The organism is Streptomyces sp. NPDC090741 (assembly GCF_044769045.1).
In the GTDB taxonomy this organism is placed as follows: Bacteria; Actinomycetota; Actinomycetes; order Streptomycetales; family Streptomycetaceae; genus Streptomyces.
Genome location: NZ_JBIVXF010000005.1, coordinates 274939 through 330262 on the forward strand (window position 1 = coordinate 274939; position 55324 = coordinate 330262).

General features: G+C 72.4%; 53 protein-coding genes and 3 tRNA genes (2 of these 56 running past the window's edge). 30 read left to right on the forward strand and 26 right to left on the reverse strand.

The annotated features are described in order from the left end of the window. Positions 1-489, forward strand: partial view of a serine hydrolase domain-containing protein gene (locus tag ACIQU4_RS16225; protein WP_403730950.1) — the 3' portion only. It extends 330 nt beyond the left edge of the window; the window shows 489 of its 819 coding nt (coding positions 331-819); its start codon lies off the left edge, out of view; it ends in the stop codon at positions 487-489. 25 nt (positions 490-514) lie between these two features. On the opposite strand, the gene ACIQU4_RS16230 is transcribed toward ACIQU4_RS16225, so the two are convergent. Beyond that, entirely contained in the window at positions 515-1168 is a 654-nt protein-coding gene (locus ACIQU4_RS16230; RefSeq protein WP_403730367.1) for a pirin family protein, read from the reverse strand. An 81-nt stretch (positions 1169-1249) separates the two neighbouring features. On the opposite strand from ACIQU4_RS16230, the gene ACIQU4_RS16235 reads away from it, so the two are divergent. From ACIQU4_RS16235 to fabF, 5 genes are all read left to right on the forward strand, one after another. Next, entirely contained in the window at positions 1250-2455 is a 1206-nt protein-coding gene (locus tag ACIQU4_RS16235) for a CdaR family transcriptional regulator (RefSeq protein WP_030160498.1), read from the forward strand. A gap of 89 nt (positions 2456-2544) precedes the next feature. After that, complete coding sequence (locus ACIQU4_RS16240; RefSeq protein WP_403730371.1) at positions 2545-3462, forward strand: ACP S-malonyltransferase; 918 nt, start codon at positions 2545-2547, stop codon at positions 3460-3462. 19 nt (positions 3463-3481) lie between these two features. Continuing rightward, positions 3482-4486, forward strand: a complete 1005-nt coding sequence (locus tag ACIQU4_RS16245; RefSeq protein WP_403730373.1) for a ketoacyl-ACP synthase III — start codon at positions 3482-3484, stop codon at positions 4484-4486. 58 nt (positions 4487-4544) lie between these two features. Further along, a complete protein-coding gene (locus ACIQU4_RS16250; protein WP_385583237.1) occupies positions 4545-4793 on the forward strand; it encodes an acyl carrier protein in 249 nt (82 codons plus the stop codon). A gap of 79 nt (positions 4794-4872) precedes the next feature. Next, positions 4873-6138 carry a beta-ketoacyl-ACP synthase II gene (fabF, locus tag ACIQU4_RS16255; RefSeq protein ID WP_403730376.1) on the forward strand — a complete coding sequence of 422 codons (1266 nt, stop codon included), beginning with the start codon at positions 4873-4875 and terminating at the stop codon, positions 6136-6138. Between the two features lie 70 nt (positions 6139-6208). Here the strand turns inward: fabF and ACIQU4_RS16260 are convergent, their stop codons facing one another. Continuing rightward, positions 6209-6703 (reverse strand): DUF3145 domain-containing protein, encoded by a 495-nt coding sequence (locus ACIQU4_RS16260; protein ID WP_030160508.1) that lies wholly within the window; start codon positions 6701-6703, stop codon positions 6209-6211. Positions 6704-6953: 250 nt separating this feature from the next. Between ACIQU4_RS16260 and ACIQU4_RS16265 the strand changes: the two genes are divergently transcribed. Next, positions 6954-7862 (forward strand): SGNH/GDSL hydrolase family protein, encoded by a 909-nt coding sequence (locus tag ACIQU4_RS16265; protein ID WP_403730379.1) that lies wholly within the window; start codon positions 6954-6956, stop codon positions 7860-7862. A gap of 84 nt (positions 7863-7946) precedes the next feature. Here ACIQU4_RS16265 and ACIQU4_RS16270 read toward each other — a convergent pair whose 3' ends face one another. Then, positions 7947-10424: a beta-glucosidase gene (locus tag ACIQU4_RS16270; RefSeq protein ID WP_403730381.1), complete on the reverse strand. Its 2478-nt coding sequence runs from the start codon at positions 10422-10424 to the stop codon at positions 7947-7949. Positions 10425-10629: 205 nt separating this feature from the next. On the opposite strand from ACIQU4_RS16270, the gene ACIQU4_RS16275 reads away from it, so the two are divergent. Continuing rightward, positions 10630-11208: a TetR/AcrR family transcriptional regulator gene (locus tag ACIQU4_RS16275; protein WP_030160516.1), complete on the forward strand. Its 579-nt coding sequence runs from the start codon at positions 10630-10632 to the stop codon at positions 11206-11208. Between the two features lie 40 nt (positions 11209-11248). Here ACIQU4_RS16275 and ACIQU4_RS16280 read toward each other — a convergent pair whose 3' ends face one another. Then, the gene (locus ACIQU4_RS16280; protein ID WP_403730384.1) at positions 11249-11899 is read right to left on the reverse strand and encodes a hypothetical protein; all 651 of its coding nucleotides are present in this window, start codon (positions 11897-11899) and stop codon (positions 11249-11251) included. A 120-nt stretch (positions 11900-12019) separates the two neighbouring features. Here ACIQU4_RS16280 and ACIQU4_RS16285 point away from each other — a divergent pair, with 120 nt between their 5' ends. Further along, positions 12020-12763 (forward strand): carbon-nitrogen hydrolase family protein, encoded by a 744-nt coding sequence (locus ACIQU4_RS16285; RefSeq protein ID WP_403730387.1) that lies wholly within the window; start codon positions 12020-12022, stop codon positions 12761-12763. A 44-nt stretch (positions 12764-12807) separates the two neighbouring features. Here ACIQU4_RS16285 and ACIQU4_RS16290 read toward each other — a convergent pair whose 3' ends face one another. From ACIQU4_RS16290 to ACIQU4_RS16315, 6 genes are all read right to left on the reverse strand, one after another. Continuing rightward, on the reverse strand, positions 12808-14400 hold the full coding sequence (locus tag ACIQU4_RS16290; RefSeq protein WP_403730390.1) for a DUF2142 domain-containing protein: 1593 nt from the start codon (positions 14398-14400) through the stop codon (positions 12808-12810). A gap of 13 nt (positions 14401-14413) precedes the next feature. Further along, positions 14414-16138, reverse strand: a complete 1725-nt coding sequence (locus tag ACIQU4_RS16295) for a hypothetical protein (protein WP_403730393.1) — start codon at positions 16136-16138, stop codon at positions 14414-14416. 249 nt (positions 16139-16387) lie between these two features. After that, positions 16388-16984 carry a DUF1707 and DUF4190 domain-containing protein gene (locus tag ACIQU4_RS16300; RefSeq protein ID WP_403730395.1) on the reverse strand — a complete coding sequence of 199 codons (597 nt, stop codon included), beginning with the start codon at positions 16982-16984 and terminating at the stop codon, positions 16388-16390. Positions 16985-17123: 139 nt separating this feature from the next. Continuing rightward, on the reverse strand, positions 17124-17969 hold the full coding sequence (locus ACIQU4_RS16305; RefSeq protein WP_403730397.1) for an EI24 domain-containing protein: 846 nt from the start codon (positions 17967-17969) through the stop codon (positions 17124-17126). Between the two features lie 85 nt (positions 17970-18054). Next, complete coding sequence (locus tag ACIQU4_RS16310) at positions 18055-18477, reverse strand: organic hydroperoxide resistance protein (protein WP_053688438.1); 423 nt, start codon at positions 18475-18477, stop codon at positions 18055-18057. A gap of 64 nt (positions 18478-18541) precedes the next feature. Beyond that, entirely contained in the window at positions 18542-19561 is a 1020-nt protein-coding gene (locus ACIQU4_RS16315; protein WP_398905459.1) for an NADP-dependent oxidoreductase, read from the reverse strand. A 99-nt stretch (positions 19562-19660) separates the two neighbouring features. Here ACIQU4_RS16315 and ACIQU4_RS16320 point away from each other — a divergent pair, with 99 nt between their 5' ends. Next, on the forward strand, positions 19661-20083 hold the full coding sequence (locus ACIQU4_RS16320; RefSeq protein ID WP_403730400.1) for a MarR family winged helix-turn-helix transcriptional regulator: 423 nt from the start codon (positions 19661-19663) through the stop codon (positions 20081-20083). A 12-nt stretch (positions 20084-20095) separates the two neighbouring features. On the opposite strand, the gene ACIQU4_RS16325 is transcribed toward ACIQU4_RS16320, so the two are convergent. Next, complete coding sequence (locus ACIQU4_RS16325; protein ID WP_403730403.1) at positions 20096-20827, reverse strand: hypothetical protein; 732 nt, start codon at positions 20825-20827, stop codon at positions 20096-20098. Positions 20828-20905: 78 nt separating this feature from the next. Here ACIQU4_RS16325 and ACIQU4_RS16330 point away from each other — a divergent pair, with 78 nt between their 5' ends. Next, on the forward strand, positions 20906-21487 hold the full coding sequence (locus ACIQU4_RS16330; protein ID WP_403730405.1) for a hypothetical protein: 582 nt from the start codon (positions 20906-20908) through the stop codon (positions 21485-21487). Between the two features lie 23 nt (positions 21488-21510). Here ACIQU4_RS16330 and ACIQU4_RS16335 read toward each other — a convergent pair whose 3' ends face one another. Further along, the gene (locus tag ACIQU4_RS16335) at positions 21511-22197 is read right to left on the reverse strand and encodes an esterase/lipase family protein (RefSeq protein WP_403730407.1); all 687 of its coding nucleotides are present in this window, start codon (positions 22195-22197) and stop codon (positions 21511-21513) included. Between the two features lie 218 nt (positions 22198-22415). Here ACIQU4_RS16335 and ACIQU4_RS16340 point away from each other — a divergent pair, with 218 nt between their 5' ends. After that, on the forward strand, positions 22416-23453 hold the full coding sequence (locus ACIQU4_RS16340; protein ID WP_403730409.1) for a rod shape-determining protein: 1038 nt from the start codon (positions 22416-22418) through the stop codon (positions 23451-23453). Beyond that, positions 23450-25021: a GAF domain-containing protein gene (locus ACIQU4_RS16345; protein ID WP_403730412.1), complete on the forward strand. Its 1572-nt coding sequence runs from the start codon at positions 23450-23452 to the stop codon at positions 25019-25021. Before ACIQU4_RS16340 ends, ACIQU4_RS16345 begins: the two co-directional genes overlap by 4 nt. Here the strand turns inward: ACIQU4_RS16345 and ACIQU4_RS16350 are convergent. Continuing rightward, positions 25018-25455, reverse strand: coding sequence for an Lrp/AsnC family transcriptional regulator (locus ACIQU4_RS16350; protein WP_403730415.1), 438 nt, complete (start codon positions 25453-25455; stop codon positions 25018-25020). The genes ACIQU4_RS16345 and ACIQU4_RS16350 overlap by 4 nt on opposite strands. 70 nt (positions 25456-25525) lie before the next feature. Here ACIQU4_RS16350 and ACIQU4_RS16355 point away from each other — a divergent pair, with 70 nt between their 5' ends. Genes ACIQU4_RS16355 through ACIQU4_RS16365 form a run of 3 tightly spaced genes read left to right on the forward strand, consistent with a single transcriptional unit; the run spans position 25526 to position 28227 of the window. Continuing rightward, positions 25526-26173: a LysE family transporter gene (locus ACIQU4_RS16355; RefSeq protein WP_403730418.1), complete on the forward strand. Its 648-nt coding sequence runs from the start codon at positions 25526-25528 to the stop codon at positions 26171-26173. 20 nt (positions 26174-26193) lie between these two features. Further along, positions 26194-27537 (forward strand): carboxyl transferase domain-containing protein, encoded by a 1344-nt coding sequence (locus tag ACIQU4_RS16360; protein ID WP_403730421.1) that lies wholly within the window; start codon positions 26194-26196, stop codon positions 27535-27537. A 45-nt stretch (positions 27538-27582) separates the two neighbouring features. Continuing rightward, positions 27583-28227 (forward strand): hypothetical protein, encoded by a 645-nt coding sequence (locus tag ACIQU4_RS16365; protein WP_403730424.1) that lies wholly within the window; start codon positions 27583-27585, stop codon positions 28225-28227. Positions 28228-28268: 41 nt separating this feature from the next. Here ACIQU4_RS16365 and ACIQU4_RS16370 read toward each other — a convergent pair whose 3' ends face one another. Continuing rightward, positions 28269-29543 carry an MFS transporter gene (locus ACIQU4_RS16370; protein WP_403730426.1) on the reverse strand — a complete coding sequence of 425 codons (1275 nt, stop codon included), beginning with the start codon at positions 29541-29543 and terminating at the stop codon, positions 28269-28271. Between the two features lie 238 nt (positions 29544-29781). Here ACIQU4_RS16370 and ACIQU4_RS16375 point away from each other — a divergent pair, with 238 nt between their 5' ends. The 3 genes from ACIQU4_RS16375 (at position 29782) to ACIQU4_RS16385 (ending at position 33949) form a co-directional block, all read left to right on the forward strand. Further along, complete coding sequence (locus ACIQU4_RS16375; protein WP_403730428.1) at positions 29782-30948, forward strand: glutamate--cysteine ligase; 1167 nt, start codon at positions 29782-29784, stop codon at positions 30946-30948. Between the two features lie 191 nt (positions 30949-31139). Continuing rightward, a complete protein-coding gene (locus ACIQU4_RS16380; RefSeq protein ID WP_403730431.1) occupies positions 31140-32756 on the forward strand; it encodes an MFS transporter in 1617 nt (538 codons plus the stop codon). Positions 32757-32920: 164 nt separating this feature from the next. Next, on the forward strand, positions 32921-33949 hold the full coding sequence (locus ACIQU4_RS16385) for a hypothetical protein (protein WP_403730433.1): 1029 nt from the start codon (positions 32921-32923) through the stop codon (positions 33947-33949). Here ACIQU4_RS16385 and ACIQU4_RS16390 read toward each other — a convergent pair. The 7 genes from ACIQU4_RS16390 to ACIQU4_RS16420 form a co-directional block, all read right to left on the reverse strand. Further along, a complete protein-coding gene (locus tag ACIQU4_RS16390; protein WP_403730436.1) occupies positions 33931-34587 on the reverse strand; it encodes a GAP family protein in 657 nt (218 codons plus the stop codon). The genes ACIQU4_RS16385 and ACIQU4_RS16390 overlap by 19 nt on opposite strands. Before the next feature lie 82 nt (positions 34588-34669). Continuing rightward, positions 34670-35080 (reverse strand): SHOCT domain-containing protein, encoded by a 411-nt coding sequence (locus tag ACIQU4_RS16395; RefSeq protein WP_403730439.1) that lies wholly within the window; start codon positions 35078-35080, stop codon positions 34670-34672. Positions 35081-35124: 44 nt separating this feature from the next. Continuing rightward, positions 35125-35958, reverse strand: a complete 834-nt coding sequence (locus tag ACIQU4_RS16400) for a class II glutamine amidotransferase (RefSeq protein WP_403730441.1) — start codon at positions 35956-35958, stop codon at positions 35125-35127. A gap of 312 nt (positions 35959-36270) precedes the next feature. Further along, positions 36271-36864 carry a hypothetical protein gene (locus ACIQU4_RS16405; RefSeq protein WP_403730443.1) on the reverse strand — a complete coding sequence of 198 codons (594 nt, stop codon included), beginning with the start codon at positions 36862-36864 and terminating at the stop codon, positions 36271-36273. Positions 36865-37130: 266 nt separating this feature from the next. Beyond that, positions 37131-37204, reverse strand: a tRNA-Ile gene (locus ACIQU4_RS16410). A gap of 185 nt (positions 37205-37389) precedes the next feature. Beyond that, positions 37390-37462: transfer RNA gene (locus ACIQU4_RS16415), tRNA-Asn, on the reverse strand. Positions 37463-37467: 5 nt separating this feature from the next. After that, positions 37468-37540 (reverse strand) — tRNA-Asn (locus tag ACIQU4_RS16420). A 146-nt stretch (positions 37541-37686) separates the two neighbouring features. On the opposite strand from ACIQU4_RS16420, the gene ACIQU4_RS16425 reads away from it, so the two are divergent. The 4 genes from ACIQU4_RS16425 to ACIQU4_RS16440 all read left to right on the forward strand — a co-directional run bounded on the left by ACIQU4_RS16425 (position 37687) and on the right by ACIQU4_RS16440 (position 43380). After that, a complete protein-coding gene (locus ACIQU4_RS16425; protein ID WP_403730446.1) occupies positions 37687-37989 on the forward strand; it encodes a YtxH domain-containing protein in 303 nt (100 codons plus the stop codon). Positions 37990-38062: 73 nt separating this feature from the next. Further along, the gene (locus ACIQU4_RS16430; RefSeq protein WP_403730448.1) at positions 38063-39517 is read left to right on the forward strand and encodes an FGGY family carbohydrate kinase; all 1455 of its coding nucleotides are present in this window, start codon (positions 38063-38065) and stop codon (positions 39515-39517) included. A gap of 210 nt (positions 39518-39727) precedes the next feature. Then, positions 39728-41461, forward strand: coding sequence for an ABC transporter ATP-binding protein (locus tag ACIQU4_RS16435; RefSeq protein ID WP_403730451.1), 1734 nt, complete (start codon positions 39728-39730; stop codon positions 41459-41461). After that, positions 41458-43380, forward strand: a complete 1923-nt coding sequence (locus tag ACIQU4_RS16440) for an ABC transporter ATP-binding protein (protein WP_403730454.1) — start codon at positions 41458-41460, stop codon at positions 43378-43380. Before ACIQU4_RS16435 ends, ACIQU4_RS16440 begins: the two co-directional genes overlap by 4 nt. A 128-nt stretch (positions 43381-43508) precedes the next feature. Here the strand turns inward: ACIQU4_RS16440 and ACIQU4_RS16445 are convergent, their stop codons facing one another. Next, a complete protein-coding gene (locus ACIQU4_RS16445; RefSeq protein ID WP_403730457.1) occupies positions 43509-44594 on the reverse strand; it encodes an RNA polymerase sigma factor in 1086 nt (361 codons plus the stop codon). A gap of 174 nt (positions 44595-44768) precedes the next feature. Here ACIQU4_RS16445 and ACIQU4_RS16450 point away from each other — a divergent pair, with 174 nt between their 5' ends. Together ACIQU4_RS16450 and ACIQU4_RS16455 are read left to right on the forward strand one after the other, a co-directional pair. After that, positions 44769-45350 carry a hypothetical protein gene (locus ACIQU4_RS16450; protein ID WP_403730460.1) on the forward strand — a complete coding sequence of 194 codons (582 nt, stop codon included), beginning with the start codon at positions 44769-44771 and terminating at the stop codon, positions 45348-45350. 28 nt (positions 45351-45378) lie between these two features. Beyond that, entirely contained in the window at positions 45379-46347 is a 969-nt protein-coding gene (locus ACIQU4_RS16455) for a nucleotidyl transferase AbiEii/AbiGii toxin family protein (protein WP_403730463.1), read from the forward strand. Between the two features lie 257 nt (positions 46348-46604). Here ACIQU4_RS16455 and ACIQU4_RS16460 read toward each other — a convergent pair whose 3' ends face one another. Together ACIQU4_RS16460 and ACIQU4_RS16465 are read right to left on the reverse strand one after the other, a co-directional pair. Next, positions 46605-47414 carry a glucose 1-dehydrogenase gene (locus ACIQU4_RS16460; RefSeq protein ID WP_403730466.1) on the reverse strand — a complete coding sequence of 270 codons (810 nt, stop codon included), beginning with the start codon at positions 47412-47414 and terminating at the stop codon, positions 46605-46607. A gap of 17 nt (positions 47415-47431) precedes the next feature. Continuing rightward, positions 47432-48127 carry a vancomycin high temperature exclusion protein gene (locus tag ACIQU4_RS16465; RefSeq protein WP_403730468.1) on the reverse strand — a complete coding sequence of 232 codons (696 nt, stop codon included), beginning with the start codon at positions 48125-48127 and terminating at the stop codon, positions 47432-47434. Positions 48128-48457: 330 nt separating this feature from the next. Here ACIQU4_RS16465 and ACIQU4_RS16470 point away from each other — a divergent pair, with 330 nt between their 5' ends. The 4 genes from ACIQU4_RS16470 to dnaG all read left to right on the forward strand — a co-directional run bounded on the left by ACIQU4_RS16470 (position 48458) and on the right by dnaG (position 53926). Next, complete coding sequence (locus ACIQU4_RS16470; RefSeq protein WP_403730471.1) at positions 48458-49195, forward strand: sirohydrochlorin chelatase; 738 nt, start codon at positions 48458-48460, stop codon at positions 49193-49195. Positions 49196-49260: 65 nt separating this feature from the next. Beyond that, the gene (locus tag ACIQU4_RS16475; protein ID WP_403730473.1) at positions 49261-50604 is read left to right on the forward strand and encodes a deoxyguanosinetriphosphate triphosphohydrolase; all 1344 of its coding nucleotides are present in this window, start codon (positions 49261-49263) and stop codon (positions 50602-50604) included. Positions 50605-50697: 93 nt separating this feature from the next. Further along, entirely contained in the window at positions 50698-51972 is a 1275-nt protein-coding gene (locus ACIQU4_RS16480) for an NAD(P)/FAD-dependent oxidoreductase (protein WP_403730476.1), read from the forward strand. 34 nt (positions 51973-52006) lie between these two features. Beyond that, on the forward strand, positions 52007-53926 hold the full coding sequence (gene dnaG, locus ACIQU4_RS16485; RefSeq protein WP_403730477.1) for a DNA primase: 1920 nt from the start codon (positions 52007-52009) through the stop codon (positions 53924-53926). A gap of 238 nt (positions 53927-54164) precedes the next feature. Here dnaG and ACIQU4_RS16490 read toward each other — a convergent pair whose 3' ends face one another. After that, complete coding sequence (locus tag ACIQU4_RS16490; protein ID WP_403730480.1) at positions 54165-54584, reverse strand: gamma-glutamylcyclotransferase family protein; 420 nt, start codon at positions 54582-54584, stop codon at positions 54165-54167. After that, on the reverse strand, positions 54581-54895 hold the full coding sequence (gene cutA, locus ACIQU4_RS16495) for a divalent-cation tolerance protein CutA (RefSeq protein ID WP_403730953.1): 315 nt from the start codon (positions 54893-54895) through the stop codon (positions 54581-54583). The genes ACIQU4_RS16490 and cutA overlap by 4 nt, the downstream gene beginning before the upstream one ends. A 245-nt stretch (positions 54896-55140) precedes the next feature. Between cutA and ACIQU4_RS16500 the strand changes: the two genes are divergently transcribed. Continuing rightward, on the forward strand, positions 55141-55324 hold the beginning of the coding sequence (locus tag ACIQU4_RS16500) for a hypothetical protein (RefSeq protein ID WP_403730483.1). Its footprint extends 524 nt past the window's final position; only the first 184 of its 708 coding nucleotides appear in the window; it begins with the start codon at positions 55141-55143; its stop codon lies beyond the right edge, outside the window.

Sequence of the window (55324 nt, forward strand, 5' to 3'; positions counted from 1 at the left end):
CACATCACCAAGGCCACGGGCATCCCGTTCGCGGACTACGTCCACCAGGCGGTGTTCGAGCCGCTCGGCATGGCGTCGACCACGCTGGAGGGCTCGCCGGCCAAGGACGGGGTTTCGACGGTCTCCGACCTCGTCCGGTTCGCGGCCGAGCTGCAGGCGCCGCGGCTGCTCGACGTGCGGACGGTCGCGGAGGCCACGTCCGTGGTCCACCCGGGGCTCAAGGGGGTGCTCCCGGGGTACGGGATCCAGTCCCCCAACGACTGGGGGCTCGGCATGGAGATCCGCGACGGCAAGTCCCCGCACTGGACGGGCGCCTCGTCCTCGCCGCGCACCTTCGGCCACTTCGGGCAGGCCGGCACCTTCCTGTGGGTGGATCCGGACGCCCGCGCCGCGTGCGTGGCGCTGGCCGACCGCGCCTTCGGCCCGTGGGCCGTTCAGGCCTGGCCTCCGTTCACCGACGCGGTCCTCGCCGAGCTCGCCGGCCGGTAGGCCCGCATGATCCGAAAGGCACGGCCTAGGGAAGCTCCCAGATCAGCAGTTCGCCCGGGGACCCGGCGACGATCTCCAGGCCCTGCTCCCCGGTGATCCGCGCCGCGTCCCCGGGGCCGAGCTCCTCCCCGTCCAGCCGCAGGTCCCCGCGTACCACGTGCAGGTAGATCTGCTCCGCCGCCGGTACGGCCACCCGCTCGCCCGCGCCGGGCCGGCGCACGTGCAGGACTGCGCCTGCCGCGGGGATCTCGTACGGGGCGCCGTCGGCGATCTGCCGGACCAGCGCGTACGAGGGCTCCCCGCCGGCGGCCAGCGGCGCGAGCCACATCTGCACGAAGCGCAGCCGCGCCGCGCCGTCGTTGCGCTCGATGTGCCGGGCTCCGGATCCGGCGGCCAGGTGCTGCACGTCACCGGGCCGGACCACGGTGCTCTCGCCCGTGCTGCCCTTGTGCGTGAGCTCGCCCTCGACGACCCAGGTGACGATCTCGGTGTTGCTGTGCGGGTGCTCGTCGAAGCCGGCGCCCGGGGCGAGCCTCTCCTCGTTGCAGGCCAGGACCGGGCCGAAGCGCAGATTGTCCGGATCGTAGTGCGGGCCGAACGAGAAGGCGTGCGCGGTGGTGATCCCGGCGTCCGGATCCCCGCCTGCGTACCGGTCGGCCCCGCGGCGTACGTCAATCATGGAAGTCACCGTAGTCCCCCGGTGGAGGAGCGCCGCGGGACCGGACTCCGCGCCGCCGCCCCGATAAGGCAGTCTTGTCCCGTGCCCCAACCCGAACGTGAGCATTCCCCCGCGCATCCCGCTCCCGCCCATCCGCACGCCGCGACGCTGCGCCGATTGGAGAAGTCCTCCGGCCGGCTCGCCGCGAACGCGATCGCCCGCATGGACGAGACCCTGCCGTGGTACCGGGCGATGCCCCCGGAGAACCGGTCCTGGATCGGCCTGGTCGCGCAGGCCGGCATCGCCGCGTTCACGGAGTGGTTCCGGCACCCGGAGACTCCGCAGGCGATCTCCACGGACGTCTTCGGGACGGCTCCGCGCGAGCTGACCCGGGCGATCACCCTGCGCCAGACCGTGGAGATGGTCCGGACGACGATCGAGGTCATGGAGACCGCGATCGAGGAGGTCGCGGCGCCTGGCGACGAGTCGATCCTGCGCGAGGCGCTGCTGGTGTACGCCCGGGAGATCGCGTTCGCGACGGCCCAGGTGTACGCGCAGGCCGCCGAGGCGCGCGGGGCGTGGGACGCCCGGCTGGAGTCCCTCGTCGTGAACGCGGTGCTGTCCGGCGAGGCGGACGAGGGCGCGCTGTCGCGGGCCGCCGCACTTGGCTGGAATTCGCCGGAGCACGTGTGCGTGGTGCTCGGCACCGCGCCGGAGGGAGACAGCGAGCTGACGGTCGAGGCGATCCGGCGCGCGGCCCGGCACCACAAGCTCCAGGTCCTGACGGGGGTGCTCGGCGACCGGCTGGTGGTGATCGCGGGCGGCAGCGACAACCCGATCCAGGTCGCGAAATCGCTGATCGGGCCGTTCGCGGCGGGCCCGGTGGTGGCCGGTCCGGTGGTTCCGGATCTGCTGAACGCGACCAAGTCGGCGCAGGCCGCGGCGGCCGGGCTGAAGGCGTGTACGGCCTGGCAGGACGCCCCGCGGCCAGTGCTGGCGGACGATCTCCTGCCCGAGCGCGCGATCGCCTCGGATCCCTCCGCCCGGGAGCAGTTGGTGGAGGAGATCTACAGACCGCTGGAAGAGGCGGGGTCGGCGTTGCTGGAGACGCTGAGCGTGTATCTGGAGCAGGCGAGCAGCCTGGAGGGGGCTGCGCGGATGCTGTTCGTGCACCCGAACACGGTGCGCTACCGGCTGCGACGTGTGACTGACGTCACCGGCTGGTCACCGTCCGATGTCCGATCTGCGTTCACGTTGCGGATCGCCTTGATCCTCGGGCGTCTGGCCGACGGCGATCAGCAGTCCTAGACTTTTGTCGGACATCAACAATTACCCCGACGGTTCTTCGTCCCTGTCCCCACGGGCGGCGGGGACCGTCCACAAGAGAGAGTGTGAGGGTGCTCGTACTCGTCGCTCCCGGCCAAGGCGCACAGACGCCCGGCTTCCTGACTCCCTGGCTCGACCTCCCCGGCGCCGCTGACCGCGTCGCCGCATGGTCCGACGCCATCGGGCTCGACCTTGCCCACTACGGCACGAAGGCTGACGCGGACGAGATCCGCGACACGGCGGTGGCGCAGCCGCTGCTGGTGGCCGCCGGTCTCCTGTCCGCTTCGGCTCTGGGCTCCGGTACGGCCTTCGGCGCCGTCGCGGGCCACAGCGTCGGCGAGATCACCGCCGCCGCGTACGCCGGTGTGCTGTCCGACGCGGACGCGCTGTCGTTCGTACGGACCCGCGGTCTGGCGATGGCCGAGGCCGCCGCCGTCACCGAGACGGGCATGGCCGCGGTGCTCGGAGGCGACCAGGCCGTGGTCGTCGCGCACCTGGAGAAGCTGGGTCTGACCCCGGCGAACATCAACGGCGCGGGCCAGATCGTCGCCGCAGGAACGATGGAGCAGATCGAGGCCCTGGTGGCCGAGAAGCCCGAGGGCTCCATGAAGGTCGTCGCCCTCAAGGTCGCGGGCGCCTTCCACACGCACCACATGGCTCCCGCGGTCGCCACGCTGGAGAAGGCCGCGCAGGCCCTCGCCCCGGCCGACCCGGAGCTGAAGTACGTATCGAACAAGGACGGCCACGTCGTCACCACGGGCGCCGACGTCGTCGCCCGCCTGGTCGGCCAGGTCGCGAACCCGGTCCGCTGGGACCTGTGCATGGAGACGTTCGGCGAACTGGGCGTCACCGGGATCATCGAGCTCAGCCCGGGTGGCACTCTGACGGGTCTGGCCAAGCGCGCGCTCAAGGGCGTGCCGACCGTGGCCCTGAAGACCCCGGACGATCTCGACAAGGCCGCCGCGCTCGTCGCCGAGCACGCGGCCTGAGAGAAGGAGCCCACACAGCATGTCGAAGATCAAGCCTGCCAAGGGCTCCCCGTACGCCCGCATTCTCGGCGTCGGCGGCTACCGACCGACCCGGGTGGTCTCCAACGAGGTCATCCTGGAGACGATCGACTCGTCCGACGAGTGGATCCGCTCGCGCTCCGGCATCGCGACCCGGCACTGGGCCTCGCCCCAGGAGACCGTCGCCGCGATGTCGGTGGAGGCCTCCGGCAAGGCGCTGGCCGATGCCGGCGTCTCGCCCGAGCAGATCGGCGCCGTGATCGTCTCGACGGTCTCGCACTTCAAGCAGACCCCGGCCGTCGCGACCGAGATCGCGCACCGGATCGGCGCGGTCAAGCCCGCCGCGTTCGACATCTCCGCCGGCTGCGCCGGCTTCGGCTACGGCCTGACGCTGGCCAAGGGCCTCGTCGTCGAGGGCTCGGCCCAGTACGTCCTCGTCATCGGCGTGGAGCGGCTGTCGGACCTGACCGACCTGGAGGACCGTGCGACGGCCTTCCTGTTCGGCGACGGCGCCGGCGCCGTGGTCGTCGGCCCCTCGGACGAGCCGGCCATAGGCCCCACGGTGTGGGGTTCGGAGGGCGACAAGTCCGAGACGATCAAGCAGACCGTGCCGTGGGACGAGTTCCGCAGCACGGACAGCTCCCAGAAGTTTCCGGCCATCACGCAGGAGGGTCAGGCGGTCTTCCGCTGGGCCGTCTTCGAGATGGCCAAGGTGGCCCAGCAGGCGCTCGACGCGGCCGGGATCACCGCGGAGGACCTGGACGTCTTCATCCCGCACCAGGCAAACATGCGGATCATCGACTCGATGGTGAAGACTCTGAAGCTGCCGGAGCACGTCACGGTCGCCCGTGACGTGGAGACCACCGGCAACACGTCGGCCGCCTCGATCCCGCTCGCTATGGAGCGGCTCCTGGCGACCGGAGCGGCGAAGAGCGGCGACACCGCGCTCGTCATCGGCTTCGGGGCGGGACTCGTCTACGCCGCGACGGTCGTTACCCTCCCCTAGGGTCCGGGAACCACATCCCGCCCCGCTTCACCCCAGTTAGCTATAGAAGGAGCGCCACATGGCCGCCACGCAGGAAGAGATCATCGAGGGTCTCGCGGAGATCGTCAACGAGATCGCCGGCATCCCCGTCGAGGACGTCGCGTCCGAGAAGTCGTTCACCGACGACCTGGACGTCGACTCGCTCTCCATGGTCGAGGTCGTCGTCGCCGCCGAAGAGCGCTTCGACGTCAAGATCCCGGACGAGGACGTCAAGAACCTCAAGACGGTCGGCGACGCCGCGGACTACATCCTCAAGCACCAGGCCTGAGCCTGACGAGCGTTTGTCGCCACCTGGCGGTGGCGCCGTGACAATTCAGCACCCCCTTAGACGTGGAGAAAGAATTCCTGTGAGCCCGACCAATCGCACCGTGGTCGTCACCGGTATCGGCGCAACCACTCCGCTGGGTGGCGACAGCGCTTCGACCTGGGAAGGCCTGCTCGCCGGCCGGTCCGGCGTCTCGCCCCTGGAGGGCGAGCGCTTCGCCGAACTGCCGGTCCGCATCGCCGCACAGGCCGCCGTGGACCCGAGCGAGGTACTCCCCCGCCCGCTGGCCCGCAAGCTCGACCGCTCGGCGCAGTTCGCCCTCATCGCGGCCCGTGAGGCCTGGGCGGACGCGGGTTACACCGCTCCCGCCGGCGAGGACGAGGCCATCGCCCCCGAGCGTCTGGGCACCGTGATCGCCTCCGGTATCGGCGGCGTCACCACCCTGCTCGACCAGTACGACGTACTGAAGGAAAAGGGTGTGCGCCGGGTCTCCCCGCACACCGTCCCCATGCTCATGCCGAACGGCCCGTCGGCCAACGTCGGCCTGGAGGTCAACGCCCAGGCGGGCGTGCACACTCCGGTCAGCGCGTGCGCCTCGGGCGCCGAGGCCATCGGCTACGCCGTCGAGATGATCCGTACCGGCCGCGCCGACGTGGTCGTCGCGGGCGGCACCGAGGCGGCGATCCACCCGCTGCCGATCGCCGCGTTCGCCAACATGATGGCGATGTCCAAGAACAACGAGAACCCGCAGCAGGCCTCCCGCCCGTACGACAAGGCCCGCGACGGCTTCGTCCTCGGCGAGGGCGCGGGCGTCGTCGTCCTGGAGTCCGCCGAGCACGCCGCCGAGCGCGGCGCCCGGGTCTACTGCGAGGTGCTGGGCCAGGGGCTGTCCGCGGACAGCCACCACATCGCGCAGCCGGAGCCGACCGGCCGCGGTGTCGCGGCCGCGGTGCAGAACCTGCTGGACAACACGGGTCTCGACCCGGCCGAGCTGGTCCACCTGAACGCGCACGCCACGTCGACCCCGCAGGGTGACACGGCCGAGCTGAAGGCCCTGCGCAAGGTCCTGGGCGACGACCTCGACCACATCGCGATCTCCGCGACCAAGTCGATGACCGGCCACCTGCTGGGCGGTGCCGGCGGTATCGAGACCGTCGCGACCGTGCTCGCGCTGTACCACCGGATCGCTCCGGCGACCATCAACATCGACGACCTCGACGATGACATCGACGCGGACATCGTCGTCGGCGAGCCGCGCAAGCTGCCGGCCGACGGCCCGATCTCCGCGATCAACAACTCGTTCGGCTTCGGCGGCCACAACGTGACGCTGGCCTTCCGCAGCGTCTAGCCGACGAGCAGTACGTACGAAAGGGCCCGCCCGGCACTCGCCGGGCGGGCCCTTTCCGCATCCCCGAGGCTCAGACGACCTGGTGGAGCCAGCGGACCGGGGCGCCCTCGCCCGCGTAGCGGAAGGGCTCCAGCTCGTCGTCCCAGGGCTTGCCGAGCAGTTTGGCGATCTCCGCCTCCAGGTCGGTCTCGCCGCGCGCGGAGCGGGCGAGGGCGGCGCGCAGCCGGTCCTCGGGGATCAGGATGTCGCCGTGCATGCCGGTGACGGCGTGGAAGATGCCGAGCTCCGGGGTGGAGCTGTAACGCTCGCCCTCGGCGGTGGGGCAGGGTTCCGCGGTCACCTCGAAGCGCAGCAGGTGCCAGCCGCGCAGCGCGGACGCGAGCTTCGAGGCGGTGCCCGCTTCGGCCTGCCACGAGAACTCGGCTCTCCAGGTGCCGGGGGAGGCGGGCTGCCTGATCCAGTCGAGGTTCACCCGCACCCCGAGCACGCCCGCAACAGCCCATTCCACGTGCGGGCAGAGCGCGCGCGGAGCGGAATGCACGTACAGAACTCCACGTGTCGTCACCGGGACCTCCAGTGTGGGACGAGGTCGGGAATAAACTCCAGAAAACGGACAGTATGTGACGTGATGTAATGTAACGGAAATTATTTGACATTGCGCCACGGGACCTGCGGCCGAAACGCCACGGGAAAAAGCTACCGTGCGCCAGGGGTCATGGTGTGACGTACGGTCGGTCCGAGGCCGCCAAACGCAGAGCATTCACTCAGCAGGACGCCCCCGGAGGACGTGGGGCGACGAGGAGGGGAACCACCCGATGCGCACCACCGCCACACGACGCCGCGCGCGCACGTCCCGGCGCCGGACCCTCGTGGGCGCGGGCGCGGCGGCGGCCCTCCTGGCCGGGGTGCTGACCGGGTGTCAGTCGGGCGGGTCGGACACGGAGGGTGAGCGGGGGGCGCAGGCAGGGCCGCGCTGGAACACCGCGCCCGCGTCGATCGCCGCCGTCGGCGACTCCATCACGCGGGGTTTCGACGCCTGTTCGGTCCTGGCGGACTGCCCCGAGGTCTCCTGGGCCACCGGGAGCGATCCCGCCGTCCGCTCCCTCGCCGCCCGGCTGCTCGGGGAGGCCGAGGTGCCGGCGCGCAGTTGGAACTACGCGGTGACGGGTTCGCGGATGGCGGACCTGGCGGGGCAGCTGGCCTCGGCCGCCGAGCACAAGCCCGACCTGGTCACGGTGATGGTGGGCTCGAACGACGCCTGCCGGCCGACGGCTTCGTCGATGACGCCGGTGGCGGAGTTCCGCGCCGGGTTCGAGAAGGCCCTCGCCGGTCTGCGCGCGGCTTCCCCCGTGTCCCAGGTGTACGTCTCCAGCGTGCCGGACCTTCAGCGGCTGTGGGAGCAGGGCAAGGACACCCCGGTGGTGCGGCAGATCTGGAAGCTGGGGATCTGTCAGTCGATGCTGGCGGACCCGCTGTCGGCGGCCGCGGGGGCGACGGCCCGGCGCGAGCAGGTGCGGGCACGGGTGGTCGAGTACAACGAGGTGCTCCGCGAGGTCTGCTCGAAGGACGCGCTGTGCCGCTACGACGGCGGCGCGGTGTTCCAGTACCCGTTCGCCGCGGACCAGTTGAGCCGATGGGACTGGTTCCACCCGGGCAAGGACGGGCAGGCCCGGCTCGCGGAGCTGGCGCACCGCCAGGTGACGGCGGCCGAGCCGCCGCGCTGACATGAGCCGAATGGGGACCGGGGGCGGGTGTCAGGGCCCGCCCCCGGTCCGGTTCATGGGTGGTTTCCGGCCGGCCAGGAGGTTCTAGATCTCCAGGGTCGCCGTCAGCCGCGTGTCGCCGTGGGCGTGGCTCGCGCGGACCTCGTAGGTGCCGCCGATCCGCTGCCAGCGGCCGGCCCGCTCGTCCCAGATCTCGAAGGCGCGGGCGGGCAGGGCGATCTCGGCCTCGACGCTCTCGCCGGGGCCCGCCTCTACACCCGCGAACGCGGCCAGCCAGCTCGCCGGACGCTCCACCGCCGCACTCCGCGCGCCGTCGGACTCCTCGGCGACGGGGGCGAGGTAGACCTGGACGACCTCACGGCCGGGCCGGGCGCCGGTGTTGGTGACGCGGACCCGGGCGGTGGTCCCGGTGACCTCCAGGGACTCGTACGCCCAGTCGGTGTAGCCGAGGCCGTGCCCGAACGGGAAGGCGGGGGCGATGCCGTGGCGCTCGTACGCCCGGTAGCCGATGAAGAGGCCCTCGGTGTACTCCAGGCGCCCCTCGGCCGGGATCACCTCGGTGACCGGCGCGTCGGCGAACCGCGCGGGCCAGGTGGTGGGCAGCCGCCCGCCCGGCTCCGCGAGCCCGAGCAGTACGTCGGCCAGCGCGGCCCCGCCCTCCTGCCCGGGGAACCAGGTCAGGAGTACGGCGGCCACCTCGTCCCGCCACGGCAGTTCGACCGGGGAGCCGGCGTTGACGACGACCACGGTGTTCGGGTTGGCGGCGGCGACGGCGCGCACGAGGTCGTCCTGGCGGCCCGGCAGGCAGAGGTCGCGCCGGTCGAAGCCCTCGGACTCCACGCGCTCGGTGGTGGCGACGACCACGACGGCGGTGTCGGCGGCGCGGGCGGCGGCCACGGCCTCGGCGATCAGCTCGTCGGCGGCGCGCCGCGGACCGAGGTGGAGCAGCGAGAACATGATCGCCTTGAGCGGCAGGGTGCTCGTGTCGGGGACCTGGAAGGTCAGCGAGACCTCGACGGCCTCGCCCTCGGCGAGCGTGACGCGGGCGCGTTCGCTGGGGGCGCCGAAGAAGGCCTCGAAGGGGTCGGCCTCGTTGCCCATCGCCTGGACGCCGTCCCAGAGGGTCTCGCCGCCGACGGCGAGGGTGAACGCGCCGAGCCCGCGGGTGCCGAAGGCGTGCTCGCCGCTCTCGCGCGGCGCGAACGTACCGGTGACCTCGATGCTCGCCATCGTCTCGTACGAGGCGCCCGCCGGCAGGTCGTCGCCGATCCACTGGACCTGGCCGGTCGGCAGGCTGCCCTCGCCGAGGACGGCGCCGGAGGCGTCGCGGCAGATCGCGCGGAGCGCGAAGCCCTTGTCGGCAGGGGTGAGTTCGTCGGAGGGGTCGGCTCCGACGGCGAAGGTCAGGGCCCCTTCCGGGAGGGCGGCGGTCAGCCCGTCCAGCGGGGAGACGATCCGCTCGGGGAAGACGGTGGCAGAGCCGCCGCCGAGGACGCGGGCGTCACGGGCGGCGGCGCCGAGCAGGGCGACGGTGCGGCCGGGGGCGGCGTCCAGCGGGAGGGCTCGCCGCTCGCCGGACACGGCCTCGTTGCGTACGAGGACGAAGCCGCGGGCGGCGAGCTCGCGGGCCAGCACCTGCCCGTCGATCGGGGCCGGGGCCTCGGTGACCGCTGCGGGCGCGCCCTCCAGGATCCCGACGCGGGCGGCGAGGCGCAGGACGTTGCGCACGGCCTCGTCCACGGCGGACTCGGGGACCTCCCCGGCCCGGACGGCCGCGGCGAGGGCGGGTCCGTAGACGGTCTGCGGTCCGGGCATGGCGACGTCGAGACCGCCGAGGATGTCGCCGGTGGTGGAGCGGGCGGCCATCCAGTCGGAGACGTTGTACCCGTCGAAGCCCCATTCGCCGCGCAGGACTTCGTTCACCAGGTACTGGTGCTCGGTCATCGTCGTGCCGTTGACCTGGTTGTACGCCGTCATGATGCCCCAGGGGTGGGCGTTCGCGACGATGGCCTCGAAGGGCGCCAGGTACAGCTCGCGCAGCGGGCGCGGGGCGATGACGCTGTCGACGGTGAAGCGCTCGGTCTCCGCGTCGTTGCCGACGAAGTGCTTGACGGTGGTGCCGACACCGCCGTCCTGGACGCCGTTCACGTAGCCGGTGCCGATGGCGCCGGTGAGGTACGGGTCCTCGGAGTAGCACTCGAAGTGCCGGCCGCCGAGCGGGGAGCGGTGCAGGTTGACGGTGGGGGCGAGGAGGACGTGGACGCCCTTGCGGCGGGCCTCCTGGGCGAGGAGCCGGCCGGCGCGGCGGGCGAGCGCCGGGTCCCAGGCGGCGGCGAGCGCCGTCGGGGAGGGCAGGGCGATGGACGGGTCGTCGGCGGTCCAGCGCACGCCCCGGACCCCGATGGGACCGTCGGACATGACCAGGGACTTCAGCCCGATCTCGGGTACGGCGGGCAGGGACCACATGTCCTGGCCGGCCAGGAGGCGGGCCTTGGTGTCGAGGTCCAGTTTGCCGAGCGCCGCCTCTACGGCGTCGTGGCGGACCTGATCGGCATCGGTCACGGCCGTGCCTCCTCGTTGAGTGCGTGCGGATGCGTGCGGGTGCGTGCGTGCGGTGCGGTGCGGTGCGGTGCGAGGGTGTCCCCCATCGTGGACCCGATACCGGTAGAGCGGTAGGGTTCGTAATGTGTTCGTGATATTCCGATAACGTACGTACGGTCCCGCCGCCGAGGCGGGGCACGGCGTGAGCGGAAGAGGTGCCGGGGCGATGGCCAGGGCGAGGAGCGAGGAACGGCGCGGCGACATCGTCCGCGCGGCGGTCGAGGTGATCGCGGAGCGCGGCTACCGCGGTGCGTCGCTGGGCGCGGTGGCCGAGCGCGTCGGCCTGACCCAGCAGGGGCTGCTGCACTACTTCCCGACCAAGGAGGCGCTGTTGGTCGCGGTGCTGGAGGAGCGCGACCGCTGGGACACCGGCGGCGGCTCGCGCGCCTCGGCCGGCACCTGGCGCCTGGACCTGCTGGCCTCGCTGGTGGAGTACAACGCCATGCGTCCCGGCATCGTGCAGACCTTCTCGGCACTGCTGGGCGAGAGCGTCACCGACGGGCATCCGGCGCGGGAGTTCTTCACCGAGCGCTACGCGCAGGTCCGCTCCGAGATGGCGGCGGTGCTGCGCGCCGAATTCGGGGACCGGCTGCCCTCGGGCCTCACCCCGGAGCAGGCGGCCCCGCTGCTGACCGCGGTCATGGACGGCCTCCAGTACCAGTGGCTGCTCGCCCCCGAGTCGGTGGACATGCCGGCCGCCTTCCGCTCCTTCCTGACCCTGCTGCGCGGCCCTGAAGCGGGCTAGGTGCGGTCTACGGACGCTCTACGGACGTTCTACGGACGTTCTACGGACGGCCCAGCAGCGGGTCGTGGACGGCGCAGGGCGGGCGCCGGGCCGGGGCGGGGACCCGGTAGTGGACCCGGTCGCGCAGGCGTCCCGTCCAGGGCTCCCGCTCCGAGCGCCGCTTGACCAGCAGGTGGCGGCTGCTGCCCTCCTCCAGGTGGGTGCGGTACGCGGCGAGCAGCGGGTCGGCGGGGCCGAGGAAATCCCGGATCTGGTCCTCCACCAGGCAGAACGGGCAGTCCGCGCCGGGCATGAGGTGGAACTGGTGGCCTTCCGGGTGGGCGTCGTCGGTGAAGGCGGTCAGGGCGAGCGCGCCGCTGAACATCACGCACACGCCCACGACCTGGGGACCGGCGGCGTCCGCCGCCTGCCGGACCAGGCTGCGGAAGGCTTCGGTGTCGACCCGCTGGATGCGGGCCGCCAGGGTCCGCGCCGCCGCCAGCAGGCTGTGGACCGCGGCCGCCAGGGACACCAGGGCGACGGCGACCACGGCCCGGGCCGGCCCGGTGGCCGCGAGCAGCCACAGCACGCCCGCGTTCAGGAGGGCCATGAGGAGCACGGCCACCCGCAGCCCGGCGCCGCTCGTGCGGACCAGGCGGTACGACACGACCAGGAAGGCGCCGGCGAGGACCGGGTGGATCCATTCGGGCATCGGCCGATCCTCCGTCAACTCCGGTGAGTACGCGGACGGTTACAGCATCGTCCGGCCGCGCCTCCTCGTCGAGCCCGTACCGGCCGCCGGATGTCGGGGGCCGGCTGGCATGCTGGGTCGGTGAAGATCGCAGCAGCACAGCTCAGCTGTATTCCGGCCGACATAACCGCCAACACGGAGCGGAGCGTCGCGCTCGCCGCCGAGGCCCGGGCGCAGGGCGCCGAGCTCGTCGTGTTCCCCGAGCTCACCCTCACCGGCTACGAGTTGGAGGCCCTGGCAGCCGACCCCGGGCTGTGGCTGGCGGACGCCGACGACCCCCGGCTGGATCCGCTGCGCTCCGCCGGCATCGCGGTCGCGGTCAACGCCGCGCTGCGCACCGCCGGTCCGCTGCCCGTCCTCGCGACCCTGGTCTACGGGGCGGACGGCAGGCACGTGACGACGTACGCCAAGCAGCACCTGTACGGGCACGAGCAGGGGGTGTTCGCGGCCGGCGGGAGCCCGGGCCGCTTCGCGCTCGGCGGGATCCGCTTCTCGCTCGGCGTCTGCTACGACAACCACTTCCCGCAGCTCACCGGCCGCGCGGCGGCGGACGGCTGCCGGGTCCACCTGGCGAGCTCCCTGTACGGGACGGGCGACGGCATCCGGGAGCGGGCCACGGTGTACCCCGGGATCGCCGAGGAGCACGGCCTGTACGTCGTCCTCGCCAACCACGTCGGTCCGGCGGGCCCGTGGACCGGCTGCGGGCGCGCCGCGGTCTGGGCCCCGGGCGGCGCGCTGCTGGCCGAGGCGGACGACCGTACGGCCTCCGTGGTGACGGCCGAGGTGGCGACGGCCGAGGTGGCGACGGCCGAGACCGGCGCCTGACGGCCCGCCGGTCCGGCCGCCGAGCCGGTCCGGCCGCCGAGCCGTCAGCCGATCGCCGGGACCTTCGAATGCCGACCGGAGCGGGTGCCGCCCTCCCGCTCCGCGGGAGCCTCCACCTCGACGGGCTCGCGGTCCCGCACCAGCGCCGGCAGCACCAGGGCGAACGCCGCCACCGTGTACACGCCGGTCCACAGCACCCAGCCGCCGGGCGGTGCCCAGTGCGCCGAGAACGGCACCCACGGCCCGTTGACGCCGACCGCGAAGCGCCGCAGCGCCCAGAAGAACGCCGCCGCGTTCGCCAGCGCCAGCGCGGCGACGCCGAAGCCGACGAGCCTGCGCCACGGGAACCCCCGCTCGGGCGCGCGGCTCGCGCAGATCAGCACCGCCATCAGCGGCAGGCCCACGGCGAACGGCAGCAGGTAGCGGCCCTGCCAGACCATGCCGAGCTGCTCCGCCTGTGAGGCCTGGGCCGCCACCGGCACCACCACGATGGCCACGAGCATGCCGACCAGCGCCACCGCCTCGCGCATCCGCCCGTACGCCAGCCCCAGCGCGGTGACGACCGCGATCACGCCCAGCCAGACCAGCCAGGTGAAGGCGGGCGCCGGGGTGTCCAGCCAGCCGAAGTAGCCGAGCATCTGGTGGACGTACGTCTCGGTGTTGCCGAAGGTCTGCCGGGCGGCTTCCTTGGCGGTGAGCGTCTTGGGCGTATTGATCACCGAGTTGTCGGGATGCGCCCGCGCCCAGAGCAGCGCACCGGCCGTGGCCAGTCCGAGCAGCGCGGTCCAGACCCACAGGGCCTTGCGGCGCAGCACCGAGCGCAGGACGCCGCGGTGGGCGAGCAGCAGAGCGAAGAAGACCGCCCCGGCGAACCAGATCAGCCCCAGCGGGCGGATGTTGATCAGTACGAGCCCGCCGATGCCGACCCGGGCCAGCCGCCGGCCCAGCAGCCGCGGATCGGGCGACATCAGGATCGACAGCAGGGCGGTCCACACGAGGATGCCCGCGGCGATCTCACCGCCGCTGGGGTTGACCATGCCGGCCATGTACAGGGCCATCGGCGTCGCCGCGGTGAACACGCCGAGCAGCGCCACCGAGCGCCCGCGCCGCCACTCGGCGGCCGTGACCACGGCACTGGCCAGCAGCGCCGAGCACAGCGCCGCCGACATCAGCCGCATCAGGTACAGCCCCTTCGGGCCGTCGACCAGCAGGCTCGGCCAGCCGGTCACGAGGTAGTACGCCGGGTGGTAGCGGCCGGCGGCGGTGGTGACCTGGACGGTCTTCTCCGAGTGCCCGATCGCGGGCGCGCAGGAGGCGGACTTGTCCTCGTGCCAGGCATAGCACTCGTGCTGCTTGGGCAGCGGCTTGTACCACTCGGGGAGCTGCACCCCGGTCTCGGCGAACTTGCCCTCGATGCCCGCCACCATGTGCGGGACCATCACCTCGGGGCCGCCGATCTGGCCCCGGGCGACGGCGGCCGCGCGGATGAAGTGGGCGTGCTCGTCCGGGGAGCCGCCGAGCGGGGTGGCGGCGGACCAGGAGGCCGCGAGCGTGAAGAACAGCGCGAAGGCGATGGCCCAGAGCCGCTTCGGGGTCCGGGCCGACCGGTCGGCCAGGCGCGTCAGTGCGGGGATCATCGCTTCCTTCTGATCATCGGATGTAGCTCAGCCAGCTCTGGTCGCCGTCCTTGGAGCACTCGCCCTTCGGCGCGAACTTCGGACACTTCCCGTCCTGCTGCCGGATGGTGTGCGAGACCCAGGGGAGGATCCGGTAGGTGCCGTCCTGCGCCGGCATGTAGCGGTCGGACATCGACGAGGAGACCGTGCCGAGCAGCAGGAGGAGGGCGCAGAGGGTGCCGATCACGGCGCCCTCGCGGCCGGGGAAGCCGGTACGGCCGGCGGCGGCCGCGGACGCGCTCGCCTCGGACGTCTCGGACGTCTCGGACGCCTCGGACGCCGTGCGCCGCTCGGCCAGCTTCAGCGAGACCAGGTGCGCCACCAGCGCGCACAGGATCAGCCCGCAGTAGAGCAGCTGGTTGTTGGTGCGCGTGTAGAGCTGGACCGTCTGCGTCTCGTACATGTGCGAGGCGATGTACATGCGCATGACCCACGCGCTGATGAACATCGCGGCGATGGTGACGACCAGCGGCTTGCGCAGGCCCAGCCAGATCGCGGCGCCCAGGCACACGAAGGTCACCAGGGCGAACAGCCCGACCCCGCCGAACTCCCCCGGCGGCGGCCAGTCGCCCACCTTGCCGGGCATGTCCGTGCGCCACATCAGGTAGTAGGCCGGGTCGGTGAAGTTGTCGAAGCGGAAGTTGTAGTCCTTGGTGGTCTGCCCTTCCTTCAGCATGACCATCAGGTAGCGCCCGGCCACCACCAGGAACACCGCCAGGGCGCTGCCCATGAAGGCCGCGCCCTTGAGCCGGCCGGTCTTCCACGGGAAGTACAGCAGGGCGGCGAACAGCACGCCGGCCGCACTCCACAGGAACCAGCCCGAGTACGTGAGGAACAGCAGGCCCAGCACCGCGCCGAACCCGGCGCCCTTGAGCAGCAGCGGGCGCCAGCCCTCGGTGCCGCTGCGGCGCAGCGCCACGACCATCGCCACCAGCACCGGGACCAGCAGCACGAGCACGGTCTGGCTGTACGGCTTGTACGAGTCGATCAGCGCGAACGCGGGCACGACGCCGAAGGCCAGCGCCCGGACGGGGCTCAGCAGCGTCCGCCAGGCGAGGTAGACGAGCGGACCGAAGGCGGCGGCGCCGAGGATCTGGAGGTCCTTGAACGCGTACGCGGTGTTGCCGCCGTGGAACCACTCGGCGTAGTACCCGAGGGTGTAGAGCGGCATCGGCGGGTAGACCGGCGAGCCCGAGGGCTGCCCGTTCGCGACGGCGTGGGCCCATTCGACGATGCGGCCGCTGTCGCCGTTGAGGCCGAACATCGGCCACGGCGTGCCCAGCAGCGCGACGACGGCGCCCGCCGCGACGAAGCCGCTGGCCAGGCCCGCGAGGGCCGCGGCGGCCAGGCGCGTGGCGAGGTCGAAGTGACGGCCGCCGCGCAGCCGCATCGCCAGCACCACGGCGGCGATGAAGAGCAGCCCGACCAGCGCGAACCGCAGCTGGATCGCGGCCAGGCCGCTGACCTGCGCGATCCGGTTGAGCGGGTTGAGCTTGAAGCCGCGTGCCAGCAGCGGGAGGACCAGCGCCGCGGCGAACGCCACGGCGGCTTCCAGCAGCAGGAGCCCGCCGCGGGAGCGCAGGGCGCGCCGCGGGGCCTGGTCCGCATCCGGGGACTTCGAGCTGCCGGGGGCGTTCGCGGCCGGTCCGCTCGGGGGAACGGGGCGCACGGCCGCCGGCCCCTCGGTACTGACTGTCACTGACGGTGTCCCTACTGCTGGTCGGTGCTCGGCGCGACGGCCGGTCGTCGTTCTCGGCGATCCACTGCCCGGCTCCGGGCCCACGGCTTCGGCGCCCGGAAGCTCCGACGGCTCCGGACGACGGCGGCGGGCAGCGGACTCAAGGACGGTGTGGGACAGCCTCGGCGCTTGCCGCCACGCATACTATCGGTCCGCCGTCGGCGGGAACCGGTCCCGGAACGGCGACGGCAGCCGGCCGGGACGGCCCGGTCAGTCGAGAGCCCCGAACCCGGCGAGCAGGAAGAGCAGCACCCAGCCACCCACCGACAGCCAGCCGAGCACCAGGCCGATCGTCGCGAGCCCGGCTCCCTCGTCGCCGCGCGCACGGATCTGCGCCTTGGCCACGTGCCCGGTGGCCACGGCGCCCAGGCCCGCGGCGCCGAGCGTCGGCAGGCTCAGCACGCCGAGCGCGAGCGAGGTGATCGCCATCCCGTTGACCCGGCGCGCCGGCAGGGGCATGGGCATCGGAAACGGCATCGGCATCGGCATCGGCCCGTACGCGGCGGGCAGCCCCACCGCGGCGGCGCCGAACGGGCCCGGCATCGGCCCGGCCGGCAGGTCCGCGACAAGCTGGGCGAGCTGGCCGTACGTCTGCGCCTTGTACGCGGCGTCGAAGCGCTGCCCGTACTCGTCGCGGGAGAGCCGGCCCTCGGCGTACGCGGCCTTGAGCACGTCCACCGTCCGGTCCCGGTCGGTGTTCGAGGCGCGCATCGCGGACTGCGCGGTGGGGGCGGGCTGCCACGGCTGCCCGTACGACTGCTGCTGTGGGCGGACCGGATACGGCTGCCCCCACGGCTGTTCGGCCATCCGGCCACCTCCGAAGCCCCTGCGCGGTACGCGTCCCTCCAGGATGGAGGACGAACGGGCCGCCACGATAGTTGCGGAGCCGCCTGGCCCACACCTGTGACAAGGAACGACGTGTGGGGGGGCCGGCAGGCCGGCCGGTCTACGAGTACGTGGGCGGCGGCGGTCCGAAACCCCCGGCCGGAGCCTTCGCGCCCGCGCCCGCACCGGCATCCGCTCCGAGCTCCGGAGCCCCGGCCTCCGGAGCCTCGTCCTCCCGGGTCAGGTCCCGGACCATCAGGGTCGCCCCGGCCACGGCACCCGGCATCAGGAACACCGCCACCAGCGGCACCAGGAAGGCCAGCACCAGCGGGACGCCGAAACCGAGCACCAGCATCCGCCGCGTCCGCAGCAGGGCGAGCCGGTCGCCCAGCTCCACTCCGCGCCGCGCGAGCGCGACGGCGGTGAGCTCCTCGGCGACGAAGAACCCGGACACGCAGAACCCGATCGCCGGGATCACGGTCTGCCCGACCACCGGGATGAATCCGAGCGCGAAGAGCAGGATCCCGTACAGCGCCACCCGGGCCAGGACCTTCACACTGTCCCGGGCCGAGATCCACAGCTCCCGCCACAGCGGCAGTCCGGACTCGGGGGCGTCGCCGCCCTCGCTGCGGTCGACCTCCTCCGAGAGGGACTCGTAGAACGGCTGGCCGATCAGCAGGGTCACGGCGGTGAAGGTGATCACCGCGAGGAACAGGCCGAGGCAGAAGACCAGGGCGGTGAGGAAGCCCCGGAACAGCCCGAGCCACGGCGTCGACCAGTCGTCGGCGAAGGGCGTGGCCCAGGCGGTCAGGTCGTCGGCGCCGTAGCCGAGCCCGATCAGCGCGCCGGCGTACAGCACGAGCGAGACCAGCCCCGGCAGCAGGCCGAAGCCCAGCCAGCGGCCGTGTCGCAGCACCCATCTCTGTCCGGCCAGCAGATAGCCGAATCCCCCCGCAAGATCACGCATGGGACCAGCTTAGAACGGGGGTCGGTGGACGGCGAAGGCCGCACCCCGGGAATCGGGGTGCGGCCTTCGGCGAGCGCGAGCCGGATCAGACGGCGAGCTCGACCGTGATGTTGCCGCGGGTCGCCTTGGAGTACGGGCAGACCTGGTGGGCCTTCTCGATGAGGTCCTTGGCGGTGGCCGCGTCCACGTTCGGGATCGAGGCGGAGATCTTGACGATCAGGCCGAAGCCGTCGTCGTTCTTGCCGATGCCGACCTCGGCGGTGACGGTAGAACCGGAGATGTCCGCGTTCTCGTTGCGGGCGACGACGCCGAGCGCGCCCTGGAAGCAGGCGCTGTAGCCGGCGGCGAACAGCTGCTCCGGGTTGGTGCCGGCGCCGCTGCCGCCCATCTCCTTCGGCGGGTTCACGACGACGTCGAGCTGGCCGTCGGTGGTCGCGACGCGGCCGTCACGGCCGTTCTCGGCGGTGGCGACGGCGGTGTACAGGACGTCGGACTGCTGGATGGACATGCGAAGAGATCCTCCTGGTAATCGCCGTGACTCGCGCCCACGATCACGACGGCGTGGGGTGAGCCTAGCCGGTGAAAGAAACGATCATCTTTCCGGTGTTGTCACCGCGCAGCATGCCGAGGAAGGCCTCGGTCGCGTTCTCCACGCCCTCGACGACGGTCTCGTCGGCCACGAGCTCACCGGAGCGCAGCCAGCCGGCGACGTCCTGGACGAACTGCGGCTGGAGCCCGGCGTGGTCGCCGACGAGCACGCCCTGCAGGCGCAGCCGCTTGCCGATGACGAGGGCCAGGTTGCGCGGGCCGGGGGTCGGCTCGGTGGCGTTGTACTGGGCGATCGCCCCGCACAGGGTGGCGCGGCCGTGCACGTTCAGGGAGGAGATGGCGGCCTCCAGGTGGTCCCCGCCGACGTTGTCGAAGTAGACGTCGATGCCCTCGGGGGCGGCCTCCTTCAGCTGCTCGCCGACGGGGCCGTTCTTGTAGTTGAAGGCGGCGTCGAAGCCGTACTTCTCCGTGAGGAGCGTCACCTTCTCGTCCGAGCCGGCCGAGCCGATGACCCGAGCGGCGCCCTTGATCTTCGCGAACTGGCCGACGAGGCTGCCGACCGCACCCGCCGCGCCGGAGACGAAGACGGAGTCGCCCTCCTTGAAGGAGGCCACCTCGAAGAGGCCGGCGTAGGCGGTCAGGCCCGGCATGCCGAGCACGCCGAGGTAGGCGGAGAGCGGGGCCAGGGAGGCGTCGACCTTGGTGGCGTGCTGCGCGGGCACGTCGGCGTACTCGCGCCAGCCCAGGCCGTGCAGCACGTGGTCGCCGACCTCGAAGCCCTCGGCGGCGGAGGCCACGACCTCGCCGACCGCGCCGCCGTCCATCGGCTTGTCCAGCTGGAACGGCGGGACGTAGGACTTCACGTCGTTCATCCGGCCGCGCATGTACGGGTCCACGGACATGTGCAGGTTGCGCACCAGGATCCGGCCCGGGGCCGGGGCCGCCACCTCGACCTCGCGCAGGGCGAAGTCCTCGGCGACGGGCCAGCCCTGCGGACGGCGGACGAGGTGCCACTCGCGGCTGACGGCAGGGATCTCAGACATGTGCGCTCCCGAATCGAGGAATCGACGAATACTTCAGTAGGTGAAACAACCATGCGCCTGGATATTTCATGTTGTCAAGTAAATGGGTACTCTGGATCCATGCCCAGTCGTCGCGCAGATCCCCTGACCCTTGAGGTTGTCGAGCTCATCGGCTCCGTCGTGGCCCGCTACCACGAGGAGTACGAGCACGCGGCAGCCAGCCACCAGCTCACCGGCGCCCAGGCGCGGGTGCTGAACCTGCTGTCCCTGGAGCCGATGCCGATGCGCCGGATAGCGCAGCAGCTCAAGTGCGAGCCCTCGAACATCACGGGCATCGTGGACCGGCTGGAGTCCCGCGGCCTGGTCGAGCGCAGGCCGGACCCGGCGGACCGCCGGGTGAAGCTGGCCGCCCCGACGCAGGAGGGCCTGCAGACCGCGGACCGGCTGCGCGAGTCGCTGGACTTCGCGCGCGAACCGCTGGCCGGACTGTCCGCGGCCGAGCGGGCGGTCCTGCGGGACCTGCTCAAGCGGATGCTGGGCTGAGCGCCCGGCCGCTCAGCAGAAGAAGATGAACCAGCAGCCGGTCTTGGTCGGCGTGGGGCTGGGGCTCGGCGACGGCGGCGGCTGCGCCGAGCCGGAGGCGCTCGGCGAGGGCTTCCCCGACTGACTCGGCTTTACGGACGGCCCCGACCCGGTGGCCCCTTTGGTCGGCCCCGGCTTCTGCGATGCGGAGGCCGACGCCGTCGGACCCGGCTGCGCGGACCCCTCGGCGGACGCCCCGGGCCCGGCAGGCTGCGTACCGCCCGCGGTGGCCTTCGCGGACCCTGACGCCTTCACCGGCTTCAGCGCCGTGGGCGCGGCCGGAGTCCCGTTGCCGCTCGGCAGCGGACCCGGATCCTGCGGGCCGTTCCCGTCGGTGAGCTCCACCTGTGCGGCCCGGTCGGTCTTCTGCCCCTCGGTGACGATCCGGGCCAGCGCGACCGTACCCCCGACCGCGAGCGCCAGGCCCAGCCCGAGCGTCAGCATGGTCCGGCGGCGCCTGCGGTGCGTGGCACGGCGCCGCGACCCGGCCCGGCCGCCCCGGTCCGCACCGGACAGCACGACGAGCGAGTCCGCGAACGGGTCCGCGGGCGGGGCGCCCGCCTCGGACGGTACGGAGCCGTAGGGGGCGGCGGGCACGGCGGACACCCCGGGCGCGGCGGGCGGCAGGTACTCGACCGGGGTTCCGCAGCCGGCGCACGCCAGGGCGCCGTTCAGGTGCCTGCGGCACGCGTGGCAGTAGTCCATGACGTCCGCACGCTACGTGGTTCCCCGCAACATCCGTATCGCGGGTTCGTAAAGGTCCTGTGTGGAATCGTGGCCTCCATGACTCCGTCCGCGCCCTCGGGACCCTTCGGTCCGGCCGCCTTCCAGCTGGTGCTGCTGCGTCGGATGGCGGACTTCCGGCCGGACCTCGCCGAGGAGGCGCGGCGGCGTCTCGGCGCCTCGCTCGCCGAGCAGCGGGAGGCGAACAAGCGCTGGCAGGCGATGGTCCGCTCGCCCCGCTCGCGCGGTGCGCTGGCCCGCTACCGCTCGGTGCTCGGGCCCCCGGAGTCCACGGCCGCCCGCGCCATCGGTGATCTGGAGTGCGAGGCCCTGCTGTGGCCGGTGCCGCTCTGGCCGGACCTGCGCTTCGAGGTGCTGGCCGCGCCGGACGGGGCGGTGTGGAACGAGTGGCTGGTCCGGGCCCCGGGTGCGCGGGGGCCCGTACTGGAGACGCCGCAGGACCTGAAGCCCTGGTCGGCCACGGTGGACGAGGTGGCGCGGGCCTTCGCCCCGGTGCGCCCGCTGGAGGGGACCGCGCCGACCCGGTGGCGCCTCGCGTTCAGCGTGCAGGGGCGGCCCTGCGTGGCGGAGTTCACGTACGGCCTGCTCCAGCGCGTCGCGGTCGACGGGGTCGAGGTTTAGAGGGCCGACCCCGAGGGGCGGCTCTACGAAGCGAGGAAGGCCCGGACCCCCGCCGAGGTGGCGTCGTCCCCCAGCAGGTCGTTGTGCTTGAGGCACCCGACCGGCGTGTTCGTCGCCCCGGTGAGCGGGACGCTGTCGTCCGGATTGACGACCTCGTCGCAGTTCGACCAGAACGTCGCGTACTTCACCGCGCCCGGGGTCTCGTCCCCCGCGTTCAGGTTCTTCACGACGTACGAACCGGGGGTCATGTCCCGGCAGGCCTGGTCCCACAGGGCGCAGGCCCACGCGGTGGAGGTGCCGTGGTTGGGGCCGGCCAGCGAGACCCAGTGGTCCACGGTGGCCGTGCCGCCGCCGAACTTCACGTACCAGCGGCCGACGAGCGAGCCGAGCGAGTGCGCCACGATGTCGACCCTGGCGGCGCCGGTCTGCCGGCGGACCTGGTCGACGTACGCGCCGAGCTGCCCGGCCACGACCTCGTTGACGGACCGATGCGTGTCGTAACCCCACGAGAAGAGCTCCGAATCCGTGTACCCGGCGGCCCGCAGGTCCTCGCGCAGGCCGCCCCAGACGCCCGGATCCGCGTTGTAGCCGTGGATGAAGACGACCGGGTTGTGCGGCTGCACAGGGGTGGCGGCCTGGGCCGGGAAAGGCACGAGGAGCGCCGGGCAGAGCGTCAGGAGCGCGAGCAATCTCTGGCGGGGCGTCAGCATGGGGTCCCCTTTACCTTGTTACGCGCGAGTAGCGCGGTCAGTGGCGGCATCGTGCTGCCTGTCGGTACAGAAATCCACCCCCGTGCAGCACCTCTCGCCCCGTGCGACACACCCGGCCGGAGCAGCCCAGCGGGCGGTATGCCCCTTTCACCCGAGAAGATATGAAATGCAACCGGCAGCCGCCGGTCTCTTGCGCCAGCGTCTCGGGAGGATCTGCCGTGACCGTCAGTCTTGAGCAGTTGCGCCGCTGCCATGTCGCCGTCGACCTGGGAGCAGCCAGGACCCGCGTGTACGTCAAGGGCGCCGGCCTGGTGGTCGACGAGCCCAGCTGCGCCGCCGTCAACACCCGCACCGGCGCGCTCATCGCGGTCGGGTCCTTCGCCGAACGGATGACGGGCCGCACGCCCGACTACATCCGCGTCGTACGCCCCGTCTCCGGCGGGACCGTCGTCGACATCGAGATGGCCCAGCGGATGCTGCGCCACCTGCTCGGCGAGAAGCTGCGCCGCGCCCTGCGCCGCAAGCCCCGGCTGCGGGCCGCCGCCTGCACCCCGCACGACGCCGACCCGCTCGCGCAGCGTGCCGCTGTCGAGACGATGGTCGGGCTCGGCGCGCGGCGCGTCGAACTCGTCGACACCCTGATCGCGGCGGCCGTCGGCTGCGGCCTGCCCGTGGAGCAGCCGACCGCGACGATGATCATGGTGTGCGGCGCCGCCGCCACGCAGGTCGCCGTCCTCTCCCTCGGCTCGATCGTCACCGCCCAGCGGATCCCGGTCGGCGGCGAGGCCATCGACCACGCCGTCGTCCAGCACCTGCGCCACGCGCACGAGCTGATGCTGCCCAGCCAGGCCGTCCGGCCGCTCCAGGTGGCCCTGCACGGCAACGGCATCACCGGCGGGGGCCCCGCCTCCACCCTCATCCACGGCCGCGACGTGGCCACCGGACTGGCCCGCTCCGTCCACGTGGACACCGCCGCCGTCCGGGACGCCATCCACACCCCGCTGACCGCCGTCCTCGACGGCATCGGCAAGGTGCTCCGGGACTGCCCGCCGGACCTGGTCGCCGACCTGACGGACCGGGGGATCATGATGGTGGGAGGCAGCGCCCTGCTGCCCGGCCTGGACCAGATGCTGCGCGACGCCACCGGCATGCCCGTCGCCATCGCGGAACGGCCGGACGTGTGCGCCGTGCTCGGTCTCGGCATGATGCTCGAAGGGAAGATCGCCCCGATGGTCCTCAACCCGCTGGCCGGATGACGAACGCGGCGCCCGAGCCGGCCGATCCCGCGGAACGGGCCAGTCTGCCCGTACTCCTGGAGGCGGCGCTCAGCGTCGGCTCCGAACTGGAGCTGCAGGCCACCCTCCAGCACATCGTGGACTCGGCGACCGAGCTGTGCGCGGCCCGGTACGGAGCGCTCGGGGTCATCGACCCCGAGCGCCTCCGGCTGACCGAGCTGTACACGGCCGGGCTCAGCGAGGCGGAGCGCGCCGCGATCCCCCGGCTGCCCGACGGGCGTACGGGCCTGTTCGGAGCGCTGATCACCGACCCGCGCCCGCTGATGCTGGAGGACCTGTCGGAGGATCCGCGCGCGTCGGGGTTCCCGCCGGGCCATCCCCCCATGCGCAGCTTCCTGGGCGTCCCCATCCGGGTCCACACGGAGGTCTTCGGCAACCTCCACCTCACCGAGAAGCGGGGCGGCGGACCGTTCACGGACGAGGACCTCGTACTGGTCCGGGTCCTGGCCTCCCAGGCGGGCATAGCGATCGGCAACGCCCGGCTGTACGAGACGGCGCGCCGCCGCGAGCGCTGGATCGAGGGTGCCGCCGCGGTCACCACGACCCTGCTGGCCGGCCGCCCGGCCGCCGACGCGCTGATGTGCGTGGCCGAACGGGCCCGGCTGCTCGCGGACGCGGCGGCCGGGGTGGTCCTCCAGCCGACCCCGGAGGGCGGCATGGAGATCGTGGCCGCCTCCACGCACGGGGACCCCGGGGACCTGGTCGGGACGGCGATCGCCCCCGGCTCACCTGTCCTGGTACAACTCCTGGGCGGCGAACCGGTCTTCATAGAGGACTCGGCGACGGACCCCCGGATGACCACGCACGTGCGGGAACGGTTCGGCCCGAGCATGATGCTGCCGCTCCAGAGCGGCGGCCAGCTGATCGGCACCCTGGCCCTGCCGCGCGCCCGCGGCGGGCGCCCGTACGACGCCGTGGACCGGCTGCTGGCCTCGCAGTTCGCCTCCCAGGCCGCGCTGGCCCTCGTACTGGCGGACGCGCAGCACGACCGCGAGCAGCTGGCGATATACGAGGACCGCGACCGGATCGCACGGGACCTGCACGATCTGGTGGTCCAGCGGCTGTTCGCGACGGAGATGATGCTGGAGAGCACGAAGAAGCGGTCGGCGTCCGCGCCGGCCGGGGACACGGTCGGCGACGAACTCGGCCGGGCGGTGGACGAGCTCGACTCCACCATCCAGGAGGTCCGCACCGCCATCTTCGCGCTCCAGCAGCCGCCGAGCGACGCGCCGACGACGTTCCGCGGCCGGGTCCTGCGGGAGACGGGCGGGGCGGCGGTCCTGCTGGGCTTCCAGCCATCGGTCCACTTCACGGGCGCGGTGGACGCCCTGCTCCCGGAGCCGGTGGCGGGCGAACTCCTCTCCGCCCTGCGCGGCGCCCTGGCCGCGGCCCACCGCCGCTCGCAGGCAACGTCGATCGAGGTCGAGGTGGACGCGACCCCGACCCGCGTCCGCCTGACGGTCACCGACGACGGCCGCACGGAGTCGGGAACCCGGGGTACGACGCTGAACTGGGAGTCGGCGCTCTAAGCCGTCGGGCCGTGCGCTCCCTTGAGGGCGATCCGCGTACTGGACTGTGCCACGCCGGCCTCGCGCTTGAGGCGGCGCAGCAGCGCGTCGAGCGCGGCGGGATCGGCGGCCCGGGCCCGTACGAGGTAGTCGTACTCCCCCGTCACGTGCACGACCTCGGTGATCCCGGGAAGCGTGACGACCCGCTCCTCGAACTCCTCGTTGGTGGTGTCCTGGCGCAGGCTCAGATCGATGAAGACCACCAGTCCGCCGCGGGTGTCGGCGGCCGGATCCACGATGACGGTGAACCCGCGGATCACCCCGTCCCGCCGCATCCGGCGCACCCGGTCGGCGGTGGCGTTGGCACTGAGCCCGACGCGGACGCCGAGGTCGCGGTACGAGATCCGCGCATCCTGCTGCAGGATGCCGAGGATTTCCCTGTCGAGGCGGTCCATACCGCGATTCTCGCAGTCGGGGCCGATAAGCGCCGCAGCACCCGATGCCCTTGCGCCCACCCTCGTCGCCATGAACGGATTCCTCTCTCCCGCGTTGTCGGGGGCGGTCGCGGGCCTGGGCGTGGCGATGCCGATGGGCGCGATGAGCGTGCTGCTGCTCCAAGAGGCGATGCGGCACCGCCGCACGGCGATGGCCGCGGCGGCGGGCATCGCGACGGTGGACCTCGCCTACGCGGCCCTGGCCACCGCACTCGGCCCCTGGGTGGCCTCCCACGTCGCCCCGATCGAGGCCTGGATCCGCCTCCTGTCGGCGGCGGTCCTCCTGTCGATGGCCGCCCACGCCCTCCACCGCAGCCGCGCACTTCCGGCCCCTCCGGCGTTCGAGGCGCCGGCAGCACCTCCCGCGGTAGCCGAGGGTGGGCCCGGGTCGGCCAAGGCATATGCGCGGTACGTCGCACTCACCGCCGTGAACCCCACCACCGCCCTCTACTTCGCCGCCCTCACCACCGCCCAGGCCGCCACCCTCACCGCTCCCGCCACCGCCGCCGCCTTCCTGGGCGGCGTCGCCGCCGCATCCCTCCTCTGGCAGCAGACCCTCGTCGCCCTCGGCGCCGCGGCCGGCCGCCGGATCTCCCCCGCCGTCCGCGCCTGGACCTTCCGCCTCGGCCACGGTCTGGTCGCCGCCTACGCCCTCGAACTCGCCTTTCCGTTGCCCTAGAGGGCCCATAGGGTGATCCCGTGACGACGACCCGCCTCTCGGCCCGCGCGGCCATCGCCTCCGTGACCGACCCCGGCAGCTTCGCCGAACTCCCCGCCCCGCACCGGGAGTCCGCCCCGGACGGCCCCCTCACCTGGGCCGGCTACGACGACTCCCGCGCCCGTGCCACCGCACGGACCGGCGAACAGGAGTCCGTCGTCACCGGAACCGCCCTCATCGGCGGCCGCCAAGCCGCCCTGATCTCCTTCGAGTTCGGCTTCCTCGGCGGTTCCCTCGGCGAGCGCACCGGAGACCGGCTCGAAGCCGCGTACACGTACGCTCGCGAACACCGCCTCCCCCTCGTCTCCCTGATCGCCACCGGCGGCTCCCGCATGCAGGAAGGCATGCTCGCGCTGACCCAACTCCAGCGCGTCGCCCGCCAGTCCGCCTCGACCCGGGCCGCCGGGCTCCCGCAGATCGCCGTGCTCCGCGATCCCACCACCGGCGGCGGCTGGGCCACGCTCGGCGCCGGGGCCGACGTCGTGCTCGCGCTGCCGGGTGCGCAGGTCGGCTTCGCGGGCTCCCGGGTACGGCCGGCGGACGCGGACCCGGCGGCGTACACCGCCGAGGGCCAGTACGCCGCCGGGCACGTGGACTCCGTCGTCCCGCCCGCCGAGCTGCCCGCAGCCCTCGCCGACTGGCTGCGCGTCCTGGCCGCGCCCCGCTCCCCCGAACCCGTCGAGCCCCCGGCCGCGCTGGCTGACGTACCGCCCCCGCCGACCGGCTGGGACGCCGTACGGCAGGCCCGCCACCCCGACCGGCCGCGCGCCGAGGCGTACCTGGACGCGTACTTCGCGCTCCGCCTGCCCCTCTCCGGGGACCGGGCGGGCGGCACGGATCCCGGGATGCTGTGCGGATTCGGGCTGCGGGAGGGGCGGGCCGTCGCGTACGCCGCCCAGTGCGGCACCGCCACCCGCCCGGCCGGATACCGTACGGCGGCCCGCGTGATCCGCCTCGCGGACCGCCTCGGGATCCCCGTACTCACCCTGGTGGACACCCCCGGCGCGGCCAACGACGCCGCCGCGGAACACGCCGGTGCCGGAGCCGCCATCGCGGACACCTTCGCGGCGGTCGCGGCGGCCGCGGTCCCGGTGACCACCCTCCTGATCGGTGAGGGGGGTTCGGGCGGAGCCCTCGCGCTGGCCGCGCCGGGGAACACCTGGGTCACCCCGGACAGCTACTTCTCGGTGATCGCCCCCGAACTGGCGGCGGCCATCCTCAAGCGCCCCGCCTCCGAGGCCCCGTCGACGGCGGACCAACTCCGCATCCGCCCGCAGGACCTGGTCGCCCTGGGCGTCGCGCGCGGCGTGGTCGGCCCCGCCTGACCCGACCGCCCGGCGTTGTCAGAGGCATCGGCCAGGATGTCCGTCATGGCAGACGGAATAACCTGGCTGGCGGAACCCCGGTCGATCGCCTTCGGCGGCTACAGCGTGGTCATGGCGCGCGGGCTCACCCCGGAGGAGCTCGTCGGGCGGCTCACGCAGACCGTGCACGGGCCCGAGCACACCGCCGTACCGGTGGGCGACCTCACCGGAGCCGGCCTCCTCGCCCTCCTGGCCGACTACGAGGACATCGGCCTGCGCTACGGCCGCTGCGGCGACTGGTCGTACACGGTCGCGTACGGGGGCTGGATGGGCGAGTTCGGCGACGGCCCGCCGCTCTCCCGTGGTGGCGTGGACATCTGTCACCTGGAGTTCGAGGAGGAGAACGGCAAGCCGGTCCCGCCGCAGTTCGCGTACACCCGCGACGAGGTCCTGCTCAGCGCCTTCAACCTGCACCTGGACGGCTCTTGGGGCTATGCCGGAGTCGACGGCGACCCCGAGACGGCCTCGCGCGTACAGACCGAGCTCACCGCCGCGGGCCTCCCGGCGGACGAGGGCGCCGGCGACGACGCGGACGACAGGGAGGTCCACCGCACCGCCCTCGGCGTGCTGGAGCGCCACTTCGGCCTCTCGCTGCCCCGGGAGGAGATCGTCACCGGCACCCTTCCGGCCGTACTCCTGGAACCGGCCTGACGCCCGCCCCGGACGCCGCCGGGTGTCGCGGGCGCCCCGCGTCACGCCTGCGGCGACCTCGCGTCGTACCGGGCGAACCCGCGCCAGCGCAGGGCCAGCAGGAGCAGCACCAGTACGCACCCGAGCCCGCCGCCCGTGATCGCCACGGCCGGGGAGGTCAGGTCGGCGGTGGTCCCGGCGAGGAAGTCCCCGAGCCGGGGCCCGCCCGCGACGACCACGATGAACACGCCCTGCAGGCGCCCGCGCATCTCGTCCGGGGTCGCGGCCTGCATCATCGTGGAGCGGAACACCATGGAGATGGTGTCGGCCCAGCCCGCCAGGGCCAGGAAGAACAGCCCGAGCCACAGGTTGCGGGTGAGCCCGAAGACGGCGATGGCCAGCCCCCAGGCGGCCACGGAGATCAGGATCGCCAGCCCGTGCCGGCGGATCCGGCCCTGCCAGCCGGAGAACAGCCCGCCCAGCAGCGCCCCGACGGCGGGCGCGGCCACCAGCAGGCCGACGGTCTTGGCGTCGCCGCCGTACCAGAGCACGGCGATGGCCGGGAACAGCGCCTTCGGCTGGGCCAGCACCATGGCGGCCATGTCGGAGAAGAAGGTCATCCGGATGTTCGGCCGGGTGCCGAGGAAGCGCAGTCCGTCCAGTACGGAGGCCCGCCCCCGCTTGCCGCCCTCCCGCTCGGGCAGCATCGCGGGCAGCCGCCACACCGCGTAGAGCGCGGCGCAGAAGGTGACGGCGTCGATCAGGTACGCGGCCTGGTAGCCCCACCAGCCGACGATGAGCCCGCCGAGCACCGGGCCGATCATCGTCCCGGAGGTCATCGTCACCGAGTTCAGCGCGTTGGCGGCGGGCAGCTGCTCGGTCGGCAGCAGCCGCGGGATCATCGCGGAGCGGGCGGGTCCGTTGAGGGCGCCGCAGACCGCCTGGAGCGCGACGACCGTGTACAGCAGCCAGACCCGGTGGTAGCCGAGGAGTGCGGCGCCGGCCAGCGCGATCGACAGGGCCGTCAGGCCGAGGGAGCTGTACAGACCGAGCTTGCGCCGGTCGACGGTGTCGGCGATGGCCCCGCCGTAGAGGCCGAAGACGACGAGCGGGACGAGGGAGAAGAGTCCGACGAGCCCGACCGAGAAGCTGGAGCGGGTGATGTCGTAGACCTGGAGCGAGATCGCGAGGGCGGTCATCGCCTGGCCCATCCAGGAGATGGTGCTGCCGACCCACAGCCGCCGGTAGTCCGGGGACGTGCGCAGCGGGGTCAGGTCCGCGAATATGCGCGTCGGGCGTCGGGCGGGGGTGGGCGTGGGGGTGCTCGTACCGGTCACAGCGGATGATAACCAGCGGGCGTTCGGCGGCCCCAGGCATTAATGGGCCGGGAGCCCTTCCGCATCCCGGCCCGTTCACGCACCCGCACCAGTCGCCCCACCCGGATCCGCGGCCTCAGACCGGGCCGGTGCTTGCCGGTAACTCGCCACTATCACCCGACATTTGACTGAATCGACGTGCGCTCCTCCCCTGCCGTTCAGCTCATGATGAAACGACTCGTATGTCCAGGGAGGCGTAGTGATCGAACCTGGCAACAGCACCACGAGCACCGGCAGCGCGGACAACGGAGTCCACGCCACCCCTCTCACGGCCCCGCTGACCGTAGGTGTCGAGGAGGAGTTCCTCCTCGTCGACGCCCGTACCTTCCGGGTGGTTCCGGCCGCCCCGCTCGTCCTGGCCACCGCCGCGGGCCTGCCCCACGAAGTGCACCCCGAGGGCACCCGCTACCAGGTGGAGATCTCCACCCCCGTCGCCGATTCGGCACCCGTGCTGCGCGCGGAGCTCGCCGCGCTGCGGCGCACCCTCGCCCGGGCGGCCCGCGCCCACGGCTGCCGGCTGCTGGCCGCGCCCTCGCCGGTCGTGGCCGTGGAGGGGCCGCTGCACCTGACCGACGACGAGCCGCGCCAGCGCGAGCAGCACCGCCGCTTCGGCTCGCTGACCGAGACCCTGGTCAGCTGCGGCCGGCACATCCACATCGGCACCCTCGACGTGGACACCGCGGTCGCGGTGTCGAACCGGGTCAGACCATGGCTGCCCACGCTGATCGCGCTGGCCGCCAACTCGCCGTTCTGGGGCGGCCGTGACACGGGTCACGCCAGCTGGCGGGCGATGGCCTGGTCGGGCTGGCCCTCGGCCGGGCTGCCCCCGCACTTCACGTCCACGGCCCACTTCCGCCGCTCGGTGCAGACCCTGCTCAGCTCGGGGGCGGCCCTGGACACGAAGATGGTCTATTGGGACCTGCGCCCGTCCGGGCACTGGCCGACGCTCGAAATCCGGGCGCCCGACATGTCCCCGGACCTCGACACGGCGATCCTCCAGGCCGAGCTGGTCCGCGCCCTGGTGGCCACGGTCCTGCGGGACATCGCGGAGCAGCGTCCCGAACCGGCGCTGCGGGAGGACGTACTGCACCTCGCGCGCTGGCGGGGGGCCCACGACGGACTGGAGGGCTTCGGCCTCGACCCGTACACGGGAGCGGAAATCCCGGCGGCGGACCTGGCCGAGGCCCTGCTGGACCTGGTCGCCCCGGAACTCGCGGCGTCGGGCGATCTCGACCACGCGGCCAAGACCCTGGGAGGCCTCTTGCGCGACGGCTCGGGCGCCCACCGCCAACGCGCGGCTTTCGCCCGCCGCCAGGACCTGAACGACGTACTGCGCCACTTGGCGGACGAGACGGAGAACTTCTAGCCGGCAGCCGGGATCCTCCCGCGCATTGGCCGACGCCGCAGGTGCGGTCGCTTCTGCGCCTGCGGCTCGCAGGAGGACCGGTGGGGCGGCCGCCGGCCCGGGTACGGTGCCGTCCCGGGCCTCGCCCCCATCCGGCTGACTGCGCGGCGGGTCGGTCCACGGGGCCCACGGGCGGCTGGAAGCATGCGTCCATGTCATCCCGGGCAGGCACGGCCGAGAGTTCGGCGAAGTCGCGAGTCGTCCTGGTGACGCTCGCGTCCGGTCAATTCCTGATGGCGCTCGACAGCTCCGTCATGAACGTGTCCATCGCCACGGTGGCCGAGGACGTGGGTACGACCGTGACGGGCATCCAGGGTGCGATCACGGCCTACACCCTCGTGATGGCGATGTTCATGATCCCGGGCGGCAAGGTCGGGGCGCTGATCGGCCGCAGACGCGCGTTCATGATCGGCTGCTGCATCTACGGGGCCGGCTCCCTCACCACGGCGCTCGCACCGAACCTCACCGTGCTGCTGCTGGGCTGGGCGTTCCTGGAGGGAATCGGGGCCTCACTCATCCTGCCCGCGATCGTCGCGCTCGTCGCCGGCAACTTCTCCGTCGAACGCCGCCCCGCCGCCTACGGACTCGTCGTCGCGGCAGGGGCGATCGCGATCGCGGTCGGGCCGCTCATCGGCGGCATCGCGACGACGTACTTCTCCTGGCGGTGGGTCTTCGCCGGAGAGGTCGTGGTGGTGCTCGGCATCCTCCTGCTCGCGCGCCGCGTCGCGGACGCCCCGCCCGGGGAGCGCCGGAGCATCGACTTCACCGGCGCCGTCCTCTCCGCGCTCGGGCTGGGGATCTTCGTCTACGGCGTGCTCCGATCCGACGAATGGGGCTGGTTCCAGCCGAAGCCCGACGCGCCCTCGTGGCTCGGGGTGTCCCTGACGACGTGGCTGATGCTGGCGGGCCTGGCGCTGCTCTGGCTCTTCCTCCGCTGGGAGGCCAAGGTCGTCGGGCGCAGCCGGGATCCGCTCGTCGATCCCGGCATGCTGCAGAACAAGCAGCTCACCGGTGGCCTGACGATGTTCTTCTTCCAGTACCTCGTGCAGATGGGCGTGTTCTTCGTCGTCCCGCTCTACCTGTCCGTCGCCCTGGGCCTGTCGGCACTGGCGACCGGTGTCCGCCTCCTGCCGCTCTCGGTGAGCCTGCTGGCGGCCGCCACCCTGATCCCGCGCTTCCTCCCCGACGTCTCGCCCCGGCGCGTGGTGCGGCTCGGAATCCTCGCGCTGCTCGCGGGGGCGGTGGTCCTGATGGCCGCGCTCGACGCGGACGCCGGCGCGGAAATCGTCACCGTCCCCCTCCTGCTGATCGGGCTCGGCATGGGCGCGCTGGCGTCGCAGCTCGGGTCGGTCACCGTGTCCGCGGTGCCGCAGGCGCAGAGCGCGGAAGTCGGCGGCGTACAGAACGCCGTCACCAACCTCGGCGCCTCGATCGGTACGGCCCTCGCCGGATCGATCATGATCGCCGCGCTCACGTCTTCCTTCCTGACCAGCGTCGGGGCGAATCCGGCGGTCCCGGACAGCGTCACGAGCCAGGCGACCGTCCAGCTCCAGAGCGGCGCGCCGTTCCTGTCCGACGCCCAGCTCAAGACCGCCCTCGACGAAGCCGGCGTGAACGCGGAGGTGTCCCAGGCGGCACTGGACGCGAACGCGGAGGCCAGGCTCGACGGCCTGCGCGCGGCACTGGCCATCCTGGCCCTGGCCGCGCTCATCGCCCTGTTCTTCACCCAGCGGATCCCGTCGGCCCAGCCGCGCTCGCCGGAGCCGTAGCCGCCGGCTGCCCGCGTGCGGCGGCGCGCATGCGGGGGCGGCGCGCATGCGGGGGCCGGGCCGGGCGCGCAGCATGGAAGCACGGCCGCCGGGACCGGGGCGATCACCACGATCGGTGCCTGTCGGGCCCCGGCCTCCGAGCCCCCGTACGCCTGGAGCCCCGTATGTCCCACCGCCTGCTGCCCGGCCCGCCCCGGACCGCCCCCGTAGCCGTCGTGGCCCTCGTGGCGGCCGCCCTCACCGCCGTGCCGAGCGGCGCCGCCCATGCCTTCACCGGTGACAACCACGAGGACATCACCCGGGCCGCACTGCCCTGGGAACCGATCACGCTGACGGCGATGGCCGACGCCCGCGACGGGGCGATCAACGCCAACGACCACCGCCCCTACTTCGACGTCGGCCCCCTGCACTGCGACAACGCCGACTGCCTCGGCCCCCGCTACGCCCCCGACTACCCCCGCACCCGGGACGAGGCCACCACCGGGCTCCTCGCCTGCATCCGCACCTCCGTCACCCGCTTCCGGGGCGCGGTCCGGGCCGCGGACGGCCTCGTGCACGCCGACGGCAAGGTGCGCGCCGACCAGAGCTACCTGTCCTCCCCCTGCGCATGGGACGGGAAGCCCGGGCGGGCCAAATGCGCCGTGCTCGAACAGCTCGGCCGCGGCTGGCACCAGATCGAGGACTTCTACTCGCACTCCAACTGGAGCGACCGGCCCGCCCCCGGCCCGATCGGCCTCGACAACCCGCCGGGCCTGGCGCGTACGGACCTCGCCCCGTTCCTCGACATACGCCGCTACAGCGCCATGAAGGATGCCGACTGGACCCGGGAGGCACGCGAGCGCATCCCCGCGGAACTCGCCACCGGCTGCTACCCCGACGTCGATTCCACCGGCGTCAAATCCGCCGACTGCGCCGGCCGCGTCGCTCACAACCGGGTCCTGAACAAGGACACCGCCGCATCCGCCCGCTCGAAGACGGGCGACAACTTCGGCCGCGCGACGGCCGGAGCGACCGCCGAGATCACCCGCCAGGGGAACGAGTTCAAGGCCGAGCTGCTCACGGCGTACCCCGATCACCGGCGCGGCGCGCAGATGGTCTGCGCGCTCGTCCACGACGACCCGGCCACCGCCTGCCCTGACGTTCCCGGTCTCCCGCCCGACCGGCCTACGCGGACTCAGGAGGTGAGTTCGTAGAGGCTCCTGCTCACGATCCACAGGCCGAGGACGAGGCACGTGACGACGATCGCCGGTTCCTTGTGCAGTTCCAGCCATGTCCGCAGGTTCGTCAGCGCGAGATGTGCCTTCCGCGGTGCGAACACCATGTACAGCTCCATGGCCAGCAGGCAGGACGTGGCCAGGAGGCAGAAGGCGAGCAGCGCCAGGAACGACGCGCTGTGGGACAGGTCTGCCTCCACCACGGTGGTGGCGGCGAGACCGACCATGCCCCAGGGCTGGAGGAGCACGGCGAGCGAGGCCGCGGACCATACGGTGACATCGTCCATTCTGGACGTCTTGGACGCCTTGGCCGTCTTCGGCCTCTTCGGGTCGCGCCGTTGACGGCGCTTTCGCTCGCTGTACACGATCAGTCCCAGCCCGAGGACCAGTTTCACCGCGAGTACGGCGGTGGACGGCGGGGAGCGCGGCGGGGGCGGCTGCCCGTCGGTGAGGAGCAGTACGGCGGCGATCACGGCGATGAGGCAGGCGAGCCAGGCGAGAATGAACGCCAGCCCCTTCCACACCCCGCGGGGGGCCGAGACGACCAGCACGAACGCCGCGGGCGGCAGCGGGTAGAGCGTGATGGCCAGACCGATGATCAACAGGTCGAGCACCATGGCGACGTACCTTCGAACCACTGCGAGAGGCGGAGCCGGCGCGGCCGGCGGAACTGCCGTACGCCCACTCCGCCGCTCCCGCTCATCCCGCCAGGACCTTGGCCTTGGCCTGCTCGAACTCGGCAGCCGAGATGTCGCCCCGGTCCCTGAGATCGGCGAGCTTGGCCAGTTCCTCCGACTGACTCGGGCCTGCGGCGCTCTGTACGTAGGAGCGGAACTCCTCCTCGTTGCGCTGGGCCCGCCGCAGCTCGCGTTCGCCCATCCCGCGCCCCCGCGCGATCACGTACACGAACACTCCCAGGAAGGGCACGATGATGACGAAGATCATCCATCCCGTCTTCGCCCAACCGCTCAAGTCGTCGTCGCGGAAGATGTCGCCGATGATCCGGAAGAGCAGCATGAACCAGAGCACCCAGATGAAGATCAGCATCATGGTCCAGAACATGTTCAGCAGCGGGTAGTCCACTGCCAGGTTGAACAACGACTCCTTCATGGCCGGTCTCCTATCGACTGCGGGCACAGGCGTCGGTCGTGGCGTCAGGCCGCTTGTGGGGCGAAGGGGAACATCTCGTCCGCTCCCGGCTGTACGACGCCGTAACTGCTCTCGGGCACCTCGTTCCAGGCGCCGGGCAAGTCGCCGAGGGGTTCGGACACGATGAGGCGGGTCTCGTCGGACACCTCCTGCAAGAACGCCATATCGGGGTGCAGTTTGCGCAGGGTGTCCACACGGCTGCTGTAGAACAGCGACCGGGACTCGGTCTTGCTGGAGTAGCGGAAGGCCCAGACGCTTTCGCCGTCGGTCACGGCGACCGTCATCTGGAGCGGGAACTCGACCCCGTGCTCCCGGCCGATGCGTTCCACGACTCCCGCCATCCGCGCGACGGCGCCGGGCGGGTCCTGGTCCAGGCCGAAGGTGACCGCGAGGTAGAACATCATCTCGGAGTCCGTCGTTCCCTCGATGTCGTTGAACAGCGCGGGGTCGACGAGCAGGGCGAGTTCACGCCGTATGAGGTGGAAGTCGGCGATGGACCCGTTGTGCATCCACAGCCAGCGGCCGTGCCGGAAGGGGTGGCAGTTCGTCTGCTGCACCGCCGTTCCGGTCGACGCCCGGATGTGGGCGAAGAACAGGGGGGAGCGGACGTGATCCGCGATTTCCCTCAGGTTGCGGTTGTTCCAGGCGGGTCCCACGTCCCGCAGCACCCCCGGAGTACCGCCGTCCTCCGTGTACCACCCGACGCCGAAGCCGTCGCCGTTCGTCGTCTCCACACCCAGTTTGGAGTGCAGGCTCTGGTCGATCAGCGAGTGCGCGGGCTTGTACAGGATCGTGTCGAGCAGAAGAGGCGTTCCCGAGTACGCGAGCCATCGGCACATGAGTGATCACCTGTTCTCGTTCTCCAGCGCGGTCCGGGACTTGCTCGCGCGTCTGGCGGAGGCAGGTGCTCGCCTCGTTTCCTGGGCCGTTCCCCGGCCGAGCCGTGGGTGACGCCGACCGGACCTGCCTACCGGCAGTCCCATGATCCGCCCTCCCCGTGGTGATCGCCACGCGTGCGGGACCGGGGACTCGGCGCACCGGACACCGGCCGCTCCCGGCCGCTCCCGGCCGTTCCTGGAAACGCCAAAGCCGCAAGCCGGAACGTTTCTTCGCCTGCGGTGTGGTCAGAGGGCGGTTCGTGACAGCAGTGCCTACCAGTCCTTGACGACGGCCGCGGCTCCGGCGCTCAGGGTGAGGCTGGCGCCCAGGACCACGACGAGGGTGATCGTGGCGAGGAGGCCGTCGGGGGCGCCGGGGCGGGGGCCCAGGCGGATCGGCACGTCGCCCTGCGGGTCCCGGGTGACCTGGACCGTCGTGCCGATGGCCGGCGCGTGGGCGCCCTTGAGTTCGAGGCGGGGCGTGCCGCCGCCCGGGAGCTTCAGGCCGATTGCCGTGACCTGGTCGTAGACGCCGCCCATGGGGTCGGACGTACGGATCCACCCCGTCACCACAGCCTGTTCGGTCACGCCCTGATCGTGCATCCGCTGGTCCTCGCTCATGCCGGAGCGCAGGATGAACAGCAAGATCCACGAGATGTTCAGGACCATCAGCACCAGTGCGAAGGAAGCGGCTTCCTTGACCAGGAACAGGAAGAGCACCCAGTGGGTGGCGCCGATGACGATGAACAGCAGGGCCGCCCACGGGCCGGGGCTCCCCTCCCACATGGCCCACCCGACGTAGTACATCGCCGCAGGGATCCCCACCAGGACCACCGCCGCCCCGCCGAGCCTGGTCGCTTCAGCCATCACGAGCCCCGCCCCCTCCCGCTGCTGCTGCACGACCACCCCCGTGGGCCGTACCCCTGGGGGTACCCCGTACGGGCGGGAGGGAAGCGGGTTGGGCCGCGGGCGTCGTCTTCGCGCGACCCTTCGGCCGCGTGTGCCGCGCCTGCGTCCCCTGGGCGTCCCCTGGAACGCGAAAGGCGGCCCCAAAGGGCCGCCAAGATCACCGTAGCGACTCACGCCGCCAGCAAAGACGCTGGCCAGATCGTTTCTGCACATCTGGTGCGCAGTGGGGCGGGTGGGACTCGAACCCACGGCCGACGGATTATGAGTCCGCTGCTCTAACCGGCTGAGCTACCGCCCCTTCACGGCGTGGCGCGTACATGTGTGCGCGCCGTCTGCCGCAGCATAGCCGCTCATACGATCTCCTGCCTCGGATGCCTCGCATGATCGGCTTCGCCTGCTGAGGGAGACCGTTCTGAGGGCTGCCCGGTTCCAGAACCAGGGCAAAAAGAAAGAGGACCCCGCGTGAGGTCCTCTTCTTTCATGCTCCCCCGACTGGACTCGAACCAGTAACCTGCCGGTTAACAGCCGGCTGCTCTGCCAATTGAGCTACAGGGGACTGCGCTCCCCCGACTGGACTCGAACCAGTAACCTGCCGGTTAACAGCCGGCTGCTCTGCCAATTGAGCTACAGGGGATTGCTGCGGTGCACCGAACAGCCCACCTCCGGCCTTGCTGGAGGGGCGAGCGCCCGTTGCGAGTCATAGATTAGCGCAAGCAGGGGGGTGCTCCGCCAATCGGTATCGCCAGCCGGCCGGGCACCACACGACGAAGGGTGGCAGGCATGCGGTACAAGGTCACGTTCGTGGTCGGACTGGCCCTCGGATACGTCCTCGGAACCCGCGCGGGGCGCGAGCGTTACGAGCAGCTGAAGAAGTCCATGCGCGAGATCGCGCAGAACCCCGCGGTGCGCAATGCCGCCGAGAGCGCCGGGCAGACGGGCCGGGAGTACGCCGGGAAGGCCTACGCCGCCGTGAGCCACAAGGTCGGCGACGCGGTGCCCGCCTCCCTGGCCGGGCGGGTACGGGGACTGCGCGACCGGGCCGGCGGCGGCTCCGAGGATGAATGGGGCACCAGCAACACCTGAACCGCTGGAAACGGGCGGGATCCGGCGCCTCCGGGCGGCGGATCCCGCCCCGGCGTGCGGCAGAATTCTCCGCATGGGGATAGTCGCCGGGCTGGACAGCTCTTCCGCCTTCACTCGCATCGTCGTCTGTGACACCGACACGGGTGCCGTGCTGCGCCAGGGGTACGCCCCGCATCCGCAGCCGACGGGGGATCCCGAGGGCGTCCACCCCCACGAGACCGACCCGCAGGCCTGGCTGCTCTCCCTCGGCGAGGCCGCCGGCGGCGGGCTCCTCGAAGGCGTGCAGGCCATCGGCGTCTCCGCGCAGCAGCACGGGCTGCTGCCCCTGGACCAGCAGGGCGCCCTCGTACGCCCGGCCCTGATCGGCAACGACAAGCGCGGGCAGGTGGCCGCCGCCGACCTGATCGAGGCGCTCGGCGGCCGGCAGGCCTGGGCCGAGGCCGTCGGGTCCGTCCCGCACTCGGCGCAGCCGGTGGCGAAGCTGGCCTGGCTGGCCCGCACCGAGCCGGAGGCGGCCCGCCGGGTGGCCGTACTGATGTCCCCGCACGACTGGCTGGTCTGGCAGCTGCTGGGCCGGCCGGCCCGGCGGACCACCGACCGGGGCGGCGCCTCGGGTACCGGGTACTGGTCGCCGGCCACCGGCTCCTACCGCCCCGACCTGGTCGAGTTGGCGCTCGGGCACACGGCGCTGCTGCCCGAGGTGCTCGGGCCGGCCGAGGCCGCCGGGATGACACCGGAGGGGCTGCTGATCTCCGCCGGCACCGGGGAGACCATGGCCGCCGCGCTCGGTCTGGGCCTCGGCCCCGGCGACGCGGTGGTCTCGCTGGGCGCTTCCGGCTCGGTGATGGCCGTGCACCGCGAGGCGCTGTCGGAGCCGGGCGGGCTGATCACCTCGCTGGCCGACGCCGGCGGCATGCACCTGCCGGTGGTGAACACCTCCAATGCCGTACGGGCGCTGCGCGGCACCGCCGAGCTGCTCGGCACCGACCTGGAGGGGCTGTCCGAGCTCGCGCTGAAGTCGACGCCGGGTGCGCACGGCCTCGTACTCCTGCCGTACCTGGAGGGTGAGCGGACGCCGAACCTGCCGCACACCGCGGGGACCCTGTCCGGGCTGCGGCGGGACTCGATGAAGCCGGAGCACCTGGCGCGGGCCGCGTTCGAGGGCATGCTGTGCGGGCTGGTCGACGCGCTCGACGTGCTGCGTTCGCGCGGGGTGGAGATCCGCCGGGTGTTCCTGCTGGGCGCGGCGGCCGAGCTGCCCGCCGTACAGGCCGCGGCTCCGGGGCTGTTCGGGACGCAGGTCGTCGTACCGGCGCCGGCCGACTACGCGGCGCTGGGCGCGGCGCGCCAGGCCGCCTGGGCGCTCGGGGTGCAACAGGGGACGCTGGCCCCGCACACCCCGCCGGTGTGGCCGGGTCCGGCGGCGCAGGTCTTCGAGCCGGGCGAGGAGTACCCGGCCTGGCAGGCGGTGCGCCAGCAGTACATCGCGACGCGGGAGCAGATCCACCCCGGGGCGTTCCAGGGCTGAGCGGCCGAGCGGCCGAGAAACTGAGCGGCTGAGCGGCCGAGCGGCTGAGCGGCCCGACGCCCGCTCGGGCGCGGGGCCTACTGCCGCTGGAGTAGGCCCGGCGGCCGGTCTACTCCTTTTGACCGGCCTTTGCGAAAACCGGTGGGGATCGGCCGCGCGGTGGCCGAAGATGGGGTGAACCCCCTCGATCTTGCCGACCGGAGCCTACGCGTGCTCATACGACTTCTGCGGACCCATCTGGGTCCGTACCGGAAACCGATCGCCCTCCTGGTCCTGCTGCAACTGCTGCAGACCAGCGCAAGCCTCTACCTGCCCACGCTCAACGCGGACATCATCGACAACGGTGTCGTCAGCGGGGACACCGGCTACATCCTGCGCTTCGGCGCGCTGATGCTCGGCGTCTCCCTCGTCCAGCTCGTGTGCAACATGGGAGCCGTCTACTTCGGCGCCCGTACCGCGGCCGCCGTCGGCCGCGACATCCGCGCCTCGGTCTTCGACCGGGTGCAGAGCTTCTCGGCGCGCGAGCTCGGCCAGTTCGGCGCGCCCTCGCTGATCACGCGTACGACGAACGACGTGCAGCAGATCCAGATGCTGGTCCTGATGACCTTCACGCTGATGGTCTCGGCTCCGATCATGTGCATCGGCGGCATAGCCATGGCGCTCTCGCTCGACGTGAAGCTGTCGGGCGTCCTGCTGGCCGTGGTCCCCGTCCTCGGCCTGTCGGTCGGCGCGATCGTCTTCCGGACGCGGCCGCTGTTCCGGAAGATGCAGGTCCGCCTGGACACCGTGAACCGGGTGCTGCGCGAGCAGATCACCGGCAACCGCGTGATCCGCGCCTTCATCCGCGACGACTACGAGAAGGACCGCTTCCGGGAGGCCAACGCCGACCTGACCGGGGTCTCCCTCGCGGCCGGCAAGCTGCTCGCGCTGATGTTCCCGACCGTGATCGTGGTCGTGAACATCTCCAGCGTCGCCGTCATCTGGTTCGGCGCGATGCGCATCGACAGCGGCGGCATGGAGATCGGCCAGCTGACGGCCTTCCTCGCCTACCTGATGCAGATCGTCATGGCCGTGATGATGGCCACCTTCATGTTCATGATGGTGCCGCGCGCCGAGGTCTGTGCCGAGCGCGTCCAGGAGGTCCTGGACACCGAGTCCAGCGTGGTCCCGCCCGTCGCCCCCGTACGCAAGCTGCTCGCCCGCGGGCAGCTGGAGCTGCGCGGCGCCGACTTCCGCTACCCGGGCGCCGAGGCGCCGGTGCTGCGCGGGGTGGACCTGGTGGCCCGCCCCGGCGAGACCACCGCGGTCATCGGCTCCACCGGCAGCGGCAAGTCCACGCTGCTGGGCCTGGTCCCGCGGCTGTTCGACGCGACCGGCGGCGATGTGCTGGTCGACGGTGAGGACGTACGCCGCCTCGACCCGGAGCTGCTGGCCAAGACGGTCGGCATGGTCCCGCAGAAGCCGTACCTCTTCTCCGGAACCGTCGCCTCCAACCTGCGGTACGGGCGTCCCGACGCCACCGACGAGGAGCTGTGGCACGCGCTGGACGTGGCCCAGGCCAAGGACTTCGTGTCGGAGCTGGAGGGCGGTCTGGACGCGCCCATCACCCAGGGCGGAACCAACGTCTCCGGCGGCCAGCGCCAACGCCTGGCCATCGCCCGCACCCTGGTGCAGCGCCCGGAGATCTACCTCTTCGACGACTCCTTCTCGGCCCTCGACTACGCGACGGACGCGGCGCTGCGCGCGGCGCTCTCCCGCGAGACGGAGGAGGCGACGGTGGTCATCGTCGCCCAGCGGGTCTCCACGATCCGCGACGCCGACCGGATCATCGTGCTGGACGAGGGCCAGGTCGTGGGCGAGGGACGCCACCACGAGCTGATGGCCGACAACGAGACCTACCGGGAGATCGTGCTCTCCCAGCTGACGGAGGCGGAGGCCGCATGAGCGGGCCCGGAGGACGGATGATGATGGGGCCGGCCGAGCGGTCCATGGACTTCAAGGGCTCGGGCAAGCGGCTGCTGAGCCAGATCGCGCAGGACCGGGTCAAGCTGTGGGGCATGGTCGCCGCCGTCGTCGGCAGCGTCGGCTGCTCGGTCGTCGGTCCGAAGATCCTCGGCGAGGCGACCGACCTGGTGTTCGCGGGGATCATCGGCCGGCAGATGCCGGCCGGGATCACCAAGCAGCAGGCGCTGGACGGGCTGCGCGCCAAGGGCGAGGGCGGGATGGCGGACATGCTGTCCGGCACCGACTTCACCCCCGGCGAGGGCATCGACTTCGGTGCCGTCGGGGTCGTGGCGATCTGGGCGCTGGTGGTCTTCACCCTCTCCGGCCTGCTGATGCTGGTCGCGACGCGGCTGTCGAACCACATCATGAACGGCACCGTGTACCGGATGCGCGAGGAGCTGCAGGCGAAGCTGTCGCGGCTGCCGCTGTCGTACTTCGACCGGCAGAAGCGCGGCGAGGTGCTCAGCCGGGCCACCAACGACATCGACAACATCGGGCAGACGCTCCAGCAGACGATGGGCCAGCTGCTCAACTCGCTGCTGACGATCGTCGGCGTGCTGGCGATGATGTTCTGGATCTCCCCGCTGCTGGCGCTGGTCGCGCTGGTGACGATCCCGGTGTCGGTCTTCGTCGCGGCGAAGATCGGCAAGAAGTCGCAGCCGCAGTTCGTGGCGCAGTGGAAGTCGACGGGCGCGCTCAACGCGCACATCGAGGAGATGTACTCGGGCCACACGCTGGTCAAGGTCTTCGGCCGGCAGAAGGAGTCCGCGGCGGTCTTCGCCGAGCACAACGATGCGCTGTACCGGGCCTCGTTCAAGGCGCAGCTGGTCAGCGGGATCATGCAGCCGGTGATGTTCTTCATCTCGAACATCAACTACGTGCTGGTGGCGGTCGTCGGCGGTCTGCGGGTGGCCTCGGGCAGCCTGTCGATCGGTGACGTGCAGGCCTTCATCCAGTACTCGCGCCAGTTCTCGATGCCGCTGACGCAGGTCGCCTCGATGGCGAACCTGGTGCAGTCCGGTGTCGCCTCGGCGGAGCGGGTGTACGAGCTGCTCGACGCGGAGGAGCAGGAGCCGGACGCCGAGGTTCCGGAGCGTCCGGAGCGGATCCGCGGCCAGGTCACGCTCGACAAGGTGGCCTTCCGCTACGAGCCGGACAAGCCGCTGATCGAGAACCTGTCGCTGACGGTCGAGCCCGGCCACACGGTCGCGATCGTCGGCCCGACGGGTGCCGGCAAGACCACGCTGGTGAACCTGCTGATGCGGTTCTACGAGGTCACGGGCGGCGAGATCGCCCTGGACGGGGTGGACATCGCGAAGATGACCCGCGAGGAACTGCGCGGCGGCATCGGCATGGTGCTCCAGGACACGTGGCTGTTCGGCGGGACCATCGCGGAGAACATCGCGTACGGCGCGGCGCGCGAGGTCACGCGCGCCGAGATCGAGGAGGCGGCGCGCGCCGCCCACGCGGACCGGTTCATCCGCACCCTGCCGGACGGCTACGACACCGTGCTGGACGACGAGGGCGCGGGCGTCAGCGCGGGCGAGAAGCAGCTGATCACCATTGCCCGGGCGTTCCTGTCGGACCCGGTGATCCTGGTGCTCGACGAGGCGACGAGCTCGGTGGACACCCGTACCGAGGTACTGATCCAGAAGGCGATGGCCCGCCTGGCGCACGGCCGTACGTCCTTCGTGATCGCGCACCGGCTGTCCACGATCCGCGACGCGGACGTCATCCTGGTGATGGAGAACGGCTCGATCGTGGAACAGGGCACGCACGAGGAGCTGCTGGAGGCGGAGGGCGCGTACGCGCGCCTGTACGCGGCGCAGTTCGCGCAGGCGGTGGCCGAGGTCGACTAGCGTCGACGTGCCGGCTTGGTGTGGGGGTGCCCTCCCGAGGGGGGCACCCCTTCTCCGTACCGGTCTCCGGTCTTTGTTCTCCGGTCTCTGTTCTCCGGTATCCGGTATCCGGTATCCGGCCTCCTGGCTCAGTCCAGGTAGCCGCGGAGCTGGTCGGCGAAGGCGTGGTCGCGCAGCTTGTTGAGCGTCTTGGACTCGATCTGCCGGATCCGTTCGCGGGTCACGCCGAAGATCCGCCCGATCTCCTCCAGGGTGCGGGGCCTGCCGTCGGCCAGGCCGTAGCGCAGCTGCACGACCTTGCGCTCGCGCTCGCCGAGGGTGGACAGCACCGCTTCCAGGTGCTCGCGGAGCAGGAAGAACGCGGCGGACTCCATGGGCGAGGCGGCGTCCCCGTCCTCGATCAGGTCGCCGAGGGCGACGTCGTCCTCCTCGCCGACCGGTGCGTGGAGCGAGACGGGCTCCTGGGCGAGGCGCAGCACCTCCAGTACCCGCTCGGGGGTCAGCTCCAGGTGGACGGCGACCTCTTCGGCGGTGGGCTCGTAGCCGCGCTCCTGGAGCATGCGGCGCTGGACGCGCACGACGCGGTTGATCAGCTCCACGACGTGGACGGGCACACGGATGGTGCGGGCCTGGTCGGCGAGGGCCCGCGACATCGCCTGCCGGATCCACCAGGTGGCGTAGGTGGAGAACTTGTAGCCGCGGGCGTAGTCGAACTTCTCGACGGCCCGGATGAGTCCGAGGTTCCCCTCCTGCACGAGGTCGAGCATGGTGAGCCCGCGGCCCACGTAGCGCTTCGCGACGGAGACGACGAGCCGGAGGTTCGACTCGATGAGGCGCCTCTTGGCCATCCGGCCCATGACGACGAGCTTGTCGAGGTCGAGGGCGAGCCGCAGGTCGAGGTCTGGGGTGTTGCCCAGCTTCTCCTCGGCGAACAGGCCGGCTTCTACGCGGCGCGCGAGCTCGACCTCCTCTGCGGCGGAGAGCAGCGGGATCCTGCCTATCTCGCGCAGGTACTGGCGGAACAGGTCGGCGGAAGGGCTCGCTCCGCCGGTGTCGGCGCGCCGGCGCGGCTCGGGCACCTGCTCGACGAGCTCCAGCACTTCGGGCTCTTCGGGCTCCTCGTCCACGGCGTCGACCTCTGGCTCTTCAGCCGCGGTGGCCTCGGTGTCCTGGACGGGCGGGCTCACGTTGACGGTCAGGATCTGGGTCTGCACGGGGGCGACCTCCAGGGCTCCGAGGACGGGGGCACCGCACCTCAGTGTGGGGTACGACACATCGCTGCCACGAGGGGCGTGCGAGCACTTTCTGAGTCCGGTGCGTGACCGGATGGTTACCCCCCGCCGGGAATCCCGATGCGGACCGGACGCATGTCCGAGAAGATCGATGCCATGTCTGAGTACGAAACCCACGTGACGGTGCGCTGTCCGGACCCGGGAGAACTGGCGCGGCTCGAAGCGTGGGCCGGGGGGCGGGGGTTGAAGGTGACGCACATCCTGCTGGCCCGGGGCCGGATGGTCTCGCAGCCGATGCTGACGCTGCCGGACCGCGATGGCCACGAGGCGCTGGTGCCCCGGCTGCGGGCGGCCGGCTTCGACCCGGTCCGGGTCAAGGTGGAGGCGATTCCGTGGACCGCGGACCGCCCGGGCCCGGGCGGCGGCTACTTCGAGCACCACCTCAAGCTGCTGCTGCCGACGGACTTCGACCGGGCCGCCCTGGAGACCTTGGTGACCCCGCACGGGGCGCACCTGTCGTGGAACGCGCGCCGTCGCCTGCCCGAGGGCCGCCACGAGCGGTTCGTGACCCAGCGGTGGCGGGGCACGGCGCAGGAGGCGACGGCGTCCTGCGACGCCCTGATCGCGGACCTCATGGACGCCGGGTACGAAATCCGCTCCGAGGAGCGGGAGTTCGTGCTGTACGACAGCAACCTGTCGGTGGACGACGGCTGGATCGAGGAGGGGGCGGCGGCATGAGCGGCGCGGCTGTGAGAGCGGGAGTGCGATGAGCACGTGGCAGGAGTTCGACCGGCGGAGCACCGAACTGCCGCGGGAGCCGTTGGACGAGAGGACGCGGACGAGGCAGGAACTGCCGCGGACACTGCGGCCGGTGTCCGGGGACGACGTACGGCAGCGGCCCGTCTTCGACCCGTCCCTGAAGCACTTGCAGCAGGCCTACCGGGCGGGGGATCCGGTCTTCGACGACCCGGAGCGGACCGCCGCGTGGGTCAGGGCGCGGCGGGCGGCGATGAACGCCGTGCTGCTGGCGGTCTCGGGCTCCGAATGGGCGGACTCGCTGGTGCTGCGGGGCAGTGTGCTGCTCGCCGACCGGTTCGGGGAGGCCGCCCGGGAGCCGGGCGACCTGGACTTCGTGGTGGTCCCGGAGACACCGGCGATGGACAGCGGGCTCAGCACGCGGATGCTGGACGGCATTGCGGCGGCGGCCGACGGGCGGGCCGGGATCAAGGCCTCGGGTGCGATCCGCGAGCGGATCTGGACGTACGACCGGGTGCCGGGGCAGCGGATGGTTCTGCCCTGGTCGGTGCCGGGGCTGCCCGCCGGGCAGGTCCAGCTGGACTTCGTCTTCAACGAGCACCTGGCGGCGCCGCCCGAGTTGGTCGAACTCGACTGCGGGGCCCTCGTACTGGCCGCGTCGCCCGCACTCTCGCTGGCCTGGAAACTGTTGTGGATCATCAGCGACGGGCATCCGCAGGGCAAGGACCTCTACGACGCGGTCCTGCTGGCCGAGCGGTGCGCGCTGCCGTACGGACTGCTCCAGGACGTGTTCCGGCTGGCGGGCGAGTGGCCCATGCCCAACCGGGAGGTTGAGCTCCAGGACTTCGCGAACCTGGCCGAGGCCGCGTACCCCGGCACGGAGTGGGAGCACTTCGAGGCCGAGTACCCCCACCTGGCGTCGTCCGGTGAGGCGGCCTTCGTCGAGAGGCTGGTCGCGGCGCTGCGCCCGACGTTCTGAGTTCGTACGCGCTGCGGCCGGACGCGGGCAGGCTGTCGGGGTCGGCGCCCCGGACCTCGGCGACGCGCGCCCGGGCGGCCCGGGCGGCCGGCGGCCAGGCAGAGGTTGATCCACCCGCCGACGGTGTCGGCGCCCTTGGTGGCCGGCTCCGGCGCTCCGGTGGCGTGGGCGCGGACGAGCGGTCCGGTCAGGCGCACCCGGGAGGAGGCCACCTCCTCCGCCACGCTCGCGCCGCCCGGCTCAGGGCGTAAGCCCGGTCAGAGGGACGTCAGGGGCTTGATCGGCGGGCCGGCCGTCCAGCCGCCGTCCACTGCCAGTTCGGCGCCGGTCACGTACGCGGCGGCGTCGGAGAGGAGGAAGACGACCGCCGCGGCGATCTCCTCGGGGGCGCCGACGCGGCCCATCGGGGCACCGGGGAAGCGGCCCTCGCCGGGCTGGATGCCGATCGGCGCCGTCATCGGGGTCAGCGTCATGCCCGGGTGAACGGAGTTGACGCGGATCCGCGCCTCGGCGAGCTCGACCGCGCCGATCTTCGACAGGCCGCGCACGCCCCACTTGGAGGCCCCGTACCCGGCGGTGAGCGCCAGGCCCGTGAGCCCGGCCGCGGAGGAGATGTTGACGATGGAGCCGCCGCCGTTCGCCCGCAGCAGCGGTATCGCGGCCTTGATGCCGATGAAGGTGCCGACCAGGTTGATCTCGACGACCTGCCGGAAGTGCTCGACGCTCTCGTGCTCCAGGAGCTGCCCGGTGGCTATGCTGGCGTTGTTGACGAGCCCGTCGATCCGGCCGAACTCGGCCACCGCGTGGTCGAGGGCGGCCTGCCAGTCGGCCTCGCTCGTGACGTCGTGCCGCAGGAACCGGGCCGCGCCGCCGAGCTTCGCCGCCGTCCGCGTACCCTCCGCCTCCAGCACGTCGGTGATCAGCACGCTGCCGCCCCCGTCCACGACGGCCCGCGCGGCGGCCGCGCCCAGCCCGCGCGCTCCCCCGGTGACGACGACGGCCTTGCCGGTCAGATCCACAACAGCCACGGTCCACACCCCTGACGAAGGTATATGACTAATCGGCATACGCGGCCGACGGTGCGTCAGTCTGCCAGAGCCCCCAGGACCCGCGACACCCCCTGCTCCTTCGGCCCCAGGAACCGCGGCTCCGGCTTGAAGGCCGCGTCCAGCGCCGCCTTGCCCGCCGCGAAGACCTCGCGCGTGCCGCCGTAGTACCAGGTCGCATCGTGCTCGTCGTCCACCCCGATCCCGTACGAGTCCAAGCCCGCCGCGTCGCACAGCGCGACGGCCCGGCGTATGTGGAAGCCCTGGCTGATCAGCACCGCCCGCTTGACCCCGAAGATCTCCTTGGCCCGGACGCAGGAGTCCCACGTGTCGAACCCGGCGTAGTCGCTGACGACGCGGTCACCCGGCACCCCGTGGGCCGTCAGGTACGTCCGCATCGCGTCGGGCTCGTCGTACTCGGTGCGGCTGTTGTCCCCGGTGACGAGCACGACCTTGACCTTGCCCGTGCGGTACAGCTCCACCGCCGCGTCGAGCCGTCTGGCCAGATACGGGGTCGGCCGCCCGTTCCACAGGCCCGCCCCGAACACCACCGCGACCTCGGCGGCCGGCGCGTCGGCCGTGCTCCGCAGCCGGTCCGCGGCCGCCGCGTGCGTCCACGCCGAGGGCAGCAGGAGCAGCACGCACCCGGCCACCACCGCCTGGACGGCCCGCCGCCGCCCCGCCAGCGTCCTCATCCAGCCCGGCATCAGCTTCGACTTCGACTTCCGCTTCATGGTCGGTCCCCCCGTTGCGCCACACGTCGTTCGCACACATTGACGATCTACGCCCGCACCCCAGTTCCCCGCTCCCCGCCTTTCACTCGCACGAATGAGCGGGTGAGCTCCCGGTAAACACCCGTCACCCCTGCGCAACGCCACCGACATCTGCGCCCCGCAGGATCGGTTCATGACGGAGCTGGTGCACCCTCCCGAGTCCCTGTCCCTCCCCTTTCCCCCCGCCACCGCCACGGAGCTGCTGACCCGAATATCCAGCCAACTCGGCACGCAGCTCAGCGGATTGCGCCCGTGGCGCCCGGCGGGGGGCCGGTCCGACGGAGCCCCCGCATGCAGCCCACCCTCGTCGCCGTCGCCCACGGCAGCCGCGACCCCCGCGCCCTCCCCGCCGTCCTGACCCTCCTCGACCGGATCCGCGAGCTCCGCCCCCACCTCGACGTCCGGCTCGGCCACATCGAGCTGAACCGGCCCCTGCTCGGCGAGACCCTCCGCGACGCCACCGGCGCGGCCGTGCTCGTCCCGCTGCTCCTGGGCCGCGGCCACCACGTCAAGCGGGACCTCCCCGCGGCCGCCGCCCGCGCCGCCCACCTGCACACCCGCGTCGCCGCCCCGCTCGGCCCGCATCCACTGCTGGTGGAGGCCCTGTACGAGCGGCTCCTGGAGGCCGGCCGGGCCCCCGGCACGGGCACGGCCGTCGTCCTCGCCGCCGCGGGCTCCCGCGACCCCGACTCGGCGGCCGACACCCGCCGCACCGCCGCCCTGCTCTCCGAACGCCTCGGCGGCGCGGCCGTCGTACCGGCCTACGCCTCCGCCGCCGCCCCGACCGTGCCCGACGCCGTCCGCGCCCTCACCGCCCGCGGCCACCACCGGATCGCGGTGGCCTCGTACTTCACCGCCCCCGGCCGCTTCGCCACGCAGTGCGCCGCCGCCGCGCCCGGCCCTGCGGCCGCCCCGCTCGGCGACCACCCGGCCCTGGCCCGCCTCGTGCTCCAGCGCTACGACGAGGCCCTGGCCCGGCAGCTCACCCCCCTGCCCGACGCGGCCCCCCTGAAACTGGCCACCGCATAAAGACCGCGTTGGCGCGGATTGCTCAGATTGGTCGCATTGTCGGTGTTCCCGGTTACCGTCTGAGCATGGAAGGCATGGAACGCACCGCACCCGCCCCGCACCCCGACCCGGACGCCCCCGGCGCCCCGTACGACGCGTCCGACACGGAGCGCTGGGCGGCCGAGCCCGACAAACGCCCCGGCCGGACCGCCTTCCAGCGCGACCGGGCCCGCGTGCTGCACTCCGCCGCGCTGCGCCGCCTCGCCGGGAAGACCCAGGTGGTCACCCCCGGCAGCCGCTCGTACGACTGGGACGCCAGCCCCCGCACCCGCCTGACGCACTCCCTGGAGTGCGCCCAGGTCGGCCGCGAGCTCGGCGCGGCCCTCGGCTGCGATCCCGACCTGGTCGAGGCCGCCTGCCTCTCGCACGACATGGGCCACCCGCCCTTCGGGCACAACGGCGAGGAGGCGCTGAACGAGTTCGCGAAGGACTGCGGCGGCTTCGAGGGCAACGCCCAGTCGCTGCGCCTGCTGACCCGCCTGGAGCCGAAGCGGTTCGTGCCCGACCCGGCCACCGGTGAGCTCAGCAGCGTCGGCCTCAACCTCACCCGCGCCTGCCTGGACGCCGCCACCAAGTACCCCTGGGCCCGCGGCGGCCACCCCACCGACCCCGACTCGGTCAAGTTCGGCGCGTACGAGGACGACCTGCCGGTCTTCGAGTGGCTGCGGCGCGGCGCGCCCGCGGACCGCAAGTGCTTCGAGGCCCAGGTGATGGACTGGTCGGACGACGTCGCGTACTCCGTCCACGACTTCGAGGACGGGCTGCACGCCGGGCACCTCGACCCCAACCTCCTCTTCGCCGAGCCCGAGCGCACCGCCATCTGGCAGGTCGCGATCGGCCGGTACGTGCCGGCCGACACCGCGCCGGAGGAACTGCGCGAGGCCCTCGACCGGCTGATGGAGCAGGACTGGTGGCCGCACGGGTACGACGGGTCGGCCGTCGCCCAGGCCCGCCTCAAGGACGCCACCAGCCAGCTGATCGGCCGGTTCTGCCTGGCCGCCGAGGGCGCCACCCGCGAGGCGTACGGCTCCGGCCGGCTGACCCGGTACGCGGCCGAGCTGGTCGTTCCCCGCGAGGCGCGCAACGAGTGCGCGGTCCTCAAGGCCGTGGCCGACCTGTACGTGATGCAGCGCGAAGAGCAGGAGCGGCTCCGCGCCGACCAGCGCATCGTCCTGGCCGAACTCGCCGAGGCCCTCAGCGCCCGCGCCCCTGAGGGCCTGGACCCGCAGTTCCGGGCGATCTTCGACGCCGCGCCCGACGACAGAGCGCGCAAACGCGCGGTCATCGACCAGATCGCGGCGCTCACGGACGCCTCCGCGCGCTCCCTGCACGCCCGGCTCACACGGCGCACGCGCCGCCCCGTCGGGTGAGCCGATCGGGCCATTCCCCCTTCACGCGGCAGGCTCAGTGCGGGACGCTCGCATGTGGTCGCATGTGGCGGAGAGGTTATGAGGAGGCATCAGGTGGTCGACGCACACCGGACATTCGTCATCGTCGGCGCAGGGCTCGCCGGGGCCAAGGCGGCAGAGACGCTGAGGTCCGAGGGGTTCACGGGGCGGGTGATCCTGGTCGGCGACGAGCGCGACCATCCCTACGAACGGCCCCCGCTGTCCAAGGGGTACCTCCAGGGCAAGGAGGAGCGCGACAGCGTCTTCGTGCACGAGCCCTCCTGGTACGCGAAGGCCGACATCGAGCTGCACCTCGGCCAGCCCGCGGTCCAGCTGGACCGGGAGGCCCGCAAGGTGGTCCTCGGTGACGGCACGGCGCTGCACTACGACAAGCTGCTGCTGGCCACCGGGGCGGAGCCGCGCCGCCTCGACATCCCGGGCACGGGCCTGGCCGGGGTGCACCACCTGCGCCGGCTCGCCCATGCCGAGCGGCTGAAGGGCGTACTGGCCACCCTCGGCCGGGACAACGGGCACCTGCTGATCGCGGGCGCCGGGTGGATCGGCCTGGAGGTCGCCGCCGCGGCCCGCGGGTACGGGGCCGAGGTCACCGTGGTCGAGCCGCTGGCCACCCCGCTGCACGCGGTGCTCGGTCCGGAGATCGGCCGGCTCTTCGGGGACCTGCACGCGGAGCACGGGGTCCGCTTCCACTTCGGTGCGCGGCTCACCGAGATCATCGGGCATGACGGCATGGTGCTCGCGGCCCGGACCGACGACGGGGAGGAGCACCCGGCGCACGCCGTGCTCGCGGCGATCGGGGCGGCGCCGCGGACCGCGCTCGCCGAGACCTCCGGGCTGGCCCTGGTCGACCGGCAGCACGGCGGCGGCATCGCCGTGGACGCCTCGCTGCGGACCAGCGACCCGGACGTGTTCGCCGTCGGGGACGTGGCCGCCGCGCACCACCCGCTGCTCGGGACCCGGCTGCGGGTCGAGCACTGGGCGAACGCGCTCAACGGCGGCCCGGCCGCGGCGCGGGCGATGCTGGGCCAGGAGGTCTCGTACGACCGGGTGCCGTACTTCTTCTCCGACCAGTACGACGTGGGCCTGGAGTACTCGGGGTACGCCCCGGCCGGCGGCTACGACCAGGTGCTGATCCGCGGCGACGTGGCCAAGCGGGAGTTCATCGCGTTCTGGCTGTCGGACGGGCGGGTGCTGGCCGGGATGAACGTGAATGTGTGGGATGTCACCGAGCACATCCAGGCCCTGATCCGGTCCAAGGCGTCGGTCAACCGCGAGGCCCTGTCGGACCCGTCGGTTCCGCTTGACTCCCTGGTGGAGGGCCAGGGGGCCTGACGGGTTTGTGGGCGCCCGGCCGTAGACTTCACGGGTGGCAGGACGGATCAACGACGACGATGTGAAGGCGGTACGGGACGCGGTCCCGATCGACGCCGTGGTCTCCGACTACCTCCAGCTGCGCAACGCGGGCGGCGGCAACCTCAAGGGCCTCTGCCCCTTCCACGACGAGAAGTCCCCGTCCTTCCAGGTCAGCCCCAGCAAGGGTCTCTACCACTGCTTCGGCTGCCAGGCGGGCGGGGACACCCTCGACTTCATCATGAAGATCGACCACCTGTCGTTCTCGGAGGCCGTCGAGCGCCTCGCCGGCCAGGCCGGCATCACGCTCCGGTACGAGGAGGGCGGGTACACCGCCGGCACCAGCGGCCGCGGCGAGCGCATCCGGCTCGTCGAGGCCCACAAGGCGGCCGCCCAGTTCTACATCGAGCAGCTGGGCAGCGCCGAGGCGGAGATCGGCCGCAGGTTCCTCGCCGAGCGCGGCTTCGACCAGGCCGCGGCCGAGCACTTCAGCGTCGGGTACAGCCCGGCCGGCTGGGACCACCTGACCCGCTTCCTGCGCGGCAAGGGCTTCAGCGACAAGGAGCTGATCACCTCCGGCCTGGCCCAGGACAGCCGCAGCGGCAAGCCCATCGACCGCTTCCGCGGCCGGCTGATGTGGCCGATCCGCGACATCAGCGGCGAGGTGGTCGGTTTCGGCGCGCGCAAGCTGCGCGACGACGACAACGGGCCGAAGTACCTGAACACGCCGGAGACGGCGATCTACAAGAAGTCCCAGGTGCTGTACGGCATCGACCTGGCGAAGAAGGAGATCGCGAAGACCTCGCGGGCCGTGGTGGTGGAGGGCTACACGGACGTGATGGCCTGCCACGTGGCCGGGGTCACGACCGCGATCGCGACGTGCGGCACCGCCTTCGGCGGCGACCACATCAAGATCCTGCGCCGCCTGCTGATGGACAACGCGACCGCCGAGGTGATCTTCACGTTCGACGGCGACGCGGCAGGCCAGAAGGCCGCGCTCCGCGCCTTCGAGGACGACCAGAAGTTCGCCGCCGAAACCTCCATCACCATCGCCCCCGGCGGCATGGACCCGTGCGATCTGCGCCTGGCGCAGGGGGACGCGGCGGTGTCCGGGCTGGTGGAGGCCCGTACCCCGCTGTTCGAGTTCGCTCTGCGGCACATCGTGGCCCGGCACAACCTGGAGAACCCGGCGGGCCGGGCGGCCGCGCTGGACGAGGCGGCGCCGGTCGTCGCCAACATCAAGAACATCGCGATCCAGCACGAGTCGGCGGTCCAGCTGGCGGGGATGCTGGGCATCCGGGACGAGCAGTTCGTCGTCAAGCGGGTCGCGCAGCTGGCGCGCTGGGCTCGGGAGCGGGGCAACCAGCCCGGCGGGCAGCAGCAGGGCCGCGGCCGGCCGTCGCAGGCGTCCTCGTACGAGGCCGCCCCGGCGCCGGGCGCCCCCGTGGGCGGCGGGCCGGCGCTCAACCTGCGCAGCCCCGCGCACCGCACCGAGCGCGAGCTGCTCAAGCTGGCGCTCCAGCGGCCAGCCCTGGTCTCACCGGCCTTCGACGCGTACGGGCTCGACGAGTTCACCGCCCCGCCGTACGCGGCGGTCCGCGAGGCCATCCAGGCCGCGGGCGGCGCGTCGCTGGGCACCGACGACTACCTGGCCCGGGTCCGTGACGCCGCGCCGAACGACACGGTCCGCGCGCTCGTCACCGAGCTGGCGGTCGAGGCCATCCACGCCAAGACGGTGGACGAGGTCTACGCCGGGGTCCAGCTGGTCCAGGTCCGGCTGCGCGCGGTCGACCGCCGGGTCCACGAGATCCAGGGCACGATGTCGCGACTGGGCACCCAGGCCCCGCCGGAGCAGCTGGCGGCGGTCCAGGAGGAACTCTGGGTCCTCCAGCAGTACGGGCAGCGCCTGCGCAACCGCGGTGCCGAGGGCCTGTAAAGCACCTCCTAGGTCGTGTCGTCAAAGTCCCTCCCCCAGCTACCGCTGGGAGGTGCCCCCAGGTCGGCGGGGTCTGGCACGCACGCTCGCCGCGTTGTCGTCGGTCACCGACGTCCCCCAGCTACCGCTGGGAGGTGCCCCCACCGCGTCGATTCCCTCCTCCGCCTTGCGATCGCACGCACCAGACCCCGCCGACCACCGCCCTTCCGGGCGGCCGACGCTACTTTGACGACACTCCCTAGCGCCGTCTGAACCAGTCGCCGCTCGGTATCTCGGTGCCGGACTCGCGCAGCGTGCGGGACAGCAGCGGGGCCGCCAGGTAGACCCAGGCGGGGGTCCGGGTGCCGTCCGGGCGGACCGCGTCCCGGCGGACCCGGTCGTAGACGTTCAGCGGCCGGTCGGGGCCGTGGTACTCCTCCAGCCGGTCCAGTTCGGCCAGCAGCCTCCCGTACGCGCCGGGCGCCGCGGTGACCAGCTCGCCGACGATCTCCGATCCCGGGTGCGGGACGGCGTACGGGTAGCCGGGACCGTCGTACAGGAGCGCGTCCGGGAGCCGGGCGGGCTCCTCGGCGGCCGTGCGGCCCCGCAGGAACAGGTCGTGGTTGACCTCGCCGGGGCGCAGGGTCCCGTACACGAAGAAGGGGAGCTCGGCGGTCATCCGGCCTTCACCTCGGCGGCGACCCATGCCAGGTAGCCCGCGCTGCCCCGCACCACCGGGGTGGCGATGATCTCCGGCGTGCCGTACGGGTGATCGGCGGTCAGCCGGGCCTCCAGGGCCGGGTAGGCGGCCGCGGTGGTCTTGAACAGGACCTGCCACTCCTCCGAGGTCTCCAGCGCGTCCCGCCAGTGGTAGACCGAGGTCACCGGCCCGTTGATCTGCGCGCAGGCGGCCAGCCGCTCCTGCACCGCGGCGCGGGCGAGAGCCGCGGCCTCCTCCGCCGAGTCGACCGTGGTCAGCACGGTGAGCACGGCGAGCGCCGGATCCCGTGCCGGCTGCGCCGGCTGCGGGTGTGGCGGGCGTGGCGGCTGCGGCCGATCGGCTGATGTCACGGGGCCCTCCCTCGGGTACGGCGGACAGCGCGCGGTCCGGGACTTTCGTCCCGAGTCTGCCTGTGTCCCTCCACCGTACGCACCGCTGTTACACAACCTCCCGGTGCCCGTGATCGTCGCCGTCTACCGTCGATTCGTCCTGCCTCAGACCCCTTTGGCTGCTCATGACGCGACCCATTCGCCACCTCACCGCCGCCCTCCTGTGCGCCTTCACCTGCGCGCTCGCCGTCGGCGGCTGCTCCACACCCGGAGGGCTGGGCGTCGGCGAGCCCGCGCCGCCCGTATCGGCCCAGCCGCAGCCCGAGTCGCTCTGGCCGCTGTGGACCGACCACTCGGTTTCGGGGCCGG

Excerpts from the sequence above, each read along its gene's own strand:
- ACIQU4_RS16230 (WP_403730367.1), bottom strand. The coding sequence starts at position 1,168 with ATGATTGACGTACGCCGCGGGGCCGACCGGTACGCAGGCGGGGATCCG.
- ACIQU4_RS16245 (WP_403730373.1), top strand. The coding sequence starts at position 3,482 with ATGTCGAAGATCAAGCCTGCCAAGGGCTCCCCGTACGCCCGCATTCTC.
- ACIQU4_RS16250 (WP_385583237.1), top strand. The coding sequence starts at position 4,545 with ATGGCCGCCACGCAGGAAGAGATCATCGAGGGTCTCGCGGAGATCGTC.
- ACIQU4_RS16265 (WP_403730379.1), top strand. The coding sequence starts at position 6,954 with ATGCGCACCACCGCCACACGACGCCGCGCGCGCACGTCCCGGCGCCGG.
- ACIQU4_RS16275 (WP_030160516.1), top strand. The coding sequence starts at position 10,630 with ATGGCCAGGGCGAGGAGCGAGGAACGGCGCGGCGACATCGTCCGCGCG.
- ACIQU4_RS16280 (WP_403730384.1), bottom strand. The coding sequence starts at position 11,899 with ATGCCCGAATGGATCCACCCGGTCCTCGCCGGCGCCTTCCTGGTCGTG.
- ACIQU4_RS16290 (WP_403730390.1), bottom strand. The coding sequence starts at position 14,400 with ATGATCCCCGCACTGACGCGCCTGGCCGACCGGTCGGCCCGGACCCCG.
- ACIQU4_RS16300 (WP_403730395.1), bottom strand. The coding sequence starts at position 16,984 with ATGGCCGAACAGCCGTGGGGGCAGCCGTATCCGGTCCGCCCACAGCAG.
- ACIQU4_RS16305 (WP_403730397.1), bottom strand. The coding sequence starts at position 17,969 with ATGCGTGATCTTGCGGGGGGATTCGGCTATCTGCTGGCCGGACAGAGA.
- ACIQU4_RS16310 (WP_053688438.1), bottom strand. The coding sequence starts at position 18,477 with ATGTCCATCCAGCAGTCCGACGTCCTGTACACCGCCGTCGCCACCGCC.
- ACIQU4_RS16315 (WP_398905459.1), bottom strand. The coding sequence starts at position 19,561 with ATGTCTGAGATCCCTGCCGTCAGCCGCGAGTGGCACCTCGTCCGCCGT.
- ACIQU4_RS16320 (WP_403730400.1), top strand. The coding sequence starts at position 19,661 with ATGCCCAGTCGTCGCGCAGATCCCCTGACCCTTGAGGTTGTCGAGCTC.
- ACIQU4_RS16325 (WP_403730403.1), bottom strand. The coding sequence starts at position 20,827 with ATGGACTACTGCCACGCGTGCCGCAGGCACCTGAACGGCGCCCTGGCG.
- ACIQU4_RS16330 (WP_403730405.1), top strand. The coding sequence starts at position 20,906 with ATGACTCCGTCCGCGCCCTCGGGACCCTTCGGTCCGGCCGCCTTCCAG.
- ACIQU4_RS16335 (WP_403730407.1), bottom strand. The coding sequence starts at position 22,197 with ATGCTGACGCCCCGCCAGAGATTGCTCGCGCTCCTGACGCTCTGCCCG.
- ACIQU4_RS16345 (WP_403730412.1), top strand. The coding sequence starts at position 23,450 with ATGACGAACGCGGCGCCCGAGCCGGCCGATCCCGCGGAACGGGCCAGT.
- ACIQU4_RS16350 (WP_403730415.1), bottom strand. The coding sequence starts at position 25,455 with ATGGACCGCCTCGACAGGGAAATCCTCGGCATCCTGCAGCAGGATGCG.
- ACIQU4_RS16355 (WP_403730418.1), top strand. The coding sequence starts at position 25,526 with ATGAACGGATTCCTCTCTCCCGCGTTGTCGGGGGCGGTCGCGGGCCTG.
- ACIQU4_RS16365 (WP_403730424.1), top strand. The coding sequence starts at position 27,583 with ATGGCAGACGGAATAACCTGGCTGGCGGAACCCCGGTCGATCGCCTTC.
- ACIQU4_RS16380 (WP_403730431.1), top strand. The coding sequence starts at position 31,140 with ATGTCATCCCGGGCAGGCACGGCCGAGAGTTCGGCGAAGTCGCGAGTC.
- ACIQU4_RS16385 (WP_403730433.1), top strand. The coding sequence starts at position 32,921 with ATGTCCCACCGCCTGCTGCCCGGCCCGCCCCGGACCGCCCCCGTAGCC.
- ACIQU4_RS16390 (WP_403730436.1), bottom strand. The coding sequence starts at position 34,587 with ATGGTGCTCGACCTGTTGATCATCGGTCTGGCCATCACGCTCTACCCG.
- ACIQU4_RS16395 (WP_403730439.1), bottom strand. The coding sequence starts at position 35,080 with ATGAAGGAGTCGTTGTTCAACCTGGCAGTGGACTACCCGCTGCTGAAC.
- ACIQU4_RS16400 (WP_403730441.1), bottom strand. The coding sequence starts at position 35,958 with ATGTGCCGATGGCTCGCGTACTCGGGAACGCCTCTTCTGCTCGACACG.
- ACIQU4_RS16405 (WP_403730443.1), bottom strand. The coding sequence starts at position 36,864 with ATGGCTGAAGCGACCAGGCTCGGCGGGGCGGCGGTGGTCCTGGTGGGG.
- ACIQU4_RS16425 (WP_403730446.1), top strand. The coding sequence starts at position 37,687 with ATGCGGTACAAGGTCACGTTCGTGGTCGGACTGGCCCTCGGATACGTC.
- ACIQU4_RS16430 (WP_403730448.1), top strand. The coding sequence starts at position 38,063 with ATGGGGATAGTCGCCGGGCTGGACAGCTCTTCCGCCTTCACTCGCATC.
- ACIQU4_RS16440 (WP_403730454.1), top strand. The coding sequence starts at position 41,458 with ATGAGCGGGCCCGGAGGACGGATGATGATGGGGCCGGCCGAGCGGTCC.
- ACIQU4_RS16450 (WP_403730460.1), top strand. The coding sequence starts at position 44,769 with ATGTCTGAGTACGAAACCCACGTGACGGTGCGCTGTCCGGACCCGGGA.
- ACIQU4_RS16455 (WP_403730463.1), top strand. The coding sequence starts at position 45,379 with ATGAGCACGTGGCAGGAGTTCGACCGGCGGAGCACCGAACTGCCGCGG.
- ACIQU4_RS16460 (WP_403730466.1), bottom strand. The coding sequence starts at position 47,414 with ATGCCGATTAGTCATATACCTTCGTCAGGGGTGTGGACCGTGGCTGTT.
- ACIQU4_RS16465 (WP_403730468.1), bottom strand. The coding sequence starts at position 48,127 with ATGAAGCGGAAGTCGAAGTCGAAGCTGATGCCGGGCTGGATGAGGACG.
- ACIQU4_RS16470 (WP_403730471.1), top strand. The coding sequence starts at position 48,458 with ATGCAGCCCACCCTCGTCGCCGTCGCCCACGGCAGCCGCGACCCCCGC.
- ACIQU4_RS16475 (WP_403730473.1), top strand. The coding sequence starts at position 49,261 with ATGGAAGGCATGGAACGCACCGCACCCGCCCCGCACCCCGACCCGGAC.
- ACIQU4_RS16490 (WP_403730480.1), bottom strand. The coding sequence starts at position 54,584 with ATGACCGCCGAGCTCCCCTTCTTCGTGTACGGGACCCTGCGCCCCGGC.